Annotated in this window: 45 protein-coding genes, 1 tRNA gene and 1 riboswitch (2 of these 47 running past the window's edge); of the genes, 20 read left to right on the top strand and 26 right to left on the bottom strand. The window is 74.1% G+C overall.

Annotation, left to right across the window (positions count from 1 at the left end):
• The 16 genes from ACFZB9_RS21625 to ACFZB9_RS21550 form a co-directional block, all read right to left on the bottom strand.
• On the bottom strand, positions 1–252 hold the 5' portion of the coding sequence (locus tag ACFZB9_RS21625) for a flavin reductase family protein (protein ID WP_391449418.1). It extends 246 nt beyond the left edge of the window; the window shows 252 of its 498 coding nt (coding positions 1–252); its start codon is at positions 250–252; its stop codon lies beyond the left edge, outside the window.
• The gene (locus ACFZB9_RS21620; RefSeq protein WP_391449416.1) at positions 249–1,607 is read right to left on the bottom strand and encodes an LLM class flavin-dependent oxidoreductase; all 1,359 of its coding nucleotides are present in this window, start codon (positions 1,605–1,607) and stop codon (positions 249–251) included. Before ACFZB9_RS21620 ends, ACFZB9_RS21625 begins: the two co-directional genes overlap by 4 nt.
• A gap of 80 nt (positions 1,608–1,687) precedes the next feature.
• Complete coding sequence (locus ACFZB9_RS21615; RefSeq protein WP_391449414.1) at positions 1,688–2,656, bottom strand: D-2-hydroxyacid dehydrogenase family protein; 969 nt, start codon at positions 2,654–2,656, stop codon at positions 1,688–1,690.
• A 22-nt stretch (positions 2,657–2,678) separates the two neighbouring features.
• Positions 2,679–3,677, bottom strand: coding sequence for a mandelate racemase/muconate lactonizing enzyme family protein (locus ACFZB9_RS21610; RefSeq protein WP_391449412.1), 999 nt, complete (start codon positions 3,675–3,677; stop codon positions 2,679–2,681).
• Positions 3,674–5,047 (bottom strand): DUF6025 family protein, encoded by a 1,374-nt coding sequence (locus ACFZB9_RS21605; protein ID WP_391449411.1) that lies wholly within the window; start codon positions 5,045–5,047, stop codon positions 3,674–3,676. The genes ACFZB9_RS21610 and ACFZB9_RS21605 overlap by 4 nt, the downstream gene beginning before the upstream one ends.
• Positions 5,044–7,599, bottom strand: coding sequence for an aconitate hydratase AcnA (gene acnA / locus ACFZB9_RS21600; RefSeq protein WP_391449409.1), 2,556 nt, complete (start codon positions 7,597–7,599; stop codon positions 5,044–5,046). The genes ACFZB9_RS21605 and acnA overlap by 4 nt, the downstream gene beginning before the upstream one ends.
• Complete coding sequence (locus tag ACFZB9_RS21595; RefSeq protein WP_391449407.1) at positions 7,596–9,038, bottom strand: citrate/2-methylcitrate synthase; 1,443 nt, start codon at positions 9,036–9,038, stop codon at positions 7,596–7,598. The genes acnA and ACFZB9_RS21595 overlap by 4 nt, the downstream gene beginning before the upstream one ends.
• Before the next feature lie 20 nt (positions 9,039–9,058).
• Positions 9,059–10,636, bottom strand: coding sequence for an amino acid adenylation domain-containing protein (locus tag ACFZB9_RS21590; protein ID WP_391449405.1), 1,578 nt, complete (start codon positions 10,634–10,636; stop codon positions 9,059–9,061).
• Between the two features lie 44 nt (positions 10,637–10,680).
• Positions 10,681–11,949 carry an ATP-grasp domain-containing protein gene (locus ACFZB9_RS21585; protein ID WP_391449403.1) on the bottom strand — a complete coding sequence of 423 codons (1,269 nt, stop codon included), beginning with the start codon at positions 11,947–11,949 and terminating at the stop codon, positions 10,681–10,683.
• On the bottom strand, positions 11,946–12,845 hold the full coding sequence (locus ACFZB9_RS21580; RefSeq protein WP_391449401.1) for an NAD(P)-dependent oxidoreductase: 900 nt from the start codon (positions 12,843–12,845) through the stop codon (positions 11,946–11,948). Before ACFZB9_RS21580 ends, ACFZB9_RS21585 begins: the two co-directional genes overlap by 4 nt.
• Positions 12,846–12,895: 50 nt before the next feature.
• Positions 12,896–14,260, bottom strand: a complete 1,365-nt coding sequence (locus ACFZB9_RS21575; RefSeq protein ID WP_391449400.1) for an MFS transporter — start codon at positions 14,258–14,260, stop codon at positions 12,896–12,898.
• Positions 14,257–15,231 (bottom strand): diiron oxygenase, encoded by a 975-nt coding sequence (locus tag ACFZB9_RS21570; RefSeq protein ID WP_391449398.1) that lies wholly within the window; start codon positions 15,229–15,231, stop codon positions 14,257–14,259. Before ACFZB9_RS21570 ends, ACFZB9_RS21575 begins: the two co-directional genes overlap by 4 nt.
• On the bottom strand, positions 15,228–16,565 hold the full coding sequence (gene ectB / locus ACFZB9_RS21565) for a diaminobutyrate--2-oxoglutarate transaminase (protein ID WP_391449396.1): 1,338 nt from the start codon (positions 16,563–16,565) through the stop codon (positions 15,228–15,230). The genes ACFZB9_RS21570 and ectB overlap by 4 nt, the downstream gene beginning before the upstream one ends.
• On the bottom strand, positions 16,562–17,533 hold the full coding sequence (locus tag ACFZB9_RS21560) for a 3-methyl-2-oxobutanoate hydroxymethyltransferase (protein ID WP_391449394.1): 972 nt from the start codon (positions 17,531–17,533) through the stop codon (positions 16,562–16,564). Before ACFZB9_RS21560 ends, ectB begins: the two co-directional genes overlap by 4 nt.
• On the bottom strand, positions 17,523–18,692 hold the full coding sequence (locus tag ACFZB9_RS21555; protein ID WP_391449392.1) for a pyridoxal phosphate-dependent aminotransferase: 1,170 nt from the start codon (positions 18,690–18,692) through the stop codon (positions 17,523–17,525). The genes ACFZB9_RS21560 and ACFZB9_RS21555 overlap by 11 nt, the downstream gene beginning before the upstream one ends.
• A gap of 107 nt (positions 18,693–18,799) precedes the next feature.
• The gene (locus ACFZB9_RS21550; protein WP_391449390.1) at positions 18,800–20,140 is read right to left on the bottom strand and encodes an LLM class flavin-dependent oxidoreductase; all 1,341 of its coding nucleotides are present in this window, start codon (positions 20,138–20,140) and stop codon (positions 18,800–18,802) included.
• Positions 20,141–20,936: 796 nt separating this feature from the next.
• Between ACFZB9_RS21550 and ACFZB9_RS21545 the strand changes: the two genes are divergently transcribed.
• Positions 20,937–21,938 carry a LuxR C-terminal-related transcriptional regulator gene (locus tag ACFZB9_RS21545; protein WP_391449387.1) on the top strand — a complete coding sequence of 334 codons (1,002 nt, stop codon included), beginning with the start codon at positions 20,937–20,939 and terminating at the stop codon, positions 21,936–21,938.
• Positions 21,939–21,960: 22 nt separating this feature from the next.
• On the opposite strand, the gene ACFZB9_RS21540 is transcribed toward ACFZB9_RS21545, so the two are convergent.
• Complete coding sequence (locus ACFZB9_RS21540; RefSeq protein ID WP_391449386.1) at positions 21,961–22,959, bottom strand: Lrp/AsnC family transcriptional regulator; 999 nt, start codon at positions 22,957–22,959, stop codon at positions 21,961–21,963.
• Between the two features lie 157 nt (positions 22,960–23,116).
• Here ACFZB9_RS21540 and ACFZB9_RS21535 point away from each other — a divergent pair, with 157 nt between their 5' ends.
• The gene (locus ACFZB9_RS21535) at positions 23,117–24,592 is read left to right on the top strand and encodes an MFS transporter (protein WP_391449384.1); all 1,476 of its coding nucleotides are present in this window, start codon (positions 23,117–23,119) and stop codon (positions 24,590–24,592) included.
• Positions 24,593–24,683: 91 nt separating this feature from the next.
• Here the strand turns inward: ACFZB9_RS21535 and ACFZB9_RS21530 are convergent, their stop codons facing one another.
• The gene (locus ACFZB9_RS21530; protein ID WP_391449383.1) at positions 24,684–26,369 is read right to left on the bottom strand and encodes a DUF4132 domain-containing protein; all 1,686 of its coding nucleotides are present in this window, start codon (positions 26,367–26,369) and stop codon (positions 24,684–24,686) included.
• Positions 26,370–26,767: 398 nt separating this feature from the next.
• Here ACFZB9_RS21530 and ACFZB9_RS21525 point away from each other — a divergent pair, with 398 nt between their 5' ends.
• The 5 genes from ACFZB9_RS21525 (at position 26,768) to ACFZB9_RS21505 (ending at position 33,461) form a co-directional block, all read left to right on the top strand.
• Positions 26,768–29,254, top strand: coding sequence for a glycosyl hydrolase family 18 protein (locus tag ACFZB9_RS21525; RefSeq protein ID WP_391449381.1), 2,487 nt, complete (start codon positions 26,768–26,770; stop codon positions 29,252–29,254).
• A 149-nt stretch (positions 29,255–29,403) separates the two neighbouring features.
• The gene (locus ACFZB9_RS21520) at positions 29,404–30,177 is read left to right on the top strand and encodes a hypothetical protein (protein ID WP_391449379.1); all 774 of its coding nucleotides are present in this window, start codon (positions 29,404–29,406) and stop codon (positions 30,175–30,177) included.
• A gap of 59 nt (positions 30,178–30,236) precedes the next feature.
• A complete protein-coding gene (locus tag ACFZB9_RS21515; protein ID WP_391449377.1) occupies positions 30,237–31,115 on the top strand; it encodes a LysR family transcriptional regulator in 879 nt (292 codons plus the stop codon).
• 84 nt (positions 31,116–31,199) lie between these two features.
• Complete coding sequence (locus tag ACFZB9_RS21510; protein ID WP_391449375.1) at positions 31,200–32,003, top strand: pentapeptide repeat-containing protein; 804 nt, start codon at positions 31,200–31,202, stop codon at positions 32,001–32,003.
• 42 nt (positions 32,004–32,045) lie between these two features.
• On the top strand, positions 32,046–33,461 hold the full coding sequence (locus ACFZB9_RS21505; protein ID WP_391449373.1) for a CoA transferase: 1,416 nt from the start codon (positions 32,046–32,048) through the stop codon (positions 33,459–33,461).
• Here the strand turns inward: ACFZB9_RS21505 and ACFZB9_RS21500 are convergent.
• Positions 33,380–34,270 (bottom strand): MerR family transcriptional regulator, encoded by an 891-nt coding sequence (locus ACFZB9_RS21500; protein WP_391449371.1) that lies wholly within the window; start codon positions 34,268–34,270, stop codon positions 33,380–33,382. The two genes, ACFZB9_RS21505 and ACFZB9_RS21500, sit on opposite strands and share 82 nt — an antisense overlap.
• Before the next feature lie 144 nt (positions 34,271–34,414).
• Between ACFZB9_RS21500 and ACFZB9_RS21495 the strand changes: the two genes are divergently transcribed.
• From ACFZB9_RS21495 to ACFZB9_RS21470, 6 genes are all read left to right on the top strand, one after another.
• Positions 34,415–35,104 (top strand): PadR family transcriptional regulator, encoded by a 690-nt coding sequence (locus tag ACFZB9_RS21495; RefSeq protein WP_391449370.1) that lies wholly within the window; start codon positions 34,415–34,417, stop codon positions 35,102–35,104.
• Between the two features lie 139 nt (positions 35,105–35,243).
• Positions 35,244–35,828: an ABC transporter permease gene (locus ACFZB9_RS21490; RefSeq protein ID WP_391449368.1), complete on the top strand. Its 585-nt coding sequence runs from the start codon at positions 35,244–35,246 to the stop codon at positions 35,826–35,828.
• A 22-nt stretch (positions 35,829–35,850) separates the two neighbouring features.
• Entirely contained in the window at positions 35,851–36,402 is a 552-nt protein-coding gene (locus ACFZB9_RS21485) for a GNAT family N-acetyltransferase (RefSeq protein ID WP_391449366.1), read from the top strand.
• 179 nt (positions 36,403–36,581) lie between these two features.
• Complete coding sequence (locus ACFZB9_RS21480) at positions 36,582–37,853, top strand: hypothetical protein (protein WP_391449364.1); 1,272 nt, start codon at positions 36,582–36,584, stop codon at positions 37,851–37,853.
• Between the two features lie 254 nt (positions 37,854–38,107).
• The gene (locus ACFZB9_RS21475) at positions 38,108–39,358 is read left to right on the top strand and encodes a hypothetical protein (protein WP_391449363.1); all 1,251 of its coding nucleotides are present in this window, start codon (positions 38,108–38,110) and stop codon (positions 39,356–39,358) included.
• A 200-nt stretch (positions 39,359–39,558) separates the two neighbouring features.
• The gene (locus ACFZB9_RS21470) at positions 39,559–40,074 is read left to right on the top strand and encodes a rhodanese-like domain-containing protein (RefSeq protein WP_391449362.1); all 516 of its coding nucleotides are present in this window, start codon (positions 39,559–39,561) and stop codon (positions 40,072–40,074) included.
• Positions 40,075–40,189: 115 nt separating this feature from the next.
• Here the strand turns inward: ACFZB9_RS21470 and ACFZB9_RS21465 are convergent, their stop codons facing one another.
• Positions 40,190–41,227, bottom strand: coding sequence for a DJ-1/PfpI family protein (locus ACFZB9_RS21465; protein ID WP_391449360.1), 1,038 nt, complete (start codon positions 41,225–41,227; stop codon positions 40,190–40,192).
• A gap of 277 nt (positions 41,228–41,504) precedes the next feature.
• Between ACFZB9_RS21465 and ACFZB9_RS21460 the strand changes: the two genes are divergently transcribed.
• The 3 genes from ACFZB9_RS21460 to ACFZB9_RS21450 all read left to right on the top strand — a co-directional run bounded on the left by ACFZB9_RS21460 (position 41,505) and on the right by ACFZB9_RS21450 (position 43,979).
• A complete protein-coding gene (locus ACFZB9_RS21460; protein WP_391449359.1) occupies positions 41,505–41,678 on the top strand; it encodes a hypothetical protein in 174 nt (57 codons plus the stop codon).
• A gap of 106 nt (positions 41,679–41,784) precedes the next feature.
• Positions 41,785–42,489, top strand: a complete 705-nt coding sequence (locus ACFZB9_RS21455; protein WP_391449357.1) for an RNA polymerase sigma factor — start codon at positions 41,785–41,787, stop codon at positions 42,487–42,489.
• On the top strand, positions 42,486–43,979 hold the full coding sequence (locus tag ACFZB9_RS21450; protein WP_391449355.1) for a hypothetical protein: 1,494 nt from the start codon (positions 42,486–42,488) through the stop codon (positions 43,977–43,979). Before ACFZB9_RS21455 ends, ACFZB9_RS21450 begins: the two co-directional genes overlap by 4 nt.
• A gap of 66 nt (positions 43,980–44,045) precedes the next feature.
• Here the strand turns inward: ACFZB9_RS21450 and ACFZB9_RS21445 are convergent, their stop codons facing one another.
• On the bottom strand, positions 44,046–45,545 hold the full coding sequence (locus ACFZB9_RS21445; RefSeq protein WP_391449353.1) for an aminopeptidase P family protein: 1,500 nt from the start codon (positions 45,543–45,545) through the stop codon (positions 44,046–44,048).
• Between the two features lie 210 nt (positions 45,546–45,755).
• A complete protein-coding gene (locus tag ACFZB9_RS21440; RefSeq protein WP_391449351.1) occupies positions 45,756–47,600 on the bottom strand; it encodes a PP2C family protein-serine/threonine phosphatase in 1,845 nt (614 codons plus the stop codon).
• Positions 47,601–48,213: 613 nt separating this feature from the next.
• Between ACFZB9_RS21440 and ACFZB9_RS21435 the strand changes: the two genes are divergently transcribed.
• Positions 48,214–49,002 (top strand): bifunctional DNA primase/polymerase, encoded by a 789-nt coding sequence (locus ACFZB9_RS21435; protein ID WP_391449350.1) that lies wholly within the window; start codon positions 48,214–48,216, stop codon positions 49,000–49,002.
• Between the two features lie 277 nt (positions 49,003–49,279).
• On the opposite strand, the gene ACFZB9_RS21430 is transcribed toward ACFZB9_RS21435, so the two are convergent.
• From ACFZB9_RS21430 to ACFZB9_RS21415, 4 genes are all read right to left on the bottom strand, one after another.
• Positions 49,280–50,263: a DUF5926 family protein gene (locus ACFZB9_RS21430; RefSeq protein ID WP_391449348.1), complete on the bottom strand. Its 984-nt coding sequence runs from the start codon at positions 50,261–50,263 to the stop codon at positions 49,280–49,282.
• Between the two features lie 81 nt (positions 50,264–50,344).
• Positions 50,345–51,073 (bottom strand): ATP-binding protein, encoded by a 729-nt coding sequence (locus tag ACFZB9_RS21425; protein WP_391449346.1) that lies wholly within the window; start codon positions 51,071–51,073, stop codon positions 50,345–50,347.
• A 308-nt stretch (positions 51,074–51,381) separates the two neighbouring features.
• Positions 51,382–52,230, bottom strand: coding sequence for a glycerophosphodiester phosphodiesterase family protein (locus ACFZB9_RS21420; RefSeq protein ID WP_391449344.1), 849 nt, complete (start codon positions 52,228–52,230; stop codon positions 51,382–51,384).
• 95 nt (positions 52,231–52,325) lie between these two features.
• Entirely contained in the window at positions 52,326–53,702 is a 1,377-nt protein-coding gene (locus tag ACFZB9_RS21415; RefSeq protein ID WP_391449342.1) for a purine-cytosine permease family protein, read from the bottom strand.
• Positions 53,695–53,843, bottom strand: a riboswitch (TPP riboswitch). It overlaps the preceding gene by 8 nt.
• Positions 53,844–54,072: 229 nt before the next feature.
• Between ACFZB9_RS21415 and ACFZB9_RS21410 the strand changes: the two genes are divergently transcribed.
• The 3 genes from ACFZB9_RS21410 to ACFZB9_RS21400 all read left to right on the top strand — a co-directional run.
• The gene (locus ACFZB9_RS21410; protein WP_391449340.1) at positions 54,073–55,851 is read left to right on the top strand and encodes a trypsin-like peptidase domain-containing protein; all 1,779 of its coding nucleotides are present in this window, start codon (positions 54,073–54,075) and stop codon (positions 55,849–55,851) included.
• A 62-nt stretch (positions 55,852–55,913) separates the two neighbouring features.
• Positions 55,914–56,001: transfer RNA gene (locus tag ACFZB9_RS21405), tRNA-Ser, on the top strand.
• Between the two features lie 97 nt (positions 56,002–56,098).
• On the top strand, positions 56,099–57,291 hold the 5' portion of the coding sequence (locus tag ACFZB9_RS21400; protein WP_391449338.1) for an FAD-binding oxidoreductase. The gene runs 184 nt beyond the window's last position; the window shows 1,193 of its 1,377 coding nt (coding positions 1–1,193); its start codon is at positions 56,099–56,101; the stop codon falls past the right edge of the window.

Here is a 57,291-nt window from a genome sequence, read left to right as displayed (position 1 = left end):
GAACCGCTCGGCCAGCTCGCTCTGGTCCGCGCTCAGCACCTGGATGCCGAACCACTCGCAGTCGCGCAGCCGGGCCCAGGTGCTGGAGGTCTCGGCCAGCGCGAAGGAGACCAGGGCGGGCTCGGCGCTGATCGAGGTGAAGGAGGTGATGGTCACCCCGGTCGGGCCGTCGGGCCCGAGCGCGGTGAGCACGGCCACGCCCGCGGCGTGCGAGCGGAGCACCTGACGCAGATCGCTGCCACGGACCGTCATCGTGCCACCGCCCGGGCGGCGAAGGCCGGACGGACCAGGCCCAGGTTCTCGCGCAGCGTGGCGCCCTCGTACTCGGTGCGGAACAGGCCGCGCCGCTGCAGCTCGGGCACCACGAGGTCGACGATGTCGCTCAGGCCGTCGGGCAGGTAGCCGGGCATCACGTTGAAGCCGTCGGCGCCGCCGCCGGTGAACCACTCCTCCAGCTCGTCCGCGATGCTCTGCGGGGTGCCGAGGACGAAGCGGTGGCCGCGGCCACCGGCCACCGAGAGGTAGAGCTCGCGGATGGTCAGGCCCTGGCGCCTGGCCTGCTCGTAGACCAGCTGCTGGCGGCTGGTGCTGCCCTCGGTGGGCGGCAGCTCGGGCAGCGGGCCGTCCAGGGGGTAACCGGAGATGTCCACGTCGCCCAGCAGGCCGGTCAGCAGCCCGAGGCCCACCACCGGGTCGACCAGCTCCTGCAGGACCGCGTACTTGTCCTCCGCCTCGGCCTGGGTGCGGCCGACCACCAGGAACACCCCCGGCATCACCTTGACCTGCTCCGGGTCGCGCCCGTGCGCGGTGGCCTGGGCGCGGATCGAGTCGCGGTAGGCCTTCGCCTGCTCCAGGGTCTGCTGGGCGGTGAAGACCACCTCGGCCCAGCTCGCCGCGAAGTCCATCCCGTCCGCTGAGGAGCCGGCCTGGACGATCACCGGGTACCCCTGCGGCGGGCGGGCCACGTTCAGCGGGCCGCGCACCGAGAAGTGCTCGCCGCGGTGCCCCAGGATGTGCAGCTTCTCCGGGTCGAAGTAGCGGCCCGAGGCCTTGTCGTAGAGGAAGGCGTCGTCCTCCCAGCTGTCCCAGAGACCGGTGACCACGTCCATGAACTCCCGCGCCCGGGCGTAGCGGCTGGCGTGGTCCGGCTGCTGGTCCAGGTTGAAGTTGCGGGCCTCCGCGTCGGTCACCGAGGTGACCACGTTCCAGCCGGACCGCCCGCCGCTGAGGAAGTCCAGCGAGGCGAACTTGCGGGCGATGTGGAAGGGCTCGTTGTAGGTGGTCGAGGCGGTGGCCGTCAGGCCGATCCGACTGGTGTGCACGGCGAGCGCGGAGAGCAGGGTGAGCGGCTCGAAGTGGACCATCCGGCCCTGCCGGCTGAGCTCGTCGGCGTCCTTGTAGGTGGTGCGGATGCCGGCGCCGTCGGACAGGAAGACCATGTCGAACTTGCCGCGCTCGGCGGTCTGCACCAGCGAGCGGTAGTAGTCGAAGTCCAGGCCGCCGTCCGGCCGGGCACCGGGGTGGCGCCAGGCGGCGACATGGTGGCCCGGGGCCGGCAGGAAGGCGCCGAGCTTCATCATCGGGCGCTGCGGGGTGTCGGTGCTCATGGGTGGTGTTCTCCGATCGCTAGGGGGCGCCAGGGCCGGTCCGGCACGATCTGCCGGACGGGCCCTGGAGCGCCGGGGCGTCAGGGCTTGCGGCCCAGGACGCGCACGGGGGAGCCGGCCAGGTGGGCGGCGATGTCCTCGACGGCCTCGCCGTAGTAGGTGCGGTAGTTGTGCTGCGAGACGTAGCCCAGGTGCGGGGTGGCCAGCACGTTGGGCAGGGTGCGCAGCGGGTGGTCCAGCGGCAGCGGCTCGACGTCGAAGACGTCCAGCCCGGCGCCGGCGAAGGCGCCCCGGCGCAGCGCGTCGACCAGCGCGTCCTGGTCGACGATGGCCGAGCGGGAGGTGTTCACCAGGTAGGCGTCCGGCTTGAGCAACGCCAGTTCACCCGCGCCCAGCAGGCCCCGGGTGCGCTCGCCGAGCGCCAGGTGGGTGGAGACCACGTCGCTGGTGCGCAGCAGCTCCTCCTTGGACGGCGCCAGTGCGACCTGGCACTCGGCGGCCCGCTCGGCGGTCAGGTTCTGGCTCCAGGCCACCACCTCCATGCCGAAGGCCTGGCCGACCTGGGCCACCTTGCTGCCGATCTTGCCGAGCCCGAGCAGCCCGAGCCGGCGGCCGTGCAGGTCGGCGCCGACGGTGCTCTGCCAGCGGCCGCCGGTGCGCAGCGCGGTGCTCTCGGCCACCAGGTGCCGGGCCAGGCCCAGGATCAGCGCCCAGGTCAGCTCGACCGGCGGGGTGGAGGAGCTGCCGGTGCCGCAGACGGTGACGCCGTGCCGCTCGGCCGCGGCGTAGTCGATCACCGAGTTGCGCATGCCGGAGGCCACCAGCAGCTGGAGCCTGGGCAGTTCGGCGAAGAGCGAGGCGGGGAACGGGATTCGCTCGCGCAGCGTCACGATGATGTCGAAGTCGGCCACCGCGGCGGCGAGTTCCTTCTCATCGGTGAAGTGCTCGGGGAAGGACACCAGTTCCACCCGGTCGCTGACGGTGGACCAGTTCGCCATCTCGGCGGCCACGCTCTGGAAGTCGTCGAGTACCGCGCAGCGCAGCTTCATGTCAGTTCTCCTCGATCTCGGTTCACAACGGCTGGGGCCAGGACGCGCTCGCGCCGAGCCCCGGGGCGGTGGGCAGGGTGATCACACCCTGGTCGACCCTGATACCGGTGAACGGGTCGGTCGGCAAGTCGAGATGGCCGTCCAGGTCGAGGTGGTCGGCCAGCGGCGCCAGTTGGGCCATCGCCGTGGTGCCCAGCGCGCTCTCGGTCTTGCAGCCCAGCATGACGCGCAGCCCGGCCTGCCGGGCCAGCGTGACCATGGCCTGGGCGCGGCGCAGTCCGCCGCACTTGACCAGCTTGATGTTGACGGCGTCCACGATGCCGCGCAGCCGCTCGATGTCGGCCGGGCCCACGCAGTCCTCGTCGGCCACCAGCGGGATCGACGAGTGCTCTCCGACGTACCGTAGAGCGTCCAAGTCGCCTGGCGCAACCGGCTGTTCGAGCAGCTCGACGTCGTGCCGGGACAGCTCGCGGGCGACCGCCACGGCCTGCTCGGCACTCCATGAGCCGTTGCCGTCCACCCAGATCCGGCCCGGGTAGACCGCGCGCAGCACCCCGACCCGGCTGCCGTCGTCCGCGGGGGTGAGCTTGAGCTTGAGGATCGGCCATTCGGCCAACTGACGCCCTTTGCGGGCCAGTTCCTCGTCGGAGCCGCTGCCGAGCGAGAGCGCGGTGGGCGCCAGCGGCAGCCCGGCCAGCCCGAGCAGGTGGTGCAGCGGCAGCCCGGTGGCCTTGCCCAGCAGGTCGTGCAGGGCCAGGTCGACGGCGGCCAGCACGGCCGCCCTGGTGCCGGCCGCCGCGAGCCGGTCCAGGGTGTGGGCCAGCGTGAACGGCGTGCTGCCGGCCAGCAGGGGCGCGCAGGCGTCCAGTTCGCCGGGCTCGACGGTGCGGGCGGTGCCGTAGCCGGTCAGGCCCTGCCAGCCCAGCGCCAGCACGCTCTGGGTGACCGTCTCGGTCAGCCCGGTGTTGCTGGCGAACGGCTCGGCGAGCGGCAGTTCGATGGTGCGGTGGCTCACTCTCATCCGTGCAGCTCCTCGAAGGCCGCCACCATGGCGCTGGCCTGGCGGAAGGTCAGATCCCGGAACCCCGGCGGCTCCACGGGCACCGCGGGCGGCCGCGGCCGGCCGTCGTGCGGCACCCCGCTCTGCGGGCGGAACCGGTCGCGCAGATAGCCGGAGAAGCCGTCCTGATGGTCGGCCAGCCAGCCGAGCGCGGCCTGGTAGGCCTCCTCCGGCCGGGCCTGGCGCACCGTCTTGCCCAGCAGGCCGAGCAGTTCGGCGTCGCCCGGCTCGCTGTCCGGCGGGCAGAGCATGAAGACCGGCGCGGGCAGCAGCACCACGCACAGTGCCCGCGCTTCGGGCAGCTCGGCCAGCAGGGTGCCGGCGATCGCCCGCATGCTGCGCACGGTCGCCTTCTGGGTGAAGTAGCCGGTGCGCCGCGGCGGAGCGCCGGCCATCGCCCGGGCGCCCCAGTGCAGATGGGTGACGAAGGGATCGCCGCCCGGCCCGTCGGGGCGGTGGGTCTCGAACAGGCCGGTGAGCACGCTGGTGAGCAGGTGCGACATGACCGGCAGCACCGGCGGCAGCGCGCCGATCCGGTCGAAGAACTCCCGGGGGTCGGTCAGGGCGCGAAACGGCAGCAGCACCGCCTCGGCCAACTCCCGGGCACTGGCGAACCGGTGGCCCTCCAGCAGGTAGCCGTCGCGGTCCCGGTGCAGCTCGGTGCGGTCCACCACGCCGTCCAGCCGCACCGCGTGGCTGATCAGCTCGCCGTAGGCCTTGCGGCGGTTGGGTGCCGCGTCCGCCCGGGCCAGCAGCACCCGCACCATCTCGACGACCGCGTCGGCCCGGGCCACCAGCGCCGCGGCCTCCAGTTCGAAGCGGTAGCCGGCGATGGCACGCATCCGCTGCCAGTGCACTTGGACCAACGGCAGCTGCTCGCCGTCCAGTTCGGTACGCACCAGCGGGCAGAACAGCGGGCGGGAGCGGTCCCGGCGGGCGAAGCCGCGCCCGTCCCAGCTGGACAGCGGCAGCACCCGGCGCCGCCCGCCCTCCACCAGCGAGCCCGGCAGGTAGACGCCGTCGCCCTCGCCGTCCTCGGTCTCGGTGCGGGTGAACCCGTAGATCAGCGGATAGCCGTGGCCCTGGCCGCAGACCGCGGTGTTGAAGTCCATCGGCCCGGAGCGGCCGAGCGCGATGTCCTCCCAGTTGCCCAGGTGGCCGGTGCGCGGCGGCAGCAGGCCCGGATCCCGGTGCACCAGGTCGAGCAGGGTGCCGATCGGCACGTCCCGGGTGCCCAGGTGGACCGGGGCGTAGCCGAGCGAGCGGTCGGTGAGCGCGGCGGTGTCCACCGCGTCCAGCAGGCCGAGCCCGGCCAGCAGGCGTTCGCTCATGAGAGCCTGCCCAGCAGGTGGGGCAGGGTGCCGCCGGCCCGCAGCAGCTGCCACTCACCGGGCGAGTTGACCGCGGCCACGGCCTGGAAGCCGCGGCCGTCGGCCCGCACCTCCACCCGGCCGGTCTGCTGCGCCTGCGCCAGGCCGTCCAGCGCGTACTCCTCGTGCCCGGTCAGGCCGAGTTCGGCCCAGGCGGCGGGCAGCAGCAGCGGCAGGATACCCATCGCGCACAGGTTGGCCCGGTGGATCCGCTCGAAGCTCTCGGCCAGCACGGCGCGCACGCCCAGCAGCCAGGGGCCCTTGGCGGCCCAGTCCCGGGAGGAGCCCATGCCGTAGTTGCGCCCGGCCAGCACCAGCAGCGGGGTGCCGGCGGCGGCGTAGCGCTCGGCCGCCTCGAAGACCGGCAGCCGCTCGCCGCTGGGCAGGTGCAGGGTCCGGCCGCCGCCGTCGCCCGGCCCCTCGCCGAGCAGGTGGTTGACCAGCCGGGGGTTGCTGAACGCGCCCCGGGCCATCACCTCGTGGTTGCCGCGCCGCGAGCCGTAGGAGTTGAACTCCCGCACCCCGCGCTCGCGCAGGTAGGCCCCGGCCGGTGAGTGCGCCGGGATCGAGCCGACCGGCGAGATGTGGTCGGTGCTGACGTCGTCGCCCACCGCCAGCAGCACCCGGGCCCCGCGCAGCGGGCCCTCGGCCGGGGCGGCGTCCAGGTAGGAGGGCCGGCGGATGTAGCTGGACTCCTCGTCCCAGGCGTACACCTCGCCCTGCTGCGCCTCGATCGCGGCCCAGCCGGGCTGCGGCGCGGTGGACTCGGCGAACACCTCGGGGCGCAGCACCTGTTCGGCCAGCTCCGCCAGCTCCCGGTCCTGCGGCCACAGCTCGGCCAGGTGGACCGGCCGCCCGTCGGACCCGGTGCCCAGCGGCTCGCTGTCCAGGTCGATCCGCACGTGCCCGGCCAGCGCGAGCGCGACCACCAGGGCGGGCGAGGCCAGATAGCCGGCCCGCACCTGGGCGTGCACCCGGGCCTCGAAGTTGCGGTTGCCGCTGAGCACGGCCGCGAGCGTCAGACCGTGCTCGTCGACGGCCTCGCCGACCCCCTCGGCCAGCGGCCCGCTGCCGCCGTTGCAGGTCATGCAGCCGTAGCCGGCCACCTGGAAGCCCAGCTGCTCCAGGTAGGGCAGCAGGCCGGTCTGCTCCAGGTAGCGGGTGACCGCCCGGGAGCCGGGGGAGAGGCTGGTCTTCACGTGCGCGGGCACGGTCAGACCGCGCTCCACGGCCCGGCGGGCGAGCAGTCCGGCCGCCAGCATCGCCTTGGGGTTGGAGGTGCTGGTGCAGGAGGTGATGGCGGCGATCGCGAGATCGCCGTCCCGCAGCCCGGCGGCACCGGCGGCACCGGCGGCACCGCTCTCGCCGGTGAGGGCGCCCGGGCACAGCTCGGCGAATGAGGCGGGCAGCTGGGCCAGCGGGATCCGCTGGTGCGGGCGGCTGGGCCCGGCCAGGCTCGGCTCGACCTCGGCCAGATCGACCTCGATCACCCGGCCGAAGACCGGCTCCGCGGCCCCCTCGCGCAGCAGGTGCTGGTAGCGGCAGTACCGCTCGACCAGGTCGGTCCGCTCCGCCGCCCGTCCGGTCTGCCGCAGGTAGCGCAGCACCTCGGCGTCGACCGGGAAGTAGGCGGCCATCGCGCCGTACTCCGGGGCCATGTTGGCGATGGTGCAGCGGTCGGCGGCGGACAGTTCGTCGACGCCGGGGCCGGTGAACTCCAGCAGCAGGCCGGTGACCTGCGCCGCGCGCAGCCGCTGGGTCAAGGTGAGCACCAGGTCGGTGGCCAGCACCCCCGGGCGCAGCGCGCCGGTCAGCCGCACCCCCACCACGGCGGGCACCCGGATCGGCTGGGCGAGGCCGAGCATCAGCGCCTTGGCCTCCAGCCCGCCGACGCCCCAGCCCAGCACGCCCAGGCCGTTGACCATGGTGGTGTGGCTGTCGGTGCCGATCACGGTGTCGGGGAAGAGCACGCCGTCGCGGCCGGTGGCGACCACCGTGGCCAGCTGCTCCAGGTTCACCTGGTGCACGATGCCCTGCCCGGGCGGGATCACCCGCACCTCGGCGAAGGCCGACTCGGCCCACTTCAGGAAGGCGTAGCGCTCGTGGTTGCGCCGCAGCTCCAGCGCCTCGTTGCGGACCCGGGCGTCCGCCCGTCCGGCCACGTCGGTCTGCACCGAGTGGTCGACCACCACGTCCACCGGCAGCGCCGGGCGCACCTGGGCCGGGTCACCGGCCCGCTCGCGCAGCGCGGCCAGGTCCACCAGCAGCGGGATCCCGGTGTAGTCCTGCACCAGGATCCGGGCAGGGGTGAAGGCCAGCTCCAGCTGCGGGTCCTGGCCCGCGGCCAGCCGCTTGCCGAGCAGCGCGGCCCGCTCCGGATCCCCGGCGCGCAGCAGCGCCTCCAGCAGGATCCGCCCGGTGTACGGGAGGCGGTCCAGTTCGAAGCCGGCCTGCTCGGCGCAGTGCGGCAGGCTGTGCAGCGGGCCGAGGCCGGGGACGTCGAGCGCGGTCATCGGCTCTCCTCGGGCAGGACGCGGCCGCGCGGGCCGACGTACTCCAGCAGCGGGCGGATCAGCACGTTGTTGGACTGCTGCTCCAGTGCCTGCGCCACCCAGCCGGCGGTGCGGCCGACCACGAACATGGCCACCGCCAGGTCGTCCGGCAGGCCGAGCAGCCGGTAGGCCAGGCCCGCGTAGAGGTCGACGTTGGGCGCCACCCCGTGGCGGCTGTAGGGGACCATCGCGGCGGCCACCGCGTCCAGGATCGCAAGGCCCCGGCTGTCCTCCCGCTCCCGGCTCAACTCCACCACGGTGGCGCGCAGCTGGCGCACCCGCGGGTCCTCGGTGCGGTAGACCCGGTGGCCGAAGCCCATCACCGGCTCGTTGCGCCCCTGGAGTTCGGCGACGTAGCGCTCGGCGTTGCCGGGCTCGCCCACCTGGTCGATCAGGCCCACCACCCGCTCGGCCGCGCCGCCGTGCACCGAGCCGGCGAAGGCCGAGATCGCGGCGGTCAGCGCGGCGGTCATGCCGGCCCGGCAGCCGATCGCGATCCGGGCGGTGAAGGCCGAGGCGTTGGAGCTGTGATCGGCGTGCACGATCAGGCCCTTGTTGATGAAGCGCACCGCGGCCGGGCTCGGCTCCTCGCCCAGCAGCACGGTCAGGAAGGCGCGGGCGTAACCGGCGTCCTCGGCCGGGCGCACCACCTCGCGGCCCGAGCGGTAGGCGTGGTGGGCCGCCACCAGCATCGGGATCCGCGCGATCAGCGCGATGCCGCGGTCCCTGGCCTCCTCGTAGGACTCGTCCACCGAGCCCGAGCGCGCCTCGCCGAAGGCGCCGAGCGCCGAGACGCAGGTGCGCAGCGCGTCCACCGGGTGGGCGTGGGCCAGCGAGCGGGCGAGTGCGAGCACCTCCGTCGGCAGCTCCCGGTGGTGGCGCAACTCCTTCTCGAAGAGCGCCAGTTCGCCGGCGTCCGGCAGCTCGCCGTGCACCAGCAGGTAGGCGACCTGCTCGAAGGAGGCCTGCTCGGCCAGGTCGTGGATGTCGTAACCGCGGTACTCCAGGGTGCCGGCGGTGCCGTCGATCCGGGTGATCGCGGTGTGGTCGAAGGTGATCCCCTCCAGGCCGCGGTGGACGGTGGTCGCGGGCGTGGCGGGCGTGGCGGGCGTGGCCGGGTCGGCGGGCGCGGCCACGCCGGTGGCCGGATCGGCGCCGCCCCGCGCGAACTGGCGGATCGCGGCCACCGAGCGCAGGGCGAGCAGCTGCTCGTCCTCGATCGTCAGGCCCAACTCCCGCTCCAGCGCGACCATCAGGGTCACATGGCCGAGGGAGTCCCACTCCCGGACCAGCTGGTAGCCGAGGTCGTCGGTGATCCGCTCCGGCGCCAGGCCGAGGGTCGCGGCGATCACCGCGTCGACCCGGGCGGTGGTGCTGTCGATGGTGTCGGTGCTGTTCATGAGGCTCGCTCCTGCTCGCTTCAGGCGGTGATGAGGGCTTCGCGGTCGGCCAGGTGGGCACGCAGGGCGTTCCGGTCGACCTTGCCGTTGGGGTTCAGGGGCAGCTCGTCGATCGCGTGCACGGCCTTGGGGGCCATGTAGGACGGGAGCTTCTGGGCGGCCGCCTCGGTCAGCGCCGCGAGGTCGCCCGCGCTGGTGACCACGGCGGTGATGCTCTGCTCGTCCGGCCAGAGCAGGCAGACGGCCTCCGCGCAGCCGGAGCGGCGCAGTACCGCCTCGATCTCGCCGAGTTCGATCCGGTAGCCGCCCACCTTCACCTGCTGGTCGTTGCGGCCCAGATGGACCAGCCGGTCCTGCTCGCGCCGGACCAGGTCGCCGGTGCGGTAGTAGGTGTGGCCCTCGTGCTCGAAGAACCGCTCGGCGGTCAGCGCCGGGGCCCGCCAGTAGCCGGGGGAGGTCTGCGGCCCCGCCACGCACAGCTCGCCGGGCAGTCCCTCGCCCAGCGCCTGGCCGTGCGGGTCGAGCACCAGGTGGCGCAGGCCCGGGTAGAGCTCGCCGATCGGCACGTTGTCGTGCACGCACTCGGCCGGGCTCCGGTCCGGCTGCCAGCGGTAGGCGGAGCAGGCGATGGTGAGTTCGGTCGGCCCGTAGAGGTTCTCCAGCACCGACTGCGGGGCCGCGGCCTGCCAGGCCTCGGCGGTGGCGCGGGGCAGCGCCTCGCCGCAGAACAGGCTCCAGCGCAGGGTGGGCATGCTGCCGGGGGTCAGCACCCCGCGGCGGCGCAGCATCGCGGCGACCGAGGGGACCGAGAACCAGAGGCTGATCTCGTTGCGCTCCAGGTAGCGGTGCGGGGCCAGCAGCTCGATCGGGTCCATCGCGCAGACCCGGGCGCCGTGCTCCCAGGCCATGAAGAAGTCGAAGACCGACAGGTCGAAGGTCTGGTCGAAGGTCTGGGTCAGCCGGTCCCGCGCGGTCAGCCGGTAGCGCGCCTGGTTGGCGGTGAGGAAGGCCCGGACGTTGCCGTGGGTGATCGGCACGCCCTTGGGGGTGCCGGTGGAGCCGGAGGTGAAGAGCAGGTAGGCCAGGTCGTCGGGGGCGATGGCCGGCGGCTCGGCGAGCGGGGTGGCGGCGGCCAGGTCGGCGCGGTCCAGCACCCGTGGCGCGCCGGGCAGTCGCAGGTCGGCGCGGTCGGTCTCGGGCAGCAGCAGGGCGGGCGGCCGGGGCAGGCCGGCCAGCAGGGCGGGCAGCTGGTCCACCGAGCCCTGGTCGACGATCAGCGCGTCCAGCTCGGCGGCCTCCAGCATGGCCCGGGTGCGCTGGAGCGGGAAACGCCGGTTCAGCGGCACGAACGCGGCGCCGGCCAGCAGGGCGGCGGGCGCGCCGAGGTAGCCGACCTCGCTGCGGTGGCCGAAGACGCCGACCCGGGCCGGGCGGCCGCCGGCCACCTCGGTCAGCCGGGCGGCCCAGCGCAGCGCGGTCCGACCGGCCTCGGCGTAGGTCCAGGCGCGCTTGCCGATGGTCAGCGCGACCGCGTCCGGGGTGGTGCGCGCGTACTGGAGGAATCCGGCGCCGAGCGGCCGGTCGGGTTGCATGGTCATGTGGTGGACGTCCCCTTGTGTGGTGGATGGAACGTGACGGAAGGTCAGATGGCCTGTGGGGCGGTGCCGATGAGCCGGTCGGGCCGGGCCGCGACGGCTTCGATCGGGCGGGGCGCCGGCTGCCGGGCCGCCGGCCGGGTGCGGATGGTGATCCGGTCGAGCAGCCGCCGGGCGCGCTCGCCGGCGTCGGCCGCGTCGGTGCCGCGCACCAGCAGCAGGCCGGCCCGGTCGTAGGACCAGGCGAGCTCCGGCACGGTGTCGCCGGGTGCCACGCTCACCTGGAGGTCGAGCACGTCCGGGTCGGCGCGCACCTCGGCCACCCCTTCGACGGCCTCGACCACGCCGGGCTCGGCGACCAGGAACCGCACGGCCGCCCCGCCGCACGGCTCGCCGGGCGTGACGGGCCCGGCCGTGCCCGCGTACCAGCCGAAGGCCAGCGCGTCGATGTCGATCCGGTGGACCTGTTCGACCAGGTCGGCGATCCGGTCGCCGCCGCGCCGGTTGTGCGACTCCACCAGGCGCGGGCCGCCGGCGGTGAGGATCACCTCGGTGTGCGCCGGGCCGTCCCGCAGGCCGACCGCGTCCAGCATCCGGTGGACCAACGCGTCGACCGCGCCCGCGGTTTCGGCCGCGAGGCCGGCCGGCTGGACATGGCCGACCTCGACGAAGGAGGCCAGCTTCTCCTTGGCGGTGTGCGCGAGCACCACGTGCCGTCCGGCGAAGCTGAAGCTCTCCACGCTGATCTCGGGGCCGCTCAGGTACTGCTCCAGCTGGAAGGTGTGCAGCCCGAACTCGGCTGCCCAGCGCCAGACGTCGGGCACCGCCGCCAGGTCGGGCACCAGTCGCACGCCCAAGGAGCCCGAGCCGTAGCGGGGCTTGAGCACCGCGGGCCCGAACTCCGCGACGAAGTCGCGGATGTCCTGCTCGCCGTGGCCGATCCTGGCCGCGACCCCCTCGACGCCCTGCTCGCGCAGCCGGGTGCGGAACGCCAGCTTGTCCTGGAGCAGGTGGACCACCGGCAGCCCGGTGCCCGGCAGGCCGAGCGCGCTGGTGGCGGCCGCGGCCGACTCCAGGCCGTCCTCGATCATCGAGACCACCCGGGCGAGCGGCCTGATCCGGTGCACGGCGCCCAGCAGTTCGGCGACGGCGGCCGGCTCCCGGTAGTCCGTCAGATGGGCCTCGTCGACCAGGTCCAGGCCGGCCAGGTCGAGTTCGGCCGGGTGGTGGATCCAGACCACTTCGAACCCGGCGGCCCGGGCCTTGCGCAGGGCGGCGACGGTGCCGCCGATCACCGCGATCCGCTGGGCGCTCATCCGCGCAGCTCCCGTCCGCCGACCAGTTCGAGGTGGCGGACCACCTCGGTGTTGTCGGCGCCGGCCGGCAGCGCGGCGGCCGCCTCCTCCCACAGCGCGTGGCAGGCGCCGGTGAAGCCGGCGGGCCCGCCGGTCCCCGCCACCAGGGCGTCGGCGATCCGGATGTCCTTGAGCATCAGGCGCAGCGCGAAGCCCGAGTCGAAGGAGCCGGGCAGCACCTGGTCGACCAGCTTGGTCTCGGAGGCGTGGTTGCGCCCGGTGGAGGCATTGATCACCTCCAGCATCACGGCCGGCGCCAGGCCGAAGTGCGTGCCGGCCAGCAGTACTTCGGCGACGGCGGCCAGATTGACCGCCGACAGCAGGTTGTTGAGCGCCTTGAGTGCGTGGCCCGCACCGGAGGGGCCGACCCGGTGGGCCCGGCCGAGCGCGGCGAGCACCGGCTCGGCGGCGTCCAGGTCGGCGGGTGCGCCTGCGGCCATCAGGGTCAGCTCACCGGCCCGGGCGGCGGCCGGGCTGCCGGAGACCGGCGCGTCGACCACCCGCACCGCGAACTCGGCGGCACGGACGACCAGTTCGGCGGTGTCCCGGGGATCGCAGGAGCTGGTGTCGATCAGCAGGGTGCCGGGCGCCAGCGAGGGCAGCAGCTGTTCGGCCACCTGCCGCACCGCGGCCCCGTCCGGCAGCATGGTGACCACCACCGGGGCGGCCAGGCCCGCCAGTTCGCCCGCCGCGGTGACGCGGGGCTGCTCGGCCGCGGCCGCCCTCGCCAGGGCCGGATCGAGATCGAAGGCCGTCACGGCGAAGCCGCGCTCCGCCAGCCGGCGGCACATCCCGCCGCCCATGGCTCCGAGCCCCGCGAAGACCACGCGCGTCCCGGGCTCCTCCTGGTCGGTCATCTGCACGGCTCCTCTCGCCGGTGAAGTGGTCAAGTCGGTTGTTCGTCGCATCAGTTGGCCAGCGCCTCGGTCGCAGGCGGCGGTTCGGCCGGCTGCCGCTCCGGCGGCCCGTCCGGCTGCCCGTGCGGCTGCCCGTCCGGCGGTTCGTCCGGCTGCCGCCAGGAGCCGAGGGCGACCCGCTCGGAGGCGAGGCCGGCGCCCAGGAAGACGGCCGCGGCCGCCGCCCAGCCCGCCGTGCCCAGGCCGATCAGCGCCCCGGTGACCACCAGCGGGCCGAGCACCCGCTCGGCCGACAGACCGAGGTTGAAGACCGACAGGTAGCGCCCGCGCCGCTGCGCCGGAGCCAGCGCGATGGACAGCTCCCAGCCCGCCGTACTGGCGATCACCTCGCCCAGCGAGAGCGCGATCACGGCCAGCACCAGCCAGCCGATCGAGGGCCAGCCCCGGCAGGCACCGGCGGCCGCGAAGCCGAGGCTGCCCAGGGCCAGCACCGCCCCGGCCCAGCGCACCATCCGCCCGGCCCGGCGCAGCCCGTCGGCGAACCGGCTGACCGGGATCTGCAGCAGCACCACCAGGCCGGTGTTGACGGCGAAGAGCACCGAGACGGTCACCGCGGGCGCGTCCGTGTGCTCCAGCACCCAGACCGGCATGGCCACCAGCAGCAGCGAGTCGAAGAAGGTGAGCAGGAAGTTGAGCCCGGTCAGCACCAGGTAGCGCCCGTCCGGCAGCAGCCGTTCGCCGGGCTGCCGGTCAGCGGGCTGCCGGCCGGCGGTCGGCAGCTGCCTGTCGCGGCGCCGCTCGGGCCGCCGCGCCACGCCGTGCTCCGGCACCCGCAGCACCAGGACGGCGGCCACCAGGAAGGCCAGCGCCACGCAGCCCAGGGTGATCCGGTAGCCGAACAGGGTGCCGGTGACCAGCGCCCCGCCGGCCGCGATGGCGCCGATCCCGAGCCCGGCGTTGCGCACCACGTTGAGCACCGCGAGCAGGCCGGTGCGCTCGCGCTGCTCGTCCACCGAGGCGGCCACCAGCGCCTGGAGCACCGCGGGGGCCGAGCGGTCCACCGCGACGGCGGCCAGCGTCAGGGCCACGAACTGCCAGAAGCCGTGCACGAAGCCGTAGCCGGCGCAGCAGACCGCCCGGCCGCAGTAGAGCAGCGCGAGCACCCGGCGGGCGCCGTAGCGGTCGGCCAGCTCGCCGCCCAGCAGCGAGGCGCCGAGCGCCACCACCCCGGCCGCCGCGAGCCCGACCCCCACCTGTTCGGCGCTCAGGCCGACGAAGCGGGTGTAGAAGGCCATCGAGCTGGCCATGAAGAGGCCGATGCCCAGCGACTGGACCAGCGCGGCCACCGCCAGCCTGCCGCCGCCCGCGGGCAGCCGCCCGGCCAGGGCCCGTCCGGCCGGGCTCAGCCGGCTCATTCGGCCCCCGCCCCGAAGTCGTAGTCGACCAGCTCGTCCAGCTCCATCTCGCGCACGATCCGCCGGATCCCGGAGAAGTCGCGCACCAGCAGGTTGCTGCCCGAGGCGCGCCGGCAGTCCGCGACGATCTCCTCGGCGTGCTCGATGCCGGCGGCGGTCAGGATGCCGGGCCAGACCGCGAAGTCCTGCTCCACGAAGGCGTGCAGCGCCTTGGGCAGGGTGTCCACGAAGGCCCGGCGCTGCTCGGCGTTCAGGTGCACGTAGAGCGCCTTGGCCACCTCGACCATGACCGAGGAGTGCGCCGCCTCGTCGCGGGCGTGCAGCCGCGGGACCAGCGCGTGCAGCGGCTGCACGGTCTCGTCGCGGGAGAGCAGTTCGAGGTAGGCGTTGACGCTGATCTCCGAGACCGTCGTCCAGACCAGCTTGAGCAGGTCGCGCTGCCAGGCCTCGCCCGCCCGCGCCTGGGCCTCCTGCAGGCGGCGGAAGGTGACGGTGTGCGGGTAGCGCGGTTCGCCGGTCACCTGTCGCACCTCGCGGGTGCGTTGCATGGCGATCATGTGCATGTAGGTGTGCCAGACCTCGTCCACGTGGGTCTGCTGGACCGCCCGCTTGAGGTGCACCCCGTCGGCGCCGGGGAAGTGGCCGTGCATGATCTTGGCGAAGGTGGGGTTGGCCACGTGCTCCTCGGCCGCGATCACCCGCTCGTTGTAGACCAGCCAGGCCATGGTGAGCACCTGCTGGCGCTGCCCGGGCTCGGCGGCCAGCCAGCGTGGGTGCTCGGCGAACGGCAGCAGGTGCTCGGGGTAGTCCGGCAGCGCCCGGTCGTACTCCTCCGGTGCCGAGATCCGGTCCAGGTCGGTGCGGACGGTGGCCCGGCGCGGCCAGGAGTCGGCGATCCGGCGCAGCACGCTCTCGTCGATCTCGCGGTCGCCGACCGCCTCGTGCACGGACGCGTCGAGGACGATGGTCACGAGGTGGCTCCTTCGCGTTCGGCCGCCGTGATCGCGGCGGCGAGCAGGGTGGTGCCCTGGCGCAGTTCGGCTGCGCCGAGCACGATCGGCGGCATGATCTTGAGGACCTGGCCCCGGGCACCGGAGGTTTCCACCAGCAGGCCGAGTCCGAACGCGGCCCGGGAGACGCGGTCGGCGAGGCCGGGATCGGTGAAGGCCAGCCCGCGGATCAGCCCGCGGCCGCGCACCCGGCAGCCGAGGTGGTCGAACTCGGCGGCCAACTCGGCCAGCAGCACGTCGAGTTCCTCGGCGTTGCGGCGGACCCGGGCGCGGAACCCCGGGTCGTCCCACAGCTCCAGGCAGGCGGCGGCGGTGACGAAGGCGAGGTTGTTGCCGCGGAAGGTGCCGCTGTGCTCGCCGGGGCCGAGCCGGTCGAACTCGGGGCGGATCAGCAGCAGCGCCATCGGCAGGCCGTAGCCGCTGATCGACTTCGAGAGGCAGACCAGGTCGGGGACGATCCCGGCCTCCTCGAAGCTGAAGAAGGTGCCGGTGCGCCCGCAGCCCGCCTGGATGTCGTCGACGATCAGCAGGATGCCGCGTTCCTCGGCCACCGCGGCCAGCCGGCGCAGCCACGCGGGCGAGGCCGCGGCCAGGCCGCCCTCGCCCTGCACGGTCTCCACCACGAAGGCCGCGGGCAGGTCGATGCCGCTGCCCGGGTCGTCCAGCAGCCGGGTGAGCTGGTCGATGGTGTCCACGTCGTCGCCGAAGTAGCCCTCGTAGGGCATCCGGGTGACATGGCCGAGCGGCACCCCGGCCGCGTCGCGCTTGAAGGCGGTGGCGGAGGCGGCCAGCGCGCCCAGCGACAGGCCGTGGAAGCCGCCGGTGAAGGCGACGATGTCGGTGCGCCCGGTGACCCGGCGGGCGGTCTTGAAGGCCGCCTCGATCGCGTTGGTCCCGGTGGGGCCGGTGAACTGCACCCGGTAGTCGAGCTGACGTGGCGTCAGGACGACGTCCCGGAACCGGCGCAGGAAGTGGGCCTTGGCGCCGGTGTGCAGGTCCAGGCCGTGGGCGGGCCCGTCGGCGGCCAGGTAGTCGACCAGGGCGGCGCGGGCCGGCGCCGGGTTGTGGCCGTAGTTGAGCGCGCCGGCCCCGGAGAGGAAGTCGAGGTACTCGCGCCCGTCCTCGTCCCACTGGCGGTGGCCGCTGGCCCGGGTGAAGACGGCGGGGAAGCGGCGGCAGTAGGTGCGCACCGCCGATTCGAGCTCCTCGAAGACGGAGGGCCCGGCCGCGGCGGCGGGCCCGGCCAGGGCTGCCGGCTCCGCCAGGGCGCGGGTCCCGGGTTCGGTCAGGGTCATGCGGCGCTCCACGGGTCGAAGGCGGACAGGTCGGCGATCTCGTGCTCGGTGAGCGCGGTGCGCGGGGAGAGCGGGAAGCCGCCGTCGCGGGTGAGCCTGATCAGCTCGGCCATCCGGTCGCCGATCAGCTCGGGGGTGTAGCGGGTGGGCACCTCGGCGGCGTCGAGCACCGCCGTGGGCGGGAAGAACCGGCTGGGCCGGGCCGGGCGGACCACCGAGTCCCACAGGTTCAGGCTCTGCCCGCCCCAGCGGGCCCGGCCGCTGAAGACCGAGTAGACCGGCAGGCCGTCCTGGTGCGGGCGGCTGAGCGCTTGGTTCACCGGCTCGCTGACCATCTCGACCACCAGCGCGGCCGCACCCGCCTCGCGAGCCCGGCGGGCCTGGGCGAAGAGCGTCAGCGCCTCGGCCATCCCCTCGCCGTGCCGGGCGAGCCGGCCCAGCTGCGGGGTGTAGCCCAGGTGCGCCACGGTCGGCACGCCGGTGGCCGCCACCGCCTCCACGCAGCGCAGTTCGCGCTCGCCCGCGACCTCGATCTTCACCGCGTCCGCGCCGGCCGCGGTGTACCGGGCGGTGGCGGCGAGCGCCGCCGCGCGGTCGGCGGTGGCGCCGTCGGGCAGGTCGGCCAGCAGGAACGGCCGCCGGGCGGTGGGCAGATGGCGCTCCATCGCACCGCGGACCTCGGCCACCAGGGCGACCAGGGTGGCCAGTGCCCACTCCTGCTCCGCCGCCCCGGCCAGCACCGTGCCGGGGCGCCCGAGGTGGGTCATGAAGTAGGAGTCGCCGACCATCAGGCATTCGATCGGGCTGTCGGCCAGGCCGGGTGCGGCCAGCGCGCGGGCCAGGCCCTCGACTTCGAGGCCCCGGTAGAGGTTGATCTTCAGGCCGAGCTCGCCCGGATCGTCGAACCGGCGCAGGTGGCACGCCAGTTGCGTGCTGCCGATGGCCGGGGTCAGCAGGTCAGTGCTCACGGATGCCCTCCCAGTAGGTCTTGTTGATGCGCCGCACGGCGTCCAGCACCAGCTCGGGGCCGGCCGCGGTGAAGCAGATCCGGGCCCACCCCGCGCAGTGCTCGCCGAACGCCCGGCCCGGCGCCAGCGCGACGCCCGCCTCGGCGCAGCGGCGGACGAAGTCGCCGGGGTCCGCCAGGGCGCGCAGGTCGAGGAAGGTGTAGAGCCCGCCGGTCACCGCGGTGTGCGGGATCTCCAGCGCGTCATCCACCAACTGCCAGGCGTCAGCCGCGAGTTCACGGCGCTCGGCGAGCTCGTCGGCCGAGCCGGCGAGCGCCTCGAAGGCGGCGAACTGGGTGGCGGTCGCGACCGAGTAGACCGAGTGCAGCGCCCACTTGGTCAGCACCTGCGTGCAGCCGGGCGGTGCGACGAGGTAGCCGACCCGGGCGCCCGGCATGGCGTAGGTCTTGCTGCAACTGTGCACCGAGAAGGTGCGCTCGGCGGCCCGGCCCACGGTGGCGGTGTCCAGGAAGCCGTCCGGGGAGAAGTCGTAGTTCTCGTAGGCGTTGTCGGCGATCAGCCACAGGTCGTGCCGCTCGGCGAGCTCGACCAGCGCGGCCACGGCCGGCTCGGCCAGCCGGAACCCGGTGGGGTTGTTCGGGTTGTTGAAGTAGACGGCGCGGCTGCGCGGCCCCACCGCCCGTTCGATCGCCGCGATGAAGTCGAACTCCTCGTCCTGGCACAGCTCCAGGAAGACCGGCACCTCGCGCGGCACCCCGCCGGCCGCCCGGATCAGGCCGGTGGCGAAGAGCCACTGCGGGGAGAGCACCAGTACCTCGTCCCCGGGCCGCAGCACGGCGTTCAGCACGGTCGCCACGCCGTGCGTCGCGCCGTTGGTGACGATCACCTGCTCGGGCGTCACCGGCGTCCCGCGCCGGGCGCCGACCTGCTCGGCGATCGCCCGGCGCAGCGCGGGCACCCCGGCGGGCGGCGCGTGCTCGTGCGCGGCGATGCCGAACTCCTCGCGCCGCCAGGCACGGGGGTGGGCGGCCGGCTCGAAGACGGTCCTGCCCTGGTGCAGCGGTACCGGGGACTCGTGCCCGAAGGAGTGCAGCAGCTGCTCCACCGCGATCAGCGGCGAGGGCGGGATCTCGGGCAGGGGCCGGCCGAAGTCGGGCATGGCGGAGCTCTCCTCGCAGTCGGAGTGGGGGCGTGGGGGGTGAGTCGGTGGGGGTTGAGTCGGCGGGGGGGGGTGAGCCGGCGGGGTGACCGCCGGGGTGGCCGTGGTCAGGACCGGGGGCGGGCGGCGGGCCGCGGCAGGCCCAGGTGTTCGCGCAGCGTGCTGCCCTGGTACTCGCTGCGCACCAGGCCGCGCCGCCGCAGCTCGGGCACCACCAGGTCGACGAAGTCGTCCAGCCCGTCGGGCAGCACGGGCGGCATCACGTTGAAGCCGTCCGCGCCCTCGTGCCGGAACCACTCCTCCAGCTCGTCGGCCACCTGCTCCGGCGTGCCGATCACGATCCGGTGGCCCCGGCCGCCCGCCACCGACCGGTACAGCTGACGGATCGTCAGGCCCTCGCTGCGGGCCTTCTGGTAGACCAGCTGCTGACGGCTGACGCTGCCCTCGGTGAGCGGCAGTTCGGGCAGCGGGCCGTCCAGTGGGCAGCCGGAGATGTCCACGTCGCCCAGCAGCAGGGTGAGCAGGCCGAGTCCGACCACCGGGTCGACCAGCTCCTGCAGCGCGGCGTACTTGTCCTCGGCCTCGGCCCGGGTGCGGCCGATCACCGGGAAGATCCCCGGCATCACCCTGACCTGGTCGGGGTCGCGGCCGTGCGCGGCGACCCGGGCCCGGATGCCGCGGTAGAACGCCTGGGCCTGGGCGAGGTCCTGATGGGCGGTGAAGACCACCTCGGCCCACTCGGCGGCGAAGTCCTGCCCGTCCGGCGAGGCGCCGGCCTGGATGACCACCGGGTGGCCCTGCGGCGGGCGGGTGATGTTGAGCGGGCCGCGGACCGCGAAGTGCTCGCCGCGGTGGTCCAGGATGTGCAGCTTCGCCGGGTCGAAGAACCGGCCCGACTCCTTGTCGTAGAGGAAGGCGTCGTCCTCCCAGCTGTCCCACAGCCCGGTGACCACCCGCATGAACTCGCGGGCCCGGTGGTAGCGGGCCGCGTGGTCGAGCTGGGTGTCCCGGCTGAAATTGCGCGCCTCGGCGTCGGTCACCGAGGTGACCACGTTCCAGGCCGCCCGGCCGCCGCTCAGGTGGTCGAGCGAGGCGAACTTGCGGGCCAGGTGGAAGGGTTCGATGTAGCTGGTGGAGGCGGTGGCGGCCAGGCCGATCCGCTCGGTGGTGACGGCCAGCGCGGAGAGCAGGGTCAGCGGCTCGAACTGGACGATCCGGCCCCAGCGGCTCAGCTCCTCCTCGTCCCGGTAGGGGGTGCGGATGCCGAGCCCGTCGGAGAGGAAGACCAGGTCGAACAGGCCGCGTTCGGCGGTGCGCACCAGGTCGCGGTAGTGCGCGAAGTCGGTGCCGCCGTCGGCGTGGGCGTGCGGGTGCCGCCAGGAGGCCACGTGGTAGCCCGGGGCGACCAGAAAGGCCCCGAGGTGGAGCAGGCGGCGCTCGGCTTCCATCAGGGGCCTCCTCGGTTCGCCGGATAACGGCATGCGGAAATAGCGCCGCGGCGGGCTTCGGTCGAATTCCTGCCGCGGTCGAAATGAATGGTCGGGGAGCCCCGAATGAGGCTCCATCAGATTCCGGGAAACCGTCACCGGGTGTCAACGCCGACGCTGTCCCTTGAATCGGGTACAGCCGGAAGGGCCCGCCGGCGGTTCCATCCGAATACCATGGCCGGGAATTCCGGTGCGCCGTCGCCCGGCGGCCGGGCCGCCGCGTCGGCATGTCGGTGCCACCTCGGCAAGGCCGCAGTGGCCCGCACCCCCGCCGGTCGGCGGGGTCGTCACGAGTGCGATGGGATTTGCTTGCCCTACCGGCTGGTTGCCCGGTTAAAATCCAGGTCAAGTGGCCCGGCACCCGCCGGACCGCTCCTTGCCGCACCCGTGCGGTGCCCTGTCCGCGCCCGGGCCAAAAGCCTGCGCGCCAGGCCGGAGGGAGGCGTGGATCTTGGCTCGCGCAGACGGCGATTCCGGCATCCGGCCCGGTTTGTGCCACCCACTCCACCTGGGCCCCTGTCGCTGTTCCGGTCCTTGTTCCCGTGCGGTCGAGCCCGGGACGACGAGCTGTCCGTCCTGACGGCGGACACCGACGGCGGATACCGACACCGGACACCGACAGCTGACACCGACACCGGACAGCGGCCGGACCGCCCCGCCTCCCCCACCCCGTGCGCGGTGGCCCCCGCCGGGCCCGCGCGTCGAGCCCGGGGGAGCCGCGGTCCGTGGCCGGCCACGGGGACGTGAGGAGAGCACCATGCCAGCACCGGCCAGGGGCGCGATCAGCCCGATGGACCTGCGCCTGTACGGCCTGATCTGCCGCCAGCCGGACTCGGCGCTGGAGGAGCTGGCCCTCGCGGCGGGCTGCGCGGTGGCCGAGGCGGAGCAGGCCTCGGACCGGCTCAGCGTGCTCGGGCTGCTGGCCCCGGCCCCGGCCTCCGCCTGCGGGTACGTCACCGTCGACCCGGAGGCGGCGCTGACCCGGCTGTTCGCCTCCGAGGAGCGGCAGACCTCCGCCTACCTGCAGAAGGCCGCCCGGACGCGGGAGAACATCGCGGCGGTGATGCGCGACTTCGCCGAGCTGCGCAACCAGCGCACCGAGGCGGTGGAGATCGAGACGCTGCCCAGCCCGGCGCTGGTCAACGCGTTCCTGGAGGACGCCGGGAGCATGACGCGCTCCCGGATGCGCTCGATGCACCCGGGTGGGCCGCCACCGGTGGAGATGATCGACCAGATGCTGCTGCGCGATTCCGACATGCACAGCCGGGGCATCTCGGTGCAGACCCTCTACCAGCGCCGCACCGCCGAAGTCCCGTACATGGCCTCCTACCTGGCCGATGCGGTGCGCCCGGGGCGGGAGGCGCGGGTGGCCGAGTTCCTGCCCATCCGGATGCTGATCTTCGACGACGACGTCGCCGTGCTGCCGATCCATCCGCAGGACAGCGCCCAGGGCGCCGTGGCGATCCGCGGCCGGTCCCTGGTCCGCTCGCTCACCGCGCTCTACGACTACTGCTGGCTGGGCGCCACCGTGGTGCGCAAGTCGGCCGAGCCGCGGGAGCCGGTGCTGGACGGCCAGGAACTGTCGATCGTGCGGATGCTCGCCGACGGCGTCAAGGACGAGTCGATCGCCCGCCACCTGGACATCTCGCCGCGCACCCTGAGCCGGATCATCTCCGGACTGCTGGAGCGGCTGGGCGCGCAGACCCGCTTCCAGGCCGCCCTGCGGGTGGCCGAGCTGGGCCTGCTCACCCCGCCGTAGGGCCGGCGCCGTCGGGCCCGCGCTAGCGGCGTGGCGGGAGCAGCGGCCCCGGGCCCTTGACGATCCGCATGGTCGGGGCGGTCTCCAGCTGGCGCACCGCGGGCAGCGAGGCGATCCGGGTGGTCAGGTAGGCGTAGAGGGAGGAGACGTCGCGGGTCAGCACCACGGCGTGCAGGTTGGTCGCCCCGGTGGTCGCGCAGGCGTAGGCCACCTCCGGGTGCTCGGCCAGGGCCGCGCCGGTGGCGGCCAGTTCGGCGGGCGCCACCGAGAGCCAGAGCATGGTCTGGGCCCGGACGCCGAAGATCTGCCAGTGCACGTCCAGGTCGAAGTAGAGCACCCCGCAGGCCTGGAGCTCCTCCATCCGGCGGCGGACCGTGCTGAGCGACCAGCCGGTGGCGGCGGCGAGTTCGGCCGGCGGGGTGCGGCCGTCGACGGCCAGGGTGTCGAGCAGGCGCCGGTCGGCCTCGTCGAGCACCGGGGGCGCGGCGGCCGGTCCGTCCGGGCGTCCGGCAGCGGCCGGTTCCGGGCAGAGCGCCGCCACCTGCTCGGGGCTGAGCGTGCCGGACTTCACCACCAGGCTGAGCGCCCCGCCGAAGAAGGTGTGCAGCACGCAGTGCGCGGTGACGCCGACCACGCTCGGGGTGCGCGGCAGCCGCTGGAGCAGCAGCGAGTGGTCGGCCTGGTCCGGGTGGGCGCGGGTGGAGCAGTTGATCTCGGTGCCGCCCGAGCTGAGCGTGACCCAGGAGGTGTCCTCGCGCCGGGCCAGTGCCTCGGCCACCGAGGCGGCCGCGTCCGGGGTGCACTGCACCCGCACGTGCCAGCGCACCTCGCCCAGCGCCTCGGGTTCGGTCAGGCCCAGCACCCGGATCCGGCCACTGCCGCGCAGCCGGGCGTAGCGGCGGGCCACGGTCTGGTCGGAGACGCCGAGCACCGTCGCGATCCGGCTGAACGGCGCCCGGGCGTTGAGCTGAAGGGCGTGGACCAGCTCGCGGTCCAGCTGGTCGAAGGCATCGGATTCCACCACTCCAGCCTAGGTGATGTCGAAATTCTCCGGAACATGTCGACTGGCTGAAAGAACCCCGTCCGGACGGCGCAGGGTGGGGCGTCATCGAATCGTCCGGGCCACGGGCGGGCGGCACACCCGCCCGCGGCCCTCTGCTCTGACCGGAGAGAACACCGTGCGCAAGTGGATTCCGTTGGCGGCCATCTGCCTCGGCGCCTTCATGCTGCTGGTCGACGTCAGCATCGTGAACGTGGCCCTGCCGAAAATGTCCGCCGACCTGCATTCCTCCTTCACCTCCCTGCAGTGGGTGGTGGACGTCTACGCGCTGACGCTGGCCGCGCTGCTGATGGCGCTGGGCTCGCTCGGCGACCGGCTCGGCCACCGCCGGCTCTACCTCGGCGGCCTGGTCCTGTTCGCCGTCGCCTCGCTGACCTGCGCGCTGGCGCCCGACGCGGCCACCCTGATCGCCTCCCGCGCGGCCCAGGGCATCGGCGGCGCCGCCATGATGACCTCCACCACCGCCCTGCTGAACGGCGCCTACCAGGGGCGCGACCGGGGCACCGCGTTCGCCGTCTGGGGCGCGGTGAACGGCGCGGCCGCCGCCGTCGGCCCGGTGCTCGGTGGGCTGCTCACCGACTCGTTGGGCTGGCGCGCGATCTTCATGGTCAACGTGCCGGTCGCGGTCCTCGCGCTGGCGATGACGCTCGGCTACCTCAAGGGCGGCCCGGGCGTGGCCCGCGGCCGGATCGACCTGGCCGGCGCGCTGAGCTTCACCGTCTTCGCCGCGGCGCTCGTCTACGGGCTGATCGAGAGCGGCGACAAGGGCTGGGGCAGCGCGCAGGTGCTCGGCCCGATCGGCCTGGCCGTCCTCGCGCTGGTCGTCTTCGCCGTGGCCGAACTGCGCGCCGGGAACCCGCTGCTGGACCTGGCGCTGCTGCGCAACCGCACCTTCCTGGGGCTGACCGTGGGCGGCCTGCTGCTCAACGCGGCCGCCTTCGCCCAGCTCACCTACGTGTCGATCTGGCTGCAGCAGGCGCTGGACCTCACGCCGCTCAACGCGGGCCTGGCGGTCTGCCCGCTGGCGCTGGCCTCCTTCCTGGTGTCGCTGACCGCGGGCAAGGCGATGCACCGGCTCGCGCCGCAGCTGCCGATCGGGGTCGGCCTGCTGCTGATCGGTGGCGGCACGCTGCTGCTCGGCCTGGTCTCGTCCGGCTCCAGCTGGACGGCTCTGCTGCCCGGTCTGCTGGTCAGTGGGGTGGGCGTGGGCCTGGCCACCCCGCAGCTGATGTCCACCGCGCTGGGCGCGGTGCCGCGCGAGCGGGCCGGGATGGCCAGTGGCGCGGTCAACACCGGCCGCCAGCTGGGCTACGCGCTCGGCATCGCCCTGCTCGGCACGGTGTTCCAGGACCGGGTGCGGCAGTTCACCGGCCACGCCGCCGGCCGTCCCGACCTGCACGCGGCCTTCGCGGCCGGGCTGGACCGGGTCTTCCTGGTGGCGGGCTGCACCGGCCTGGTGGCCGGGGTGCTGGTGCTGGCACTGGTGCGCCGCCCGGCCCCGCTCCCCGGCGCCTGGGCGCCGGGCCAGGCCGCGGCTCCCGCGGACGCGGCCCCGGCGGGCGCTGCGGCGGGCGCGGCTGCGGCGAAGGCCTGACGCCGACGCCCGTTCGGGGCAGGCCCCGGCGCCGCCCGCCCCGGATCACTCGATCCGGGGCGGGCGGCGCCGCTGTCCGCCCGGTGCTGCCTCAGAGCTGCGGTACCGGCTGCGCCAGCCCGCGCCCGGCCAACTCGGCCCGCCAGGCGGCCGCCTGCTCCGCCTCGTCCGCCGCCGGGGACCAGAGCCGCACCACCGTGTCGTCGGTCAGCTCGTGCACCCGTCCCGCCAGGTCGCGCAGCATCCAGTGGGTGGCGCCCTTGCGGCGGACCGGTCGTCCCGGCACCGGACCTGACGGTGTGTCGATCTGCCAGATCAGGGCACAGCCGAGCTGGGCGAGCGCTGGATCGTCCAGGTAGTCGGCCTGCCATCGGGCCGCCGGCGTGCCGGGATCGGCGTGCAGACGCTCGGCCAACATGCCGCGGAAGGTCACCAGTTGGGTGCGCAGCTCGACAAGCCGGGTGCGCAGTGCGGCGTACCGGGCGGGGTGCCGCTCGCGCACCTGGGAGGGAACGCCGCTCAGCAGGCGGCCCGCCTGGTTGCGGAACCGCAGCTCCACCGTGCCCTTGGCGCCGATCACGAAGCAGGCCGTGTACGGGCCGACCGGCACCCGCAGCGCCTGCAGATCGGCGCCCGCGGGCAGGTCGCGGATCGCGGCGAGCTCCTCACGGGCCAGCCTGGTGGCGGCCGGCGAGTTGCCCGCCAGCATCCTGCGGTGCGCTCCGGCACCCGGTTCCCCGGCGAGCGCGGCCAGTGCCGCCATCCCGGAGCGGACGAAGTGCGAGGCGGCCGGCCGGAGGTCACCGAGCGCGGCGCGCCCGTGGTGGTCCAGGGCGCGGCTGAGCTCATGGAGTGCCTTGGCGTCCTCGGTGACCGTCGCGGCCCAGGCCAGAGCGGCCAGCAACTGGGCGCCGCGCTCGCCGAGTTGCCCCTCGTGTGGTTGGCCGACGGCCCGGCAGTCGGCCGGGCGGCCGCGCCCGGCCGCCAGCAGGATCCGCAGCGGCCACCGCACCTGCGGAGTGAGCTCGGACAACTCCTTGACCCGGCCGAGCCATTGATAGCTGGGCCGCAGCTCGGTGACCTCCGCGCACAGCTCCAGCAGCCGCAGCGCCGGCTCCTCGTACAGCAGGGCGCCGAGCCCGCAGCGGGCCGAGCGGGCGAACAGCTCGTCCTCGGGGCCCGGCTCCTCGCCGCACGGCAGCAGCGGGTCGGGGTCGAAGGGGGTGGGCACCAGCGCGCGCAGCCGCCGCGCGAAGGTGGCACTGTCCTCGGCGGCGGGTCGGTCGCCCTCGCTGGCGAGGTCGGCCCGGCAGCCGAACCGGGCGGCGAGCAGCGTGCGCAGATACGGCTGGAACGGCTCGCGCTCGGCCGGGTCCAGTTCCGCGTAGGCGGCCAGCGGCAGCTCCAGGCTGCGTTCGGCGGTCGCCCAGTTGGTGGCCCCCGGGCGGATCGGGTCCACCCCGAGCAGGGCGGCGGCGAAGAGTTGGTGGACCTCCTCGGGCCGCCAGTCGCAGCGCGTCTCGCACAGCACCCGGCCGGCCGCCCACTCGTAGTCCTGCGCCACCAGGCCGCTGCGCTCCTGCTGGAGCCGCAGCGCGACGGCCCGCCGGGCCTCGGCGGGCAGCCCGGCGAGGAGTGCGGCGGTGCGCGGCGCCGCCGGCTCCTGGCCCGGGCGGCCGGGGGCGGACCAGGGCCGTCCGTCGGCCCAGCCGGCCTTGGCCAGCGCCCGGCCCAGCTCGCGCGGTTCGAGCGGCTCGCCGCGCGGTTCTCCCCACACCCGTGGGAAGTCCCGGCCGAGACCGAACCGATGCCACCACCGAACCACGATCCTCACCCCCGTCGTCGTTCGTAGTCCTATCGCACCGGTCACCTCCCGGCCATGGTGGGTGGCCCCCCGCGGCGGCGCGGCGATCACGGGCGACATGCCAAACAGGTACAGACCTGTTCGACCAGCCGACGGCCCATTGGCGGACGAACTCGGACGTTTGGGCCGGTCGGATGGTTCATCAGATTGCAGATTGGTACAGACCTGTTGACCCGACCGGCGGACTGGGCATACGTTCTGCGCCAATCCGCGGAACCGGATCAGGCGACTGCGCCCCGCCCTGACCCAGGTACACCTCCCCCACACGGCGTCCGGATCCCTTCGGCCGGGCGTAACTCCCTGGAGCGACCATGCCCGAACGCAGCCCCGCCGCGCGGCAGGCCGAGCGGTCCCAGACCGCTCGACGCCCGTTCAGAAGCGCCACCGTGTTCGCCACCGCGACCGCGCTGATGGCCGGCGCGGCCGGCCTGGCCACCCTGGCCGGCGGCTCGGCCTCGGCCGCGAGCGCCAACCTGCTGGCCAACGGCGACTTCGAGACCGGCACGCTGTCCGGCTGGACCTGTTCCAGCGGCCTCGGCAGCATCACCACCACCTCCCCGCACGGCGGCAGCTACGCGCTGGCGGGCGCCGCCTCCGCCGCGGACACCGCGCAGTGCGCGCAGACCGTGCCGGTCACCCCGAACACCGCCTACAACCTGTCCGGTTGGCTCAAGGGGAGCTACGCGTACCTCGGGGTGACCGGCACCGGCACCACCGACACCAGCACCTGGACGGCGAGCAGCGCCGCCTGGGCCAACCTCAACACCGGCTTCACCACGGGTGCTTCGACCACCTCGGTGACGGTCTGGGTGCACGGCTGGTACGGCCAGGGGACGTACTACGCGGACGACCTGGCGCTCACCGGCCCGGCCGGCAGCACCGCCTCGCCGACCCAGACCAGCTCGCCGGTGCAGAGCGCCTCGCCGTCGCAGAGCGCGAGTCCCACGCAGAGCGCCTCGCCGACCCAGAGCGCGAGTCCCACGCAGAGCGCCTCGCCGACCCAGAGCGCCAGCCCCACGCCGAGCGCCTCGCCGACCCAGAGCGCGAGCCCCACGCAGAGCGCCTCGCCGACCCAGAGCGCCAGCCCCACGCAGAGCGCCTCGCCGACCCAGAGCGTGAGCCCGACCCAGAGCGCCTCGCCCACCGGCGGCCCCACCGGCGGCGGCACCGCGCCCGTCGGCGACGGCCTGGTCAGCACCCCTGCCGGGGTCACCGCCGCGGTCAGCAACAACACCGTCACGCTCACCTGGTCCGCCTCCACCGACGGCGGCCAGAACGGCAACGTCCCGGCGTACTACGTCTACTCGGGCGGCAACCTGGTCGCCACCTCGATGGGCACCTCGGTCACCGTCAGCTCGCTGCTGCCGAACACCGCCTACACCTTCACTGTCCAGGGCTACGACGTGGCCGGTCACAGCAGCGCCCAGTCCGCCCCGGTCGGCGTCACCACCGGCGCCCAGCCCACCGGCGCGGTGAAGTCCGCGTACTTCTCGCAGTGGGGCATCTACGGCAACCAGTACTACCCGAGCAGCGTGGCGGCCGACGGCGCGGCCTCCGGCCTGAACGTGATGACCTACGCGTTCGAGAACATCGACCCGACCAACCAGACCTGCTTCGAGACCATCAAGGCCGCCGACACCAACGACAGCGACCCGAACGCGGGTGACGGCGCGGGCGACGCCTTCGCGGACTACCAGAAGTCCTACACCTCGGCGAACAGCGTGGACGGCGGCAACGACGCCTGGAGCCAGCCGATCAAGGGCAACTTCAACCAGCTGCGCGAGCTGAAGGCCAAGTACCCGAACCTGCGCTTCACGCTCTCGCTCGGCGGCTGGACCTACTCGAAGTTCTTCTCCGACGTGGCCGCCACCGACGCCTCGCGCAAGAAGTTCGTCTCCTCCTGCATCAACATGTTCATCAAGGGCAACCTGCCCACCGGCGTCTCCGGCGACGCCTCGGGCGGCACCGGCTCGGCCGCGGGCATCTTCGACGGCATCGACATCGACTGGGAGTACCCGGCCTCCTCGGGCGGCCACGCCGGCAACCACTACTCGGCCGCCGACACCGCCGACTACACCGCGCTGCTCGCCGAGTTCCGCAACGAGCTGGACTCCTACGGCAGCAGCATCGGCAAGCACTTCCTGCTCACCGCGGCGCTGCCGAGCGGCCAGGACAAGATCGCCAACGTCCAGACCGACCAGATCGGCACGTACCTGGACTACGGCAACATCATGAGCTACGACATGCACGGCGCCTGGGACGCGACCGGTCCCACCAACCTGCAGGACCCGCTCCACAACAGCCCGAACGACCCGAGCACCCCGATCGCCCCGGGCACCGAGAAGTACACCGTCGACAACGCGGTGAACGCCTTCATCAACGGCGACCCCGCGTACGGGATCAAGGGCGGCTTCCCGGCCTCGAAGCTGGTGCTGGGCGTGCCCTTCTACTTCCGCGGCTGGACCGGGGTGCCGGCCGGCACCACCAACGGCCTCTACCAGAGCGCCACCGGCCCGTCCGCCGCGCAGGGCACCAGCCAGGCGGCCGGCGTGGCCTTCTGGAAGGAGCTGGTGGCCACCGGCAAGACCGGTGCGGCCAACGTCCACTGGGACCCGACCACGCAGAGCTCGTGGATCTACGACGGCACCAACCTCTACACCGGTGACACCCCGCAGGCCATCACCGCCCGCGGCGCGTACGCCACCGGCAAGGGGCTGGGCGGGATCTTCGCCTACTCGCTGGAGGCCGACGACCCGTCGGGCAGCCTGGTCAAGGCGATGACCGGCAGCATGAAGTAGCAGCCCGTCCAGGACGGTTGTGACGGTCCCCGGTGCGCGCTGTGCGCCGGGGGCCGTCAGCTGTTCGAGGGGCCATCACGACCTGCTAATCTCAGCCGATTTCACCGCGGTACGAGGCGGTGGACAAACGGGGCAAGAGGACGGAATCCATGGCAATTCGCCGGGCCAAGCAGAAGGCTCAGGTCATCGAGAAGCTCTCCCAGGTGGCGCCGCCCGGGGAGGCGTTCATCGCCTGCGTGCACGTGGAGACCGGCCCGAGCCCCTGGCTCAACGCGATCTTCGACGAGATCCCGGGCGTGGGTCTGCTCGTCGCGCTGACCCGGCGGTTCTACTTCCTCACCCTCACCAACAGCTCGGTGGTGGTCAACGTGGCGAGCCGCTGGACCAACCGCCCGGGCGAGGTGGTCGCGGTCTTCCCGCGGCACGCGTTCCCGGTCAGCCGGGTCAAGCGGGCCACCATCTGGAGCTCGATGTACCTCCAGCTGCCCACCGACAGCAAGCCGAAGCGCCTGAACATCCACCGCTACTGGCGCAACGAGATGGACCAGCTCGCGGCCGCCTTCCCGCCCGGGGCGATGGCGGACGGCTCGGTGCCGCCCACCGCGCCGGACCCGCTGGGCCGGCCGATCATGCCGCAGGGCGTCCAGCCGTTCCCGGGCCAGCAGCCGCCCGCCGGCCAGCCGTTCCCGCCGCAGCCGCCGGCCCAGCCGTTCCCGGGCCAGCAGCCGCCCGCCGGCCAGCCGTTCCCGCCGCAGCCGCCGGCCCAGCCCTTCCCGGGTCAGCAGGCGCCGGCCCAGCCCTTCCCGGGTCAGCAGCCGCCCGCCGGGCAGAACCCGTACGGCGGCGCCCAGCCGGCCCACCCGGCCGCGCCGGGCCAGCAGCCCCACCACCCGAGCTACGCGCCGCACCCCGACCAGCTCTGACCCGCTCCGCGGAGGCCGCCCGCCCCGGCACCCGGGGCGGGCGCAGTACGGTGAGCGGTGTGAACGATCTCGCCATCCGCGAGCTGCGGATCCTGGTCGCCGTCGAGCACCGGGGCAGCTTCACCGCCGCCGCCGAGGCGCTCGGGCTGACCCAGTCCGCCGTCTCACACGCCGTCAGCGCCTGCGAGCGCAAGATCGGCGCGGTCCTCTTCGACCGCGGCCGGCACGGCGCCCGGGCCACCCCCGCCGGGGAGCGCGCCGCGGCACACGCCCGCCGGATCCTGCGGCTGCTCGACGCACTGCCGGACGAGGCGCGCGGCGCGAGCGGCAAGGTCCTGGCCGGGCCGCTGCGGATCGCCGCCTTCCGCAGCGCCGCCGTGCACCTGCTGCCCACCGTGCTGACCCGCCTGCGGGCCGCCCACCCGGGCCTGGCCCCCGAGGTGCGGATCGTCCCCGAGGTCGGGCCCGGCACCGCCGGCGAGGTCCGGGCCGGCCGCGCCGACCTCGGCATCGCCACCCTGAGCGGCAGCTACCGGCTGCCGGACGGGCTGGTCGCGGGTGAGCTGTTCGAGGAGGACTACTCGCTGGTCCACCCCGCCGGGCAGGCCGACCCCCGCTCGCTGCCGCTGATCGACTGGACCGAGAACTGCTCCTCCTACACCCGCGCGTGGTGGTCCCGGCAGGACTGGCTCCCGACCGCCCGGCTCGACGCCGGCGAGGACAGCGTGGTGCTCTCGATGGTCGCGCGCGGGATGGGCATGGCGGTCATGCCGCGTCTGGCGGTGCTGGACGCCCCCGCCAGCGTCGCGCTCACCGACCTGGGCCCCGACCGCCCGACCCGTACGGTCGGCTACGTCACCACGCCGGAGCTGGCCGGCACGCTGGCCGTCCGCGCACTGATCCGCGAGCTGCGTGGCGCCGCTGTCCTGCCCGGCTGACCGGCCCCGCCCGAACGAACTGGACGCCCTCCCGGTCCGTCGGGTCTACTCGATGGTCCCGCCCGCCCGAAGCAAGGAACCCCCGTGACCGAATCCACCGCCCTGACCGGCGACTGCGCCAGCTGCTTCGGCCTGTGCTGCGTCGCGCTGCCCTTCACGGCCTCGGCGGACTTCGCGATCACCAAGGAGGCCGGCAAGCCCTGCCGCAACCTGGACACCGAGTTCCGCTGCGGCATCCACACCCAGCTGCGGCAGAAGGGCTTCACCGGCTGCACCGTCTACGACTGCTTCGGCGCCGGCCAGCAGGTCTCCCAGGTCACCTTCGGCGGCACCGACTGGCGGGCCGCCCCGCAGACGGCGCGCGAGATGTTCGACGTCTTCCCGGTCGTGCGCCAGCTGCGCGAACTGCTCTGGTACCTCGACCAGGCCCTCACCAGCGCCCCGGCCGCCCGGCTGCACCCCGCGCTGCGCGAGCTGCGGGACGAGACCACCGCGCTGACCGCCGGCGCGCCCGCCGAGCTGCTCGCGCTGGACGTCGCGGCCCACCGCCGGCGGGTCAACACCCTGCTGCTCCAGGCCGGCGACCTGGTCCGGGCCACCATCCCCGGCAAGAAGCGCGACCGCCGCGGCGCGGACCTGATCGGCGCCGGGCTCGCGGGCGCCGAGCTCGCCGGCGCCACCCTGCGCGGCGCCTACCTGATCGCCGCCGACCTCACCGGCGCCGACCTGCGCTGCACCGACCTGATCGGCGCCGACCTGCGGGACGCCCGGCTCCACGGCGCCGACCTGACCGGCGCGATCTTCCTGACCCAACCGCAGCTCACCGCCGCCAAGGGCGACGCCGCCACCAGGCTCCCCACCGGCCTGACCCGCCCCGCGCACTGGTGATCCCCGTCCCGTCACCGGCCCGCCCCGGCGCAGAATGACGGTGTGACAGATCACGTAGACCTCGCCACCGCCTACGCCTGGTCCGCCCTCGGGGGCGCGCCGGAGCTGCTGGGCCCCGACCTGGACGGCGTGCGTTATCGGCAGGCGCCCGGGGTGCTGGCCGCGCGGCTGCCGGTGCGGGAGTTCGCCCGGGCCACCGTCGGCGTCTGCTCGCTGGCGGCGGCCGAGCTGCTGGCGGCCCGCAACGGCGGGCCGCTGCCGGCGGTGACGGTGGACGAGGCGGCGGTGGCCCCGGCGTTCGTCAGCGAGCGGCACCTGCGGATCGACGGGCGGGCGCCGACCAGCTTCGCGCCGCTCTCCGGGTTCTGGCGCACCGCCGACGGGTGGGTGCGCACCCACGCCAACTACCCGCACCACCGCGAGCGCCTGCTCGCCGCCCTCGGCGCCGGGCCCGACACCACCCCCGAGCAGCTCGCCGCCGAGCTCGCGGGCCGCCGGGCCCTTGAGGTGCAGGAGACCGCGTACGCAGCCGGCGCGCTGGCGGTGGCGGTGCGGCCGGCCGAGCCGACCGATCACCCGCTCGTCGAGCGCACCCCGCGCGGCGAGGGTGGCCGCCGGCTCGCCCCCGCGGCGCTGCCCGCCGCCGGTGTCCGGGTGCTGGACCTCACCCGGGTGATCGCCGGCCCCGTCGCCACCCGCACCCTCGCACTGCTCGGGGCCGATGTGCTGCGCGTCGACTCCCCACGGCTGCCGGAGAGCGAGGACGCCCACGCCGACACCGGCTTCGGCAAGCGCTCGACCCTGCTCGATCTCGCCGGGCCCGCCCTCGCCGGGCCCGCCCTCGCCGGGCCCGCCCTCGCCGGTTCCGCCCCGGCCGGCCCCACCGACCTGGCCGTGCTGCGCGAGCTGGTCGCCGGCGCCGACGTGCTGGTCACCGGCTACCGCCCGGGCGCGCTGGACCGCTACGGGCTGTCGCCCGCCGACCTGCCGCCCCACCTGGTGGTGGCGCAGCTCTCCGCCTGGGGTTGGCACGGGCCGTGGGCCGGGCGGCGCGGCTTCGACAGCCTGGTGCAGGCGGGCTGCGGGATCGCGCTGATCGAGGCCGGGCCGGACGGGCGCCCCGGCGCGCTGCCCGCCCAGGCGCTCGACCACGGCACCGGCTACCTGCTGGCGGCCGGCGTGCTGCGGGCGCTGACCGAGCGCCGGTGCACCGGGACCGGGACACTGCTGCGCTACTCGCTGGCCGGCACCGCCCAGTGGCTGCTCGGCCTGCCCGCCTGCGGAGCGCAGGCCGAGCCCGGGCCCGCCGCCGATCCGTACCTCGCCGAGACCCCCAGCCCCTACGGCCCGCTCCGCCACGCCCGCCCGCCGATCGGCTACGCCGGCGCCCCGGACACCTGGGCGGCGGGCCCGACCCGCTGGGGCACCGACGCCCCGGCCTGGACCACCGGCTCCTGAAGCTCGGTCACCCACCGGCCGCGGTCCTCGGGGCACTCCAGGTAGAGCTCCCGGGCGAAGCCGGCCGAGCGCCACCCGTTGGCGGCGATCCAGCGGGCCAGCGTCTGCGCGGTCCCGAGCACCTCGTCCATCGCACCCCGGTGCACGATGGTGGCGGCGACCGGCAGCGCGGGCAGGTCGGTGATCGCGAACCCGGCGGGGTGCCACGGAAGCGGGGCCGGGGCCGCCACCGGGAACGCCGCGTGCACCAGCACGCCGCCCGAGCCGTCCCCGGCCGGCTCGTAGTAGGCGATGGTCGGCCCGGCCGGGGGCAGCCCGGACTCCGCCACCCGCCGGCACAGCTGGTCGAAGAGCGGCCCGAGCACCGGGGTGATGTGCTCCGGCGCGTAGCCGGCGGCCACGGCGTGCAGCTCGGCCACCCGGACCGCCGCGATCGGCTTGACCACCACGTCGTCGTTGTCCATACGTCCCTCGCTTGCGATCGTCCGGAGCCTCGCCTCGACCTCGGTCAGCCGGGCGGTCGCCGCCGCCACCGTCCGCGCCAGTTCGGCCCGGCGCAGCCGCAGCATGCCGCGCAGCTCCTCGGTGTCCACCCGCTCGTCCAGGATCGTCTGGACCTGCTGGAGGGTGAAGCCGAGCTCCTTGAGCGCGATCACCCGATTCAGCCGGGCCAGCTGCTCGGCCCGGTAGAAGCGGTAGCCGCTGACCGGGTCGACCTGTGCGGGGCGCAGCAGCCCGATGGCGTCGTAGTGGCGCAGCATGCGGACCGATACCCGGCCGTGCCGGGCGAAGTCTCCGATGGTGAACATGATGGCTCCACTCCAGGCCCTGACACGGTGTGAGGGTCAACCTATGAGGTGGCCCGCGTCAACACGACATATCGCGTCTTGTTGTCCCCCCGGGCGCCGTCCTATGCTCGTAGACGGATATACGGAAGCGAGGTGGTGTCGGCGATGGCTCGACGCAAGCTCAGCAATGTGCTCGCGCTCGCGGTGCTGGTCACCGTGGCGGAGCAGCCGCGCCACCCGTACGAGATCGCCCAGGTGCTCCGGAGCCGCGGCAAGGACCAGAGCATCAAGATCAACTACGGTTCGCTCTACACCGTGGTCCAGAACCTGGAGAAGCACGGCTTCATCGAGGAGGTCGGCACCGAGCGGGACGGGCGGCGCCCGGAGCGCACGGTCTACGGCGCCACGGCGGCCGGCCGGGCCGAGATGCACGACTGGCTGGCCGAGCTGCTCGGCACGCGGGAGAAGGAGTACCCGCGGTTCGAGTCGGCCCTCTCGATGGCCCTCGCCCTCCATCCGGACGAGGTGAACCGTCTGCTGCGGCAGCGGCTGACCGCGCTGGACGAGGAGGCCGACGCCAACGGCGCGATGCTGGCCGAGATGCGCGAGGTGCTGCCGCGGATCCTGCTGATCGAGGGCGAGTACAACCTGGCGATGGCCCGCGCCGAGGCCGACTGGGTCCGTGAGCTGCTGCGGGAGCTGGCGGACGGCGCGATCAGCGGTGCGGAGCAGTGGCGCGACATCCACGAGACCGGGCAACTGCCCGAACGGTGGAAGGAGTTGGACGCCGAGGCGGCCCGCGCCGTCGAACGGGCCCAGTCAGAACAGCACCGGGAGCGGCCCGACCAGGGCTGACCGAAAAAGGCCCCCGCGGGTGCGGCAACACCGCGCGGAGGCCCGGAACCACTCACCCAGACCTGCGGCAACAGGCTGTGACCCCGGAACCCGGCATCCATGGAGATGGCACACGCCTCCCACGGTAGCCGGGCCCCCGGTGGTCAAGACCTATCCGGCCAAGGGCAGGGGCCCGGCCGTGCGGGCGCTCGACGGGCTGAGCCTGGCCGTCGAACCCGGCACCGTCTTCGGCCTGTTGGGCCCCAACGGCGCCGGCAAGTCCACCACCGTCAAGATCCTCACCACGCTGGCCGCCGACCTGAGCGCGGTCTCCGCCAACATGTGGGCGGTGATGGGCACCCTGGAGGAGATCGAGCGCGGCACGCTCAACCGCTTCCTGGTCACCCCGGTCAGCCGGGCCGTGCTGCTGAACGCCAACGTGGTCTCCCAGGGCATCAGCACCGCGGTGCAGTCACTGATCATCATCGGCTTCAACACCTTCCTGCTGCTGCCGCTGACCTTCCTCTCCTCCGCCTTCCTGCCGGCCGGCCTGATGCCGCACTGGATCCAGGTCACCGCGCGCTTCAACCCGATGAACTGGGCGCTGGAGGCGGCCCGCGGGGCGATGCGCGACTCGCCCGACTGGGGTTCGGTGGCCAGCCACGGCGGCTGGCTGGTGGCCCTGGCCGTGGTGGCGGTGGCCCTGTCGCTGCGCACCTTCCGGGCCTACCAGCGGTCGGTCTGAGCCAGGTGCGTACGCTCCCCGGATGAGCGAGAACACTCCCGTGCCGGGCGCGGTCGAGACCGAGCGGCTCGACCTGCGCCCGGTACATCCGGACGACCTCGACGCGCTGCACGCGATCAACCGCGATCCCGAGGTGTGGCGCCATCAACCCGCGGGCCGGCACGCCGAGATCGCGCAGACCAGGGACTGGATCGAGCGGGCGGTGGCGCGCCGGCCGGAGGGGCTCAGCTACTGGACGGCGCGGCTGCGCACCACCGGGGCGGTGGTCGGCGTCGGCGGCGTGCAGGCCCAGGGGCGCGGCCACTGGAACCTCTACTACCGCCTGGCGCCCGCGCACTGGGGCCGCGGCTACGCCACCGAGCTGTCCCGGGCGGCGATCGACGCGGCCCACCGGCTGCGGCCCGAACTGCCGGTCTTCGCCTGGATCCACGCGCACAACGCCGGCTCGCGCGCGGTGGCCGGCCGGCTCGGACTGATCGACCACGGCCTGCGACTTGACCCGTTCCTACGCGAACTCCTCCATCTCTACGCCGACCGACCGCAGCCCGAACAGCGCCTGGAGGGGCCAAGCTGAGAGCCGGCTGGGAGTTTCAACCCCGCTTTCTGCAAGAGCAGTTCGTCCGATAGTCTCCGTCGAACTCTCCGTCGGGCCGGGGCGGGTTTCTTGCGGCCCGACGGCACGCGACCGCGCTCAGACGGCTTCTTGAGGGGACTTCGAGTGGGCGCGGCTTCTGATGACGAGGTGCTCACCCCATGCGTCGTACTCTCGCCCTGGCCGCGGTCGGCACCCTTGCCTCCTCCGTGGTGCTGACGGGTGCTCCGGCCGCCCTCGCGGCCGCTCCGTTCGCCGCTCCGTTCGCCGCTCCCTTCGCGGTGCCGGCGATCCTGGTGACGAGTCCCACCCCCTCGGCCACCCCCGGCACGGGCGACGCGCAGGGCGCGGCGGGTGACTCCGCGCAGCAGACGCAGGACGACCAGGCGGTGCCGGCGGCGGTCCGACCGCGGCTGGCGGTCCAGGGCCTGCGCGACCGGGTCACCGCGGGCGCGGCGCCGACCGAGTTCACCCTCCAGCTGACCAACCCCTCCAAGAGCGACCTGGTCTTCTACCCGGCCCTGCGGGTGAACGACAAGGCCGGCGACTTCGACAACACCGCGCTCACCGTGGACTACCGCCGCGGTGAGCAGGACTGGCAGCCCAGCACCGTCCCGACCTACCTGAACACGCTGCGGCTGCTCGGCCCGCTGGACCAGAACGGGGTGCCCGCGCCGGGCGCGCTGATCTTCGTCAAGGCGGGCCGGTCGGTCTCGATCAAGGTGCGGCTCGGGCTGCCGGCGGACAACCCGACCGGGCCGGCCTTCGCGCAGTTCGTCTCCTACTGGGCGCCGGTGGACGCCGCCAGGAAGCCGACCCAGGCGGGGGAGATGTCGGCGAGCCGTCCCTCGTACTTCTGCGTGGTGTCGCCCGGCACCCCGAAGCCCTCGCACAGCCCGACCGGGAGCGCCTCGCCCACGGTCACGCCGTCCTCCTCGCCGTCGGTGCCGGCCTCGCCCAGCGCCTCACCCTCCACCCCGGCCACGCCCCCGGTGACGCCGCCGGCCTCGCCCTCCGCATCGGCCACGCCGAGCGCGTCCCCATCCACCTCCGCGTCCCCCTCCACCTCCGCGTCCCCCTCCACCTCCGCCGGCCCGTCGCCCAGCGCCGGCACGAGCGCCACGCCCACCCCCGTCCCCACCACCTCGGCGCCCGCGAGCGGGCTGCCCGGCACCCCCTCCTCCTCGCCCTCCTCCGATGACACCGTGAGCCCCTTCCCGGTCCAGCCGCCGGCCGCCGCCGTCGTGCCGATCCCGGCCACCGCCGTGCAGCAGGCCCAGGCCGGCGCCGCCGCGGACGAGAAGAGCCTGGCCTTCACCGGCGGCGGTGGCGACGCCGTGCCGATCGCCGTCACAGGTGCCACGGTTTTCGCGCTGGGCGTCGGCACGCTGGTCCTGCTGCGCCGTCGCAAGGGCGGTGCGCGGCACTCCTGACCTGTTCGGTCCGTTGAACGGACCGGTGGTCCGGGCATCCTGGGTCCGTCCGAGCGGTGACGCGGACGGGCCCAGCAACGTTGTGTGCGGTGCCACAGTGACTCAGTTGTTTCACCTGATCGCATAGGATGACCGGCCGAAGGGGCCGGTGTGGGGAAGAGGAACAGGTGCGCCGAGCAAGCGCGGATGATGAAGCAACCGATTACGGGTCGAACACCGGCCGTATCGCGAGCCTTCCTGTCCGCAGACACCACGTGCTGCTGGTGGCGTGGACGGTCATCTGGTTCCTGATCGTCGAGCCCAGCGGCGGCTTCTCCTGGCACTACCTGCGGGAGGGCGAGCAGCTGCTCTTCAGCGGTGGCAACGGCGGCGGGCTCTCGCTCTACGCCCACCACCCCGAACTGCAGATCGGCCCGGTGAGCCTGATGGCCGCCCGGCTCTTCGCGCCGTTCCCCGCGCAGATCGGGCAGGTGCTGGCCGAGGGCACGATGTCCGCGCTCGGCCTGATCATGCTGGTCCTGGTCGGGCGCACCGCGGCCTGGTACTACCGGGGCACCGGCACCAACCACCGCCGGCTCCAGCAGCGGATCCTCATCGCGGGCCTGGCCTTCATCCCGATGTGGGTCGAGGTCTCGGTGCGCTTCGCGCACATGGACGACGTGCTGGCGCTCTTCTTCACGATGCTCGCGGTGCACGCGCTGGTCCGGAACAAACCGGCCGCCGTCGGCATCTACCTGGCCCTGGCGGTGGACTCCAAACCGTGGGCGGTCTCCTTCCTCCCGCTGATCCTGGCGCTGCCCAAGCCGGCGTGGAAGCGCTCCTTCCTCTGGTGCGTGGGCCTGGTCGCGGTGGCCTGGCTGCCGTTCTACCTGAGCAACCTGGGCTCGCTGTCGGCCGCCAAGTTCACCATCCCCAACCAGCCCGCCTCCTCGCTGCGCTGGCTGGGCGTCTCCGACCCCTCCACCCCCTGGTGGGACCGCCCCGCGCAGTTCGCCGTCGGGATGGGCCTGGGCACCCTGGCGGTGCGGCGCGGGCGCTGGCCGGCCGTGGTGCTGGTCGGGGCCAACGCCCGGATCCTGCTCGACCCGAGCGTCTACACGTACTACACGGCTTCCATCCTGCTCGGCACGCTGCTCTGGGACGCGGTCGGCCAGCGCCGCCTGGTGCCCTGGTGGAGCTGGATCGCGCTGGCCGCGCTCTACGGCGGCGCGCTGCTGATCCCCTCGGATTCCACCAAGGGCATGATCCGGCTGGCCTTCGTGGTGATCTCCACGGCCTATGTGCTGCTCTGGCCCACCAAGCAGCCGCGGCGTGGCCGTGGCAGCGGCGGGCGGGGCTCCGGCGGACGCCGGGCGAGCGGCCGCGCCGAGCAGGACGGGGCCCTGGCGGCCGCGCAGCAGGGCGGCGTCCCGGCCCAGGGCTCCGGCGGGCGTCGGGCGCGCAACCGGGGCGGTGTGCCGCGCCCGTCCGGCGGCTCCCGCACCCCGGCCACCATGGGCGGCTGAACCCGGCTGAACCCGGCTGAACCCGGCCGACCCCGGCTGAACCCAGCCGACTCGGCCGACCCGGCCGACCCGCCGGACACGGGGGTCCGGCGGTGGCGGGATCTTGGCGGTCGCAGTCGTCCGCGCCACTGTCGGGGGCGGTGGCCCGCGCTGGAGGATCAGGTCATCGCCCAGCAGCCAGCCCCGCCGAGGAGCCGACCGTGATCACCAACACCGTTCCCGTGACCGCCACCGCCCCCGTGACCGCCCCCGCCGCGCGCAGCGCCGTCTCCACCCCCTCGCCGGTCAGCGCGATCCCGGCGCTCCCCCCGGAGCGGGCCTTCGCCTTCTTCGCCGAGCGCCTCGGCTGCCAGGCCGACCCGGCCGACGTCTGGTACGCCATGCGGGACGGGCAGCAGGACTTCACCCTCCTCGACGTGCGCCTCGAAGGGGCCCACCGCAAGACCCACCTGCCCGGTGCGATCAGCCTCCCGCTGGCCGACATCACCCCCGAGCGGGTGGCCGAGCTGCCCGCGGGCCTGCTGGTGGTCTACTGCTGGGGCCCGGCCTGCAACGGCTCGACCAAGGCGGGGATGAAGCTCGCCGCGCTCGGCCGCGAGGTCAAGGAGATGATCGGCGGTCTGGAGTACTGGATCCGCGAGGGCTGGCCGACCGAGGGCCGCCGCCCGGTCGACCCGAAGAACGCCACCCCGGCCGACCTCGGCCTCGTCTGCTGACCGTCCCCCGCCGCCCGGGTTCCGCTGACCGTCCCCCGCTGACCGTCCCCCGCCGCCCGGCCCCCGCCCGGCCCGACCGGCCCGACCGGCCTGACCGGCCCGATCACCGGCCCGGTCAGGCCGCGCCGCTGCCGAACGAGCGCCGGTAGGCGGTGGGCGAGGTCCGCATGGTGCGCCCGAAGTGGTGCCGGTAGGTCGCCGCGCTCTCGAAGCCGACCGCCGCGGCGATCTCCTCCACCGTGCCGTCCAGTGCCTCCAGCAGCGGCAGGCTGGCCGCGATCCGCTGGGTGATCACCCAGCGCATCGGGCTGGTCCCGTTCCGGGCGGTGAAGTGCCGCAGATAGGAGCGGTCCGACATGCGCGCGGCCCGGGCCAGCAGCGAGACGCTCAGCGGTGCGCCGAGGTGGTCCATCGCCCACTGCATGCTGCGCGCCACCCCGTCCTCGGCGGCCTCCACCGGGGGTACCGCGGCCTGGATGAACTGCGCCTGCCCGCCGTCCCGGTGCGGCGGGACCACGAAGCGGCGGGCCACCGTGTTGGCCACCTTGGCGCCGTGGTCGGTGCGGACCAGGTGCAGGCAGAGGTCGATGCCGGCGGCGCTGCCGGCGCTGGTGAGCAGGTCCCCGTGGTCCACGTAGAGCACGTCGGGGTTGACCGTCACCGCCGGGTACCGCTGTTGCAGCAGCTCGGCGTAGCGCCAGTGCGTGGTGGCCTCCCTGCCGTCCAGCAGTCCCGCCGCGGCCAGCGCGAAGGCGCCCGAGCAGATCGAGACGATCCGCGCCCCGCGCTCGTGCGCCGTGCGCAGCGCCGCCACCAGCCCGGGGGAGACCTCGCCGGTGAAGGCGTTCGGCACGCCCACCACGATCACCGTGTCGGCGGCCGCGAGCTCGTCCAGCCCGTGCTGGGCGGTCAGCAGGAACCCGCCCATCGCGCCGAGCGGTTGGCCCGGCCGGTCGGCGCAGACCTTCAGGCCGTACCAGGGGGCGGCGAGCAGCCCGGCCAGTTCGGGGCGGGCGAGTGCGAAGACCTCGACGACCACGCCGAGTTCGAAGGGCGCCATCCCCTCGAACGCGTACACCGCCACCGTGTGCACCGGCTCGGGACGCCGTCCGATCGCCACCGGTACCGGCCGCGATCCACTCCGCTCGGTCATGGACCCCCCTGTCGCCGTGCCGAAACTGCTGGCGAGTGTAGTGGCGGGCGCGCCGCGACCGGATCACCGGCCGGGCCGGCCGTCGGTGCGGATCGAGGCGGATCGCGGGTGACCGGAGCCGCTCGAAAAATATTCGAAGTCACCTGCAACCCCCCGCGGGGATGGACGTCTATCAGGGTGAGGGGCAAGGGGAGCGGGACCGGCCGGACCGGACCGCGTCGGCCGCTCTCGTCGATCCCATCACCACCATCACCGCCACGCCTTGGGGGGCCGCGTCATGCGCACGTCCGTTATCACCCGTTTCACGAAGATTGCCACCGTCACCGACGGCCCTCGTGACACCTCCTGGACCCGCCGCCTGGCCCTGACGGTCCCGCTGGCGGCGCCCTCGCGGACGGGCCACTACGCGGCCCCGGTGACCACCGAGGTCGCCCTGATCCACCAGGGCTGACCCACCGTCGGGGGGCGGCACGTCCGGTGCCACAATTCCGTCGATCACCAACCATGATCAACAACTCTGACGGCCCGTCGCCGTCTCGGGGGAAAGCAGACCAGACATGTCCTTGGCCGTGGCACCGAGCCGGCCCGCCGCCCTCCCCGTCCGGGGATGGCGGGGCCGGCGCCCCTCGGGTGTCCTCGCACTGCTGTTCGGCACGCCGGGTCCGGTGTCCTCGGGCGAGCCGCCGGCGGGTGAGGTGCCGTCGGGCGGGCAGCCGGCCGCCGCCCGCCGCGCCGGGTTCCGGCTGCTGCGCGGCGGGCGCTCGGAGAACGAGGAACGCCCGACGGTGACCGACCTCTACCACGCGCACCGGCTCGGCCTGGTCCGGCTGGCCGTGCTCCTGGTGGACCATCAGGACATCGCGGAGGACGTGGTCCAGGAGGCCTTCGCCGCGCTCTTCCAGAAGCACGGCGAGCGGCTGGACGACCTGGACAACGCGCTCGGCTACCTGCGCACCTCGGTGGTGAACGGCGCCCGATCGGTGCTGCGCCGCCGCAGGACGGCGCGCGAGTACGTGCCCCCGCACGAGGCGGACGCCCCCTCGGCCGAGGAGCACGCCGTCCTGAACGACGAGCACCGCCGCGTGGTCGTCGCGCTGCGGGAGTTGACCGAGCGCCAGCGCGAGGTGCTGGTGCTGCGCTACTGGTCCGATCTGTCGGAGGCGCAGATCGCCGAGTCCCTCGGGCTCTCCCGAGGTGCCGTCAAGTCCACCGCGAGCCGGGCACTCGATGCCCTGGAGAAGCAGCTGGAGAAGGTCCGATGACTGATCATCAGAAGCCAGGCCCCTCGGGCGGCGACTGCGACGGCACCCCGCTGGAGAACCTGCTGCGCGAGGCGATGAGCGCCCGCGCCGCCCAGATCACCGCGGGCAGCCTGCGCCCCGCGGCCCCGCCGGTCCGCCGCCTGCGCCGCACCCGTCCGCTCTACACCGTCGCGCTGCCGCTGGTGGGTCTGGCGGCGGCCGCCTCGATCGGCTACCTGGGCTTCCGCAGCGACACGGTGGCCGACCACGTCGTCCCGCCGCCGGCGGCCGTGCTGCACACCAGCGCCGCCCCGTCGGCCACGCCGTCCGCCTCCCCGTCGCCGTCGGACTCGCCGTCCCCGTCGCCCTCGCCGTCCACCGCCGCCACGCCCAGCGGCTCGGCGACCCCCGACGGCGCCGCGTCCGGCACTCCCGGTGCGGACAACGGCCGGACCTCCGGCCCGACGACGACCGGCAGCCCGGTGTCGGGCGACAGCCCTTCGGCCCCCGCGAGCGCCACCGGGACGCCGTACACCTTCCGGGGCGTCAGCTTCACGCTCCCGACAGGCTGGACGACCCAGGCCATCGGGTTCAACGGCAACACCAGTCCGTTCGAGACCATGCTGTGCCTGATGACGCCCGACCCCAAGCCCAGCACCGGGTGGGCCTGCGGTCCGTACGGGGTCTCCCTCACCGTCTACTCCACGCCCTACGAGGCCGCGCAGGCCAGCTACCCCACCCTGGGCGATCTGGACTCCGATGGTGGCTGGGCCCACCAGCCGTACTGCTACTCCTGGGACAACCCGCACGGCACCGGCTCCCAGCACACGACGAGCGTGGACCACAGCACCGTGACCGTCGCCGGCAAGCAGGCCACCAGGTCCACCTGGCAGGTCGCCTGCGACAGCGGGGAGAGCTTCACCGGCCGGATGTGGGGCTTCCGCACGGACCAGGTCTTCGTCGGTGCCAACGGCCTGAGCCCCGCGGACGAAGGCGGTCTGCAGGCGATCCTCAACAGCCTGGACTTCGGCAGCCACCACAGCCCGCAGGGCCCCGCCCCGGCGAGTGGGCAGGTGGGTGACGTCACCACTGCCTTCTCCGGACTGACGGCCAACCAGTCGGTGCGCAAGGACGGTTCCGCGCAGCTCTTCTCGGTGACCTGGACCAATACGGGCCGGAGCAGCTACGGCGCGGTCCTGCTGTCCCTGTGCGGGAGCGGGCCGGGGGGTACCGGCAGCAGCACCGACGGCACTCTTGAGCGCCAGGACGGCACCGGCTGGACGACGGTGCCCTTGGGCTGCGACGGGCTGACCGACGCGCAGGGAACCCCGCTGAGCGTCCCACTGGCGCCCGGTCAGAGCCGCACGGTGAACTACCGGTTGACGGTGCCCACAACGGCCAAGCCGGGGCAGCTGACCATGGTGGCGCACGCTGATCTGGAACTCGGTTCGGTCACTGCCCTCACCCAGATCGGCGGCGGCACCGTCACCGTACAGATCCCGGCCGGCTGAGCCGGCCGTGGGCGCTGGTGCCCGGTCCGCCCGACGCAGGGCCGGGCACCAGCGCCGCTCGGGCCGTCAGCCCGCCAGCTCGGCCATCCAGGCCTCCACCTCGGCCGCCGTGCGCGGCAGACCGGCCGAGAGGTTCTCGTTGCCGTCGGCGGTCACCAGGATGTCGTCCTCGATCCGCACGCCGATCCCGCGGTACTCCTCGGGCACCGTGAGGTCGTCCTGCTGGAAGTAGAGGCCGGGCTCCACGGTCAGGCACATGCCCGGCTCCAGCGTCGCGTCGACGTAGGCCTCGCGGCGGGCGTGGGCGCAGTCGTGCACGTCCAGGCCGAGCATGTGGCCGGTGCCGTGCAGGGTCCAGCGGCGCTGCAGGCCGAGCTCCAGGACCTTGTCGACGTCGTGGACCGAGGCATCCAGCAGGCCCCAGGCGAGCAGGTGCTCGGCCAGCACGCGCTGGGCGGCGTCATGGAAGTCGCGGAACAGGCCGCCCGGCTTGACCGCCGCGATGCCGGCCTCCTGGGCGGCGTACACGGCGTCGTAGATCTTGCGCTGCAGCGGGTTGAACGTCCCGTTGATCGGCAGCGTGCGGGTGACGTCGGCGGTGTAGAGGGTGCTGGTCTCCACGCCGGCGTCGAGCAGCAGCAGTTCGCCGGGGCGGACATCGCCGTCGTTGCGCACCCAGTGCAGGGTGGTGGCGTGCGGGCCGGCGGCGGCGATCGAGCCGTAGCCCACGTCGTTGCCCTCGACCCGGGCGCGGCGCCAGAAGGTGCCCTCGATCCAGCGCTCGGAGGTCGCCACGGCCTGGCTCAGCTCCCGCACCACATCGGTGAACCCGTTGACCGTGGCGGCGCAGGCGGCGCGCAGCTGGTCGATCTCCCAGGCGTCCTTGACCAGGCGCAGGCCGCTCAGGAAGACCTTCAGCTCGTCGTCGCCCTCCTCGGTGGTGGCGAGGGCGGCCTCCAGGCCGGCGTCGTAGCCGCGCACGATCCGGGTGGGCACCGAGGTGTCGGCGGCGGCCAGCTCCTCGGCGGCCTTGCGCACGTCCCGGGTGGCCAGGCCGAGCAGCTGCCCGCCCTCGGCCAGGCTGTGGCGGCGGCCGACCCACAGCTCGCCCTGGCCGTCCAGCCAGAACTCGCCGTTCTCCCGGTCGGACCGCGGCAGCAGGTAGAGGGCCTGGTCGTGGCCGCCCTCGGCGCGCGGCTCGAAGACCAGCACGGCGTCCTGGGTCTGGTCGCCGGTGAGGTGCACGTACTCGCTGGCGGCGCGGAAGGAGTACTCGGTGTCGTTGGCCCGGGTCCGCAGGTTGCCGGCCGGGATCACCAGGCGCTGGCCGGGGAAGGCGGCCGAGAGCGCGGCCCGCCGGGCGGCGGCGTAGGGGGCCTGGGCGATCGGGGCCAGGTCGCGCAGCTCGGTGTCGGCCCAGCCCGTCTTCATCGACGCCGCGAGCTCGTCCGACACCTCGCCGTACAGGCCGTTCTTGCGGCCCTTGATCGGCTGGTCTGCCGTCTCCTCGTCGGCACCGGCCCCCTCGGGGTTGTCCGCCACTGCCGGAGTACGGTCCTCGGTCACCTGCGTCGCCTCCTTGCGAGTCGTCCGCCCCTCACCCGTCGGATCGCGACAGGTGCCGGGCAGCTGTGGCACCCATGGTACGGACGAGCCGCCGATCACCTGTTCGGGAGGGGCGCGGGGCCCTCCCGAACGGCCTGCTCAGGCCACATCCCGGCTCCCGCGGGCCCTGGAGCCTGCCGGCCGGGCCTGAGGCCGGTCGTCGGACAGGCCCTAGTCGAACCGGGCCGCGAGCAGCACCAGGTCGTCGGTCGCCTCCACCGCCTCGGGCGCCGCGCCCAGGCAGTGGCCCAGCAGGTGGGCGCAGAGTGCCTCGGGGTCGTGCCGCAGCTCGCGCGGCGCGTCGGCGGCGGCCTTGCGCAGGCGGGCCTGGCCGGCGTGCAGGGTGGGGCCCAGGCGGCGGGCCAGGCCCTCGGTGTAGAGCAGCAGCAGGTCGCCGCGCTCGACGTTCAGCTCCACACCCGGGGCCTCCCAGCAGCTGAGCATGCCGAGCGGGGCGGAGAGCGAGGTCTCGACGAAGTTGGCGCCGTAGCGGGTCACCAGCACCGGGGGGCAGTGCCCGGCGCCGGCCAGGGTGATCCGGCGCTCCTGCGGGTCCAGGCAGGCGTAGACGGCGGTGGCGGTGCGGGCCGGCTCGGTGGTCTTGAGCAGCAGCTCCAGGTCGCCGAGGACCGAGACCGGATCCTCGCCCTCCAGCACGGCGTAGGCACGCAGCGCGGCCCGGATCCGGCCCATCGCGCTGGCCGCGGCGGTGGCCGAGGCCGGTCCGGCGCCCGGGCCGTCGCCGGAGACCGAGCCGACGGTCAGCCCGAGCGAGCCGTCCGGCAGCGTGATGGCGTCGTACCAGTCGCTGCCCGCCGAGTGGTCGAGCCCGGCCGGCAGCCAGCGCACGGCCAGCCGCAGTCCGGGCAGGTAGGGCAGGTGGTCGGGGAGCAGGCCGCGGCGCAGCGCCTCGGTGGCCCGCCGGCCGCGCTCGGCGGCCAGCCGGCCGGCCAGCAGCGGGGCCGCGAAGGCGGTGAAGCGGCGAGCCAACTCCTGTTGCAGTTCAGTGGGTTGACAGGGCTTCGGGTAGAACCAGACGGCGGCGGCGAGCGGTCCCTCCGCCTCGGTGGCCAACGGCAGCGCGAAGCAGGCGGCCAGGCCCAGGCCGGCGGCCACCTCGCGGAACCGGGGGACCAGGCCCGGCTCGGTGGCCAGATCGGCGTGCAGCAGCTGGCGCGGCCGGCCGGTGGAGCGCAGCAGGCCGGCGAACGGGCCGTGCTCGACGGGCACCGTCTCCAGCGCGCCGATCGCGGCGTGGTCCAGCCGCAGGCCGACCATCGGACCGTGGCCCGCGTGGTCCTGCCAGCCGGCGCCGACCAGGCCGTGGACGGCGCCGGCCGGCTCGACCGGGCCCCCGCCGCCGGGCAGGCCCGTGTCGGCCGGTCCCGTGCCGACCAGGCCCGTGCCGACCAGGCCCGTGCCGACCAGGCTCGTGTCGGCCGGTCCCGCGCCGGTGGCCGGATCGAGCGGCGGGTGGCTCTCGGTACCCTCCCGGGCCACCGGGACGAGCAGCGCGCGGTCCGCGCCGAGCAGTTCGGCGCCGGAGTCGAGCAGGGTGGTCAGGGTGGCGGCCAGGCCACGGGCCCGGGCCAGGCGCTCGGTGTGCCGGTGCAGCAGGTCCAGGGCCGCCAGCCGCTCCGGTGCGGGGAGCAGGTCCAGCCGCCGCGCCGGCTCCTCGTCCGGGCCGCCCTCCGGCTCGCGGCCCGGCATGCCCTGCGACTCGTAACGCCCGTACGGCGGTTCGCCGCCGTGCACGGTCTGGGGCTGGGGCGCGGGGAGCCCCGGCAGGTCGAGCAGGGCGGCCAGCCGCCGGCTCGTCGGTTGCGGCCCCTCGGCGCCTGCGGCGCTCTCGGCCGGCTCCGGCGCGCTCCCGCTCTGCTTCGTGCCGGCTGCGCCGGCCACACCGGCCACGCCGCCACCGCCGCCATGACCGGCCCCGTTGCCGATCCCGGACGCCGCGACTCCGCTCACGCCTCCGCTCGGGCCGGCCGCGCCGGTCGGACGCTTGTCACCCATGCCGCGACTCCCAGCGCTGAGGCGTACCCCGTACATCCGTACAAAGGCCTGCCAACCCACTCCAATGCCCCACTTCTACACAGGACGGTCGGGGCGTGTCCAGGATCGGAGCCCAGCCGGGTGGCTGGTTCCGCGCCGCGCCCCGCGCCCCGTGTGCGCGCCCGCGCTCCGAAACACCGGGCGTGGCGGGCACGGTCAGCGGGCAGAAGCTGACCAGAGGCTGCCGGACCCTGCCCGGAGCGTAGGGATCCCCCCGCCCGGCAGCCGTGCTGACCCCAAGTCACTCACTCGTACGGTGGAACCAGAGGGCTCGCAAGGACGTCCATCTGGTCGCATGAGGGATTCTCGTTCCAAGGACGCGTCCGAGGGCTGCCCGGATCGGCGTCCGTCGCACAGGACGCCGAGCACACCCTGCGGCTCCCCGGGCCGTGTCAAGGTTTTGAGCCAAGTCGGCCGTGAATCCCGTCGGTCGTGAGTCTGTCGGCCGCGCGATCGGTCGATCGTGAGCAGACCCGGCGCGAGCCAAGTCGGTCGTGCGCCCCATCGGTTGTGATCCACCCGCTTGTGATCCACCCCGGTGATCCACCCCCGTCGCGGAGAGGAACGAGTGCGCATGCGTGAGTCGCGGGAGTTGTCCGCAAGGCACCGCAGAACCCGACAGGCGCTGCTCCAGGCGGCGTTGACCTGCGCGGAGCGATGGCGCTGGCCGGTGCTGCCGGGGGCGGTCCTGGTGGAGCGGGCCGCCGCGCCCGGTGGGCTGCGCCCCGCCGGGCTGGACGCACCCGGACTGGAGGCCGCCGGGCTGGGCGCTCCCGGGATCGCCTCGGCCGGGCCGGTCGCGATCTGCTCCTGCGCCGACCCGCACTGCCCGGTCCCCGCCGCGCACCCGCACGACCACTCGCTGCTGGCGGCCACCACCGACGCCACGATGGTGCGCTGGTGGTGGGAGCGGCACAGCCCGCAGGCACCGGTCCTGGTGGCGACCGGCAGCGCGGTGGCGGCGGTCAGCCTGCCGGCCGCGGCGGGCCAGCGGCTGCTGGCGTACCTGGACGCGCTGCGGCTGACCCCGGGGCCGGTGCTGGCCTCGCCGACCCGCTGGGCACTGCTCGTCGCGCCGTACGCCTACCCGGAGTTGGCGGAGCTGCTGGTGGACCAGGAGCGGACGCTGCGGCCCGGTGGCGGCCCCGGCGCGGTGCCCAGCTCGGTGCGGTACCACGGGCCGGGCGGGTTCCTGGTGCTGCCGCCCTCGCGGGTTGGTGGCCAGGGCGCGGCGATGCGATGGGTGCGGCGGCCGCTGCCGGCGCCGGGTGGCGGGGTCTGGCTGCCGCCGGTGGCGGGGCTGCTGGAGGCCTTGGTGGCGGCGGGATCGGCGGAGCCGGACGGCAGCAGACTCGCGTACTGAGCGGGGAGGGGCCGACCGGGCGGCGTCAAAGGCCGAGCAACGGGCTGGTCAACAGGCAGGGGGCCGGCGGGAGGAGGGCACCGCTGGCCAAATGGAAGATCCGGCCGCTGGCGACGGGGGATGCACCAGCGGCCGGACTGCTTTAAACAGTAACAAGGATTCGCGCCTTGGCCAATTTCCTCCGCGGGTCGGACCCAGTATTTCCGGGTTTTCGGACCCAGATGTGACCGGAGTCACGCTTCCGCGATCAGAAACGATCACGATGCGCCATCTTCGGTCAGTTCAGCGTGACCTGACGGCTCACCAGGTTCGCGCGCGCCCGGCGCTCCTCCGCGCTCAGGGGCGCACTGGAACCGAGTGCGCCCGCCAGGCGCTCCGCGAACGCTGCCGCCGGCTTCTCGCAGTCGGCCGCCGACATCTCCAGCGGCAGGTCCCAGACCGGCACGGTCAGGCCGTGCGCGCGGAACGAGCCGACCAGCTTGGTGCCCTCGCCGATCGAGGCCTCGCCGATGGCGGCCAGCCGGGCCAGCGCGTCGAGCAGCTGCTCCTCGGGCACCGTCATGACCCAGCGCAGGTGGTTCTTGTCCGGGGTGCCGCACCAGTAGGCGCTGTCCACCCCGGCCAGCTTCTCGGTCGGGATCGCCGAGGCGTTGGCGCGCTCCAGCGAGGCGGCGACCTCGCCGGTGGCGGACTCGGCGTCCTCCAGCCAGAACTCGAAGCCCTCGTGCACGGCGGGCGTGAAGGGGGCGGTGAGGTCCAGCAGGTCCTGCAGGCGCGGGCCGTCGGCGGCCGCGCGGCGGGTCGGCACCGGGCTGCCGGGCTCGGTGATCAGGGCCTGGGTCAGCGCGTCGGCGAGGTCGCGGCTCAGGTCGCCCGAGGAGGACTGGGTCTGCAGGCCGAGCAGGATCGACCCGTCCGGACGGCGCAGGGCGGGCCAGGCCAGCGGCAGCACGGTGGCCAGGGTGACCGACGGCACGTCACCGTCGGCCTCGTCGGCCAGGCCGGCGATCAGCGTCAGCGGCACGGTCGCGGCGGGAACCAGCTCACGCAGCGCCACCCAGTCGGCCTCGCCCGGCAGTCCCTCGAACGGGCGGTGCACCAGCTCCTGGACGGCGTGCGCGGCCTGCCGGCCGTGACAGGCCTTGTAGCGGCGGCCCGACCCGCAGGGGCAGTCCTCGCGGGCGCCGACGACGGGGACGCTGCCCGTGGTGGCGGTGCTGCGGCTCGGCTGGGACGACTTCTTGGCGGCCTTCTTGGCCATGGTGCGGCTCTCCCGGGAGTGGTGGGCACGGAAATACTCCCGGGCAGCCTACTGAGATTCGGCTGGGCCCCTGAGAACCGCTCAGGCCGAGCGGCGCACCGGCTGCTCCGCGCGGGCCGGCAGCGCGGCCCAGACGGTCACCTCGCCCGGCGCGTCCCGCACACCCCAGTCGGCGGCCAGCTGGCCGACGATGCTCAGGCCGCGCCCGCCCTTGGCGGTCAGCGAGGGGCTGGCCGGCAGCGGCCGGGTGGTGGCGCCGCCGTCGGTGACCTCCAGGGTCAGCAGACCGTCGTTGTGCATCTGCCAGCGCACCAGCACCCCGCCGGCCGGATCCGCCGGCTGCCCCGCCGCACCGCCGTGCCCGGCAGGCGGATCCGCCGCCGCGCCCACGGGGCCGGCACCGGCCGCCGGGGCGCTGGACGAGAGCGTGGAACCCGGCTCGCGCGCCGCCCGTGCATGCCGGTGCGACCCGGCGCTGACCAGCAGCACTTCCAGCGCTGCGGCCTCCGCTGCGGCATCCGCGCTTTCCGCACGGGCCGCGGCCTTCGGCATATCGGCACCGTGAAGTCGGAATTCCTCGCTCGCCCCCCCGGCGAGATCGAGCAATGGCGCAAGCGGCCGCGCATAGCGGCAGGAATTGCTGAGCAGTTCGGAAAGGATCAGAACCGCGTCGTCGATGACGGCAGCGGGGACCTTACGGTCGCCCAGGTCACGCCGCAGCCTGCGCCGGGCAGCCCCGACACTGGCCGGGCCGTGCGGCACCGCCATAGTTGATGAAGTCGGCACTTCACGCGCCACCATCAACGCCACCCCCGGACCTCCTTCAGCGTTTGCCGAGGGATGGATGCCCCGACGGAATGCACCGGAAACGGGTTCGGTCGCTCGCGGTCCGTCAATTGTGAAGTTGTGGAAGGTGCCGCAACACACTGTGCGCAAAAGGTGATTAGCTGCTTACGCTGCGTCAATCGAGGGAGTGGATTCCGTCCGCCGGGCCCATCGCGCCACCTGCCGCGCACGCCCGCGTACGCCAACCGGACCACTCCGCGCGGGTTGCCACGAGCGCCCCGGTCCGCCCTGGGCCGCCGCCCCCCCGGCCGACCCCCTCCGATGGACCCGTCTCAGCGGCCCAACTGGTCCAGTACGTCCCGCGGCCGGTTGGTGATGATCGCCTCGACCCCGAGCTCCAGGCAGAGCGCCACGTCCTCGGGCCGGTCCACCGTCCAGACGTGCACCCGGTGCCCAGCCGCCCGCAGCTCGGTCACCAGCTCGGGGCGGCGTCGCACCAGCTCGATCCCGGGCCCGGCTGTCACGGCGCCGCCGGGCAGCCCCTTGCCCGGCCACAGCCGCAGCGCGGCCGCGTGCTCGAAGAGGAAGACCCGGGGGAAGGCCGGCCCGGCAGCGCGCAGCCGGCCCAGCGCCCGCCCGGAGAAGCTCATCAGCCGGGCGTGCGGCCGCTCCCCGTCGCCCTGGTCGGCCCCGGCCGCCCCGCCGATCCCGTACCGGTCCAGCATCCGCAGCAGCTCGTGCTCGACCGCGCCCCGGTAGCGCACCGGGTGCTTGGTCTCGATCGCCAGGTCCACCCGGCGCCCGCAGTCGGCCACCAGCTCCAGCAGGCCGGACAGGCGCAGCACCGGGCGCCGTTCCGGGTCCGCCCGCTCGGCCTCGGTGCCGCCCGGCTTCCAGGAGCCGAAGTCGTAGGCCTCCAGCTGTGCCAGGGTGAGCGTGGAGACCACCCGGCGGCCGCCGTCCGAGACCCGGGCGATGGTCCGGTCGTGGACGCAGACCAGCTGCCGGTCGGCGGTCAGCCGCACGTCGCACTCGACCGCGTCCGCCCCCTCGGCCAGTGCCCGTCGGTAGGCGGCCAGGGTGTGCTCGGGCAGCGCCGCCGAGGAGCCGCGGTGGGCGACCACCTGGACCGTGCGCGCGTCGCGTCCGGGGCCGGTGGAGGAGAGGTCGAGAGTCGTCACGGGTTCAACCCTAGAGCGCCCGGATGACGCGGACGCGTCGACCACCCGAACGCCGGGTTCCGCAGGTCAGCGGCCCGGCACCGAGCCGCCGGGCCTCAGGCGCGCTCGGCGAGCCAGGGCAGCCGGATCACCGCGAGCGTGGCCAGCCCCGCGCACAGGAAGGAGAGGAGCGAGGCCGAGGACCACTGCTGCGGCGTGAAGTGCACCGCGGACTGCAGGCCGGTCCAGAAGCCGGTCCACCAGCCGGCCACCGCGGTCGGCGCGAGGAACTGGTAGACGGCGAAGCCCAGCGCCCACGGCAGCAGCATCAGCGGCCGGGCCGGGGCCTGCTGGCCCAGGTCCCAGCCCTGCCGCCCGCGGCCGAGGAAGAAGTCCACGGCGAGCACCGCGAGCAGCGGCACGAAGACCGAGCCGATCAGCCCGAGGAAGGCGTAGTAGGAGTCGGTGAACTCCTTGATCTGCAGCGCGAGCGCCGTCACCAGCAGGCCGATGCCGCCGGTCAGCACCCGCCGGTCCACCCGTGGGAAGAGATTGTGGACCGACATCGCGGTCGAGTAGACGTTGGCGAAGGACTGGTCCGCCTCGCGCAGCACCAGCACCAGCAGGAAGGCCCAGCCGGCCGCCACCCCGGCGAAGGAGTCGAGCAGATTGTCGGCGTTGCCGTGCGACTGGAGCAGCGCGATCAGGCCGAGCAGGTAGCACCAGACCTGGGCCACCGTGTAGCCGGAGAAGGTCCCCCAGAACGAGGCCCGCCCGGTGCGCGAGTGGCGGGTGTAGTCGGCGGCCAGCGGCACGAAGGAGATCGAGACGGCGATGATCGCGTCGGTCGCCTTCAGGAAACCGTGCCAGTTGCCGGCCCCGGGGTTCGGCCAGCCCTGCCGGCCCAGCTGGACCGTGAAGTAGACCATCGTGATGCCCACCGCGATCGCCACGTACTTGCGCAGCGCCGCGATCGAGCCCAGCGGCCAGATGGTGAGCGCGGTGGTCAGCGCCCCGGCGAGCAGCACGAAGAGCCAGCGCCAGCCCTGGGTGCCGGCCACCGTCTGGGCGCCCCAGGCGATCACGATCAGCTCGTACACGCCCCAGCCCAGGCACTGCAGGATGTTCAGCACGGTCGGCAGGTACGACAGCCGGGTGCCGAACAGGCCGCGCAGCACCGCCATCGCCGGGGCTCCGGTGCGCGCGCCGATCAGCGCCGCCACCCCGAGCATCGCGGTGCCGATCACCGTGCCGGCCACGATCGCCACCGTCGCGGCGGTGAAGGAGAGCTCGCTGCCGGGCTGGCCGAGCACGGTCGCGGCGCTGGTGAAGCCGATCAGGCTGATCCCGAGGTTGGCCCAGAGCGCGAACTGGTCGCGGAATCCCAGGGTGCGCGGGGGCGCGGTGTCCAGCACCAGCGGCGCCTCGGCGCGGCCGGTGGCCGAGGGCTCCAGCACCGCGATGGGGGAAGGGGAAGGCGAGGCAGCCGTCATGGCCGATACTCCCTACGCCGGCATTACCCGGTCAGGTTCCGGCGGTCAGCGCTCCCTCGACCACCTGGGCGTCATCGCCATGGCGTACGGTCGACCAGCGCACTCTCAGCCTGGTGGGTCCAAGCTCCCGCGTGTCGTTAACAGATGCGACAGGGTAGCCCGGTGCTTGGATTACGCCAAGGTGGGGCAAAGCGCTGTCCGCATCGCGGGATGCCGCCGGGGCTGCCGGGCGGCCGGCGGGGGTGGGCGAACGGGGGCTGTTCGGTCTGTCTAAGGATTCTTATCGGTTCTTCAGGCGGTCCCTTACGGCAACCAGATCGGGCATAGGAAAAACTAGGGCCAAGGTCCTTGTCAGCGATGGAGGTCGTCCGTGAGCACCGAGCACGAGAGTGGTTCCACCGGGCCGCAGGGGGAGCACCTCTCCAGCGGCCACGGCGAGCCGGGGGGCACTCCGGCGGTCGGTGACACGCCGACGGTGAGCGAGCCGGTGGTGAGCGAGCCGGTGGTGAAGGCACAGCCGACCCTGGCGTTCACCAAGGTGCCCGCGCCCGAGGCGCCGGCCGAGAAGCCGGTCGACCCGCGCGCGGCGGCCCCGGCCGAGGCCCCCGGCGACGCGCGGACCGGCGCCGAGACCGAGGCCCGCCCCGCGGCGCCCTCCTACCTGGACGCCCCGCCGCCCACCGTGCCCGCCGCCTCCTACCCGGACACCCCGCCCCCGGCGCCGCCGGCCCCGGTGGCCAGTGCCATGGAGCCGCCGGTCAACCCCTACGCCGCCCCGCCCGCCACCCCGGTGGCGGGCGGCGCTCCGATCACCCCCGGTGTCCCGGCGGGCCCGGCCCCGCAGGGCGAGCACCACCCGTTCGGCGCCGGCACCCCGCTCGGTGACACCTGGTCGACCCCGGCCGCCGCCCCCGGCTACCCGGGCGGCCCCGGTTACCCCGGCGGCCCCGGTTATCCCGGCGGTCAGGAGTTCCCCGGCGAGTACCCGGGCGCCTTCGGCACCCCGCCGGCGCCGCGCAAGAAGGGCAAGGGCGGCCTGGTCGCGCTGATCGCCGCGGTCGCGCTGGTGGCCGGCGTCGCCGGCGGCATCACCGGTGCCGCGATCAAGGGCAACGACTCGAACTCCTCCTTCGGCAGCAGCCGCAGCAGCACCACGGTCAGCGGCAGCACCAACCAGACCGCCCTCAACCGGGCGCCCGACTCGGTGGCCGGGGTCGCCAACAAGGCGCTGCCGAGCGTCGTCACCATCAAGGCGGAGGGCAGCTCGGAGTCCGGCACCGGCACCGGGTGGATCTTCGACACCGAGGGTCACATCGTGACCAACAACCACGTGGTCGCCCCGGCGCAGGGCGGCGGCAAGCTGACCGTCAAGTTCTCCGACGGCACCAGCTACCCCGCCTCGGTGGTCGGCCAGGCCAAGGGCTACGACCTCGCCGTGGTCAAGCTGGACAGCCAGCCGAGCGAGAAGCTCACCCCGCTCCCGCTGGGCGACTCCGACCAGGTCGCGGTCGGTGACACCACCATCGCCATCGGCGCCCCGTACGACCTGGAGAGCACCGTCACCTCCGGCATCGTCAGCGCCAAGAACCGCCCGGTCGCCTCCGGCGACGAGAGCGGCCAGCAGACGTCCTACATGAACGCGCTGCAGACCGACGCCTCGATCAACCCGGGCAACTCCGGCGGCCCGCTGCTGAACGCCAGCGGCGCGGTGATCGGGGTCAACTCGGCGATCCAGTCCAACTCCAGCGGCAGCGGCCAGGCCGGCAGCATCGGCCTGGGCTTCGCGATCCCGATCAACCAGGTCAAGCGGGTCGCCCAGATGCTGATCAGCACCGGCACCCCGGTCTACGCGACCCTCGGCGTGCTGCGCAACGACAACTACAACGGCGACGGCGCGCAGATCAACACCGCCCCCGTCGGCAGCACCCCGGCCATCACCCCGGGCGGCCCGGCCGACAAGGCCGGCCTGAAGCCCGGCGACGTGATCACCAAGCTCGACAACGAGGTCATCGACAACGGCCCGGCCCTGGTCAGCGCCATCTGGACGCACGCCCCCGGCGAGCAGGTCCAGGTCGACTACACCCGCAACGGCCAGCCCGGCCACACCACCGTCACCCTGGGCAGCCGCACCGGCGACCAGCCCTCCTGACCCGTCCGCACCCCGAACAGGTGCACCGAACCCCCGCGGACCCGTTAGGCTGACCTCCGCCTGGAGAGCTGCCCGAGCGGCCTAAGGGAACAGTCTTGAAAACTGTCGTGGCGTGACCCGTCACCGTGGGTTCGAATCCCACGCTCTCCGCGTGGACCGGCCCCTGACCAGCACTGCTGGTCAGGGGCCGGCGGTTTTCCGGCTGACGATCCGTCACACTGGGCTTCTCCGACGAGAGGGGCCGACGATGGGGGCGACAGTGAGTGAGCTGACGAACCGGTTGGTGGCCGGGCTGCCCGAGGGGGCGGTGGTGGTGGATCCGGCGGTGACCGGGGCCTACCGGCACGACATGGCGGGGTTCTGCGAGGCGGGCGAGCCGGCGGTGCTGGTCTTCCCGCGGACGGTCGAGGAGGTCCAGCACGTCCTGCGCACCGCGAGCGAGTTGCGGGTGCCGGTGGTCCCGCAGGGGGCCAGGACGGGGCTGTCGGGCGGGGCGAACGCGGTGGCGGGCTGCATCCTGCTGTCGCTGGTGAAGATGGACCGGATCCTGGAGCTGGACCCGGTGAACCGGATCGCCGTGGTGGAGCCGGGCGTGGTCAACGCGGCGCTCTCGCGGGCCGCCGAGGAGCGCGGGCTGGCCTATCCGCCGGACCCCTCCAGCTGGGAGTCCTGCACCATCGGCGGCAACATCGGCACCGGCGCGGGCGGACTGTGCTGCGTGAAGTACGGGGTGACCAGCGAGTACGTGCTGGGCCTGGAGGTGGTGCTGGCGGACGGCCGGCTGCTGCGCACCGGGCGGCGCACCGCCAAGGGGGTGGCCGGCTACGACCTGACCCGGCTCTTCGTGGGCTCCGAGGGAACCCTGGGCGTGGTGGTCGGCGCGGTACTGGCGCTGCGCCCGGCGCCCGCACCGCAGTTGGCGCTGGCGGCCGAGTTCCCGAGCACGGCGGCGGCCTGTGCGGCGGTCAACGCGGTGACCGAGGCCGGGTTCACGCCCTCGCTGATGGAGCTGATGGACTCGGTGGTGGTCGCGGCGGTCAACCGGTTCGGCCGGATGGGGCTGCCGGAGAGCACCAGGGCGCTGCTGCTGGTCGCCTTCGACGGTCCGGAGCGCGCCCGTGAGCTGGCGGAGGTGGCGCGGCTGTGCCGGGCGGCGGGGGCCACCGAGGCGGTGCCGGCCGAGGACCAGGCCGAGTCGGAACTGCTGCTCCAGGCCAGGCGGTTGGCGCTGACCGCTATGGACTCCCTGGGCACCACGATGGTGGACGACGTGGCGGTGCCGCGCTCCCGGCTGGCCGAGATGCTGGCGGGGGTGGCCCGGATCGCCGAGGGGTGCGGGCTGACCATCGGTGTGGTGAGCCATGCCGGTGACGGCAACACGCACCCGGTCGTCGCCTTCGACGCGAAGGACCCGGATCAGGTGGCGCGGGCGATGAGGTC

It is taken from the genome of Kitasatospora sp. NPDC008050, assembly GCF_042957465.1.
Lineage (GTDB): Bacteria > Actinomycetota > Actinomycetes > Streptomycetales > Streptomycetaceae > Kitasatospora.
Note: the sequence above shows the minus strand (reverse complement) of the source record. Positions and strands in the feature narration are given on the sequence as shown.

Bases quoted from the DNA above. Each gene is read 5' to 3' on its own strand.
- ACFZB9_RS21620 (WP_391449416.1), bottom strand. From the start codon at position 1,607: ATGAGCACCGACACCCCGCAGCGCCCGATGATGAAGCTCGGCGCCTTC.
- acnA (WP_391449409.1), bottom strand. From the start codon at position 7,599: ATGACCGCGCTCGACGTCCCCGGCCTCGGCCCGCTGCACAGCCTGCCG.
- ACFZB9_RS21605 (WP_391449411.1), bottom strand. From the start codon at position 5,047: ATGAGCGAACGCCTGCTGGCCGGGCTCGGCCTGCTGGACGCGGTGGAC.
- ACFZB9_RS21555 (WP_391449392.1), bottom strand. From the start codon at position 18,692: ATGCCCGACTTCGGCCGGCCCCTGCCCGAGATCCCGCCCTCGCCGCTG.
- ACFZB9_RS21550 (WP_391449390.1), bottom strand. From the start codon at position 20,140: ATGGAAGCCGAGCGCCGCCTGCTCCACCTCGGGGCCTTTCTGGTCGCC.
- ACFZB9_RS21580 (WP_391449401.1), bottom strand. From the start codon at position 12,845: ATGACCGACCAGGAGGAGCCCGGGACGCGCGTGGTCTTCGCGGGGCTC.
- ACFZB9_RS21430 (WP_391449348.1), bottom strand. From the start codon at position 50,263: ATGGCCAAGAAGGCCGCCAAGAAGTCGTCCCAGCCGAGCCGCAGCACC.
- ACFZB9_RS21545 (WP_391449387.1), top strand. From the start codon at position 20,937: ATGCCAGCACCGGCCAGGGGCGCGATCAGCCCGATGGACCTGCGCCTG.
- ACFZB9_RS21610 (WP_391449412.1), bottom strand. From the start codon at position 3,677: ATGAGAGTGAGCCACCGCACCATCGAACTGCCGCTCGCCGAGCCGTTC.
- ACFZB9_RS21460 (WP_391449359.1), top strand. From the start codon at position 41,505: ATGCGCACGTCCGTTATCACCCGTTTCACGAAGATTGCCACCGTCACC.
- ACFZB9_RS21440 (WP_391449351.1), bottom strand. From the start codon at position 47,600: ATGGGTGACAAGCGTCCGACCGGCGCGGCCGGCCCGAGCGGAGGCGTG.
- ACFZB9_RS21415 (WP_391449342.1), bottom strand. From the start codon at position 53,702: ATGACGGCTGCCTCGCCTTCCCCTTCCCCCATCGCGGTGCTGGAGCCC.
- ectB (WP_391449396.1), bottom strand. From the start codon at position 16,565: ATGACCCTGACCGAACCCGGGACCCGCGCCCTGGCGGAGCCGGCAGCC.
- ACFZB9_RS21435 (WP_391449350.1), top strand. From the start codon at position 48,214: ATGCGTGAGTCGCGGGAGTTGTCCGCAAGGCACCGCAGAACCCGACAG.
- ACFZB9_RS21520 (WP_391449379.1), top strand. From the start codon at position 29,404: ATGGCAATTCGCCGGGCCAAGCAGAAGGCTCAGGTCATCGAGAAGCTC.
- ACFZB9_RS21615 (WP_391449414.1), bottom strand. From the start codon at position 2,656: ATGAAGCTGCGCTGCGCGGTACTCGACGACTTCCAGAGCGTGGCCGCC.
- ACFZB9_RS21485 (WP_391449366.1), top strand. From the start codon at position 35,851: ATGAGCGAGAACACTCCCGTGCCGGGCGCGGTCGAGACCGAGCGGCTC.
- ACFZB9_RS21495 (WP_391449370.1), top strand. From the start codon at position 34,415: ATGGCTCGACGCAAGCTCAGCAATGTGCTCGCGCTCGCGGTGCTGGTC.
- ACFZB9_RS21455 (WP_391449357.1), top strand. From the start codon at position 41,785: ATGTCCTTGGCCGTGGCACCGAGCCGGCCCGCCGCCCTCCCCGTCCGG.
- ACFZB9_RS21450 (WP_391449355.1), top strand. From the start codon at position 42,486: ATGACTGATCATCAGAAGCCAGGCCCCTCGGGCGGCGACTGCGACGGC.
- ACFZB9_RS21590 (WP_391449405.1), bottom strand. From the start codon at position 10,636: ATGACCATGCAACCCGACCGGCCGCTCGGCGCCGGATTCCTCCAGTAC.
- ACFZB9_RS21480 (WP_391449364.1), top strand. From the start codon at position 36,582: ATGCGTCGTACTCTCGCCCTGGCCGCGGTCGGCACCCTTGCCTCCTCC.
- ACFZB9_RS21585 (WP_391449403.1), bottom strand. From the start codon at position 11,949: ATGAGCGCCCAGCGGATCGCGGTGATCGGCGGCACCGTCGCCGCCCTG.
- ACFZB9_RS21525 (WP_391449381.1), top strand. From the start codon at position 26,768: ATGCCCGAACGCAGCCCCGCCGCGCGGCAGGCCGAGCGGTCCCAGACC.
- ACFZB9_RS21500 (WP_391449371.1), bottom strand. From the start codon at position 34,270: ATGTTCACCATCGGAGACTTCGCCCGGCACGGCCGGGTATCGGTCCGC.
- ACFZB9_RS21595 (WP_391449407.1), bottom strand. From the start codon at position 9,038: ATGAACAGCACCGACACCATCGACAGCACCACCGCCCGGGTCGACGCG.
- ACFZB9_RS21575 (WP_391449400.1), bottom strand. From the start codon at position 14,260: ATGAGCCGGCTGAGCCCGGCCGGACGGGCCCTGGCCGGGCGGCTGCCC.
- ACFZB9_RS21465 (WP_391449360.1), bottom strand. From the start codon at position 41,227: ATGACCGAGCGGAGTGGATCGCGGCCGGTACCGGTGGCGATCGGACGG.